This is a genomic window from Nocardiopsis potens DSM 45234, from assembly GCF_000341105.1.
GTDB lineage: Bacteria > Actinomycetota > Actinomycetes > Streptosporangiales > Streptosporangiaceae > Nocardiopsis_A > Nocardiopsis_A potens.
In genome coordinates, this window is the sequence record NZ_ANBB01000066.1 from 1 (window position 1) to 40,890 (window position 40,890).

Genomic DNA, 40,890 nt, shown 5'->3' on the forward strand with positions numbered 1-40,890 from the left:
GGGTCCCCGAGGTGCTGGGCAGCGCCCCGCCGGGCGGCCCGGACTGGCAGCGGCCGCTGCTCGACGTGGACGGCTCCGGCCACCCGCTGCTGGGCACCCTGGCGGTGCTCACCGCGACCGTGCTGGGCACCATGGGCCTGCCGCACGTGCTGATGCGCTTCCACACCAGCCCGGACGGCCGGTCGGCGCGGCGCACCGCGGCGATCACGGTGGCGCTGCTCGGCGTCTTCTACCTGTTCCCCGGGGTGTACGGAGCGCTCTCCCGGGTGCTGGTGCCGCAGCTGTACCTGTCCGGTGCCACCGACACCGCGGTGGTGGCGCTGCCCGCGCAGGTCGACGGCGGCTGGCAGGGGTCGCTGCTCACCGCGCTGCTCACCGCGGGCGCGTTCGCCGCGTTCCTGGCCACCTCGATGGGGCTGCTGCTGGTGATCGCCGGCGCGCTCGCCCACGACCTGCTGCCCGGCGGCGGGCTGCGCCGGCTGCGGGCGGCGGTGCTGGCGGCCGCGCCGGTGGCGGTGCTGCTCGCGCTGGCCGCCGCGAAGATCGACGCCGGAGTGCTGGTCACCTGGGGTTTCACCGTGGCGGCGTCCACCTTCTGCCCGCTGCTGGTGCTCGGGGTGTGGTGGTCCCGGCTGACCCCCGCCGGGGCGCTCGCCGGGGTGCTGACCGGGCTGCTGGCCTCCTCCGGGGCCATCGCGCTGGCGCTGTTCGGGCCGCCGGCCGGAGGCTGGGCCGGGGTGCTGGTCGCCCAGCCCGCGCCGTGGACGGTCCCGCTGGCGTTCGCCGTGATGACCGGGGTGTCGCTGGCCGGCCGCCCGCCGGCCTGGGCGCGCACCGCGCTGCTCCGGCTGCACCTGGACGACGACCACCGCGGCCCCTCGCTGCGCTGACCCCCGAGGATGCCGCTCGTCGCGCCGGGGCGACCGCTCGTCGACCGCTCACCGCACCCTGCGGCGGTTCGGGCGAAGGGAGGTGACGGCCCGGGAGCCCCGGTTTCTAATGTGGCGTGGAACACACGCATCCATCCCCCTGGAGGTCGAAGTGAGCGCCAGCGACGACGACGTGGGAGGCGCGCCCGAGCGCGACTGGGAGGAGGTGCAGTCCGGGCCGGAGTTCACCGAGCTGCGGCGGCGGCTGCGGGTCTTCGTCTTCCCGCTGACCGCCTTCTTCATCACCTGGTACCTGCTGTACGTGCTGATGGCGACCTACGCGCCGGACTTCATGGCCACCCCGGTGTTCGGCAACGTCAACGTCGGCCTGGTCTTCGGCCTGCTGCAGTTCGTCACCACCTTCGTGATCACCGGGCTGTACGCGCGCTACGCCGACCGGCGCCTGGACCCGATCGCCGACAAGCTCCGGCATGAACTGGAGGAGACGAAGTGACCACCCCCGCCTCCCTCCTCCTGGCCGACACCGGCGGCACCATCACCGAGATCAACCCGGTGCTCAACATGAGCGTGTTCGGACTGTTCGTCCTGGTCACGCTCTTCATCGTGTTCCGCGCCAGCCGGAACACCAAGACCGCGGCCGACTACTACGCGGCCGGGCGGTCCTTCAGCGGGCCGCAGAACGGGTTCGCGATCGCCGGCGACTACCTGTCCGCCGCGTCGTTCCTGGGCATCTGCGGCGCCATCGCGATCAACGGCTACGACGGCTTCCTCTACTCGATCGGGTTCCTGGTGGCCTGGCTGGTGGCGCTGCTGCTCGTCGCCGAGCTGCTGCGCAACACCGGCAAGTTCACCATGGGCGACGTGCTCGCCTTCCGGATGCGGCAGCGCCCGGTGCGCGCGGCGGCCGCCATCGCCACCCTCGCGGTCTCCTTCTTCTACCTGCTGGCCCAGATGGCCGGCGGCGGCTCGCTGGTCAACCTGCTGCTCGGCATCGAGGGCGAGGTCGGCCAGAACGTGGTGATCGCCGTGGTCGGCGTGGTGATGATCGTCTACGTGCTGATCGGCGGCATGAAGGGCACCACCTGGGTGCAGATCATCAAGGCCGGGCTGCTGATCAGCGGCGCGCTGGCGATGACCGTGTGGGTGCTGGCGCTGCACGGCTTCAACCTGTCCGAGCTGCTCGCCGACGCCGCCGCCCGGCCGGACGGCAAGGGCGAGGCGCTGCTCGCGCCCGGCGCCCAGTACGGCGAGAGCTGGCTGACCAAGCTGGACTTCCTCTCGCTGGGCGTCGCGCTGGTGCTGGGCACCGCGGGCCTGCCGCACGTGCTGATGCGCTTCTACACCGTGCCCACCGCCAAGGAGGCGCGCCGCTCGGTGGTCTGGGCGATCGCGCTGATCGGGCTCTTCTACCTGTTCACCCTGGTGCTCGGGTACGGCGCGGGCGCGCTGGTCGGCGCGGACGAGATCAACGGCGCGCCGGGCGGGGTGAACTCCGCGGCGCCGCTGCTCGCGCTGGCGCTGGGCGGCCCGCTGCTGCTCGGCTTCATCGCGGCGGTCGCCTTCGCGACCATCCTCGCCGTGGTCGCCGGCCTGACCATCACCGCCTCGGCCTCGTTCGCGCACGACGTCTACGTCAACGTGCTGCGCAGGGGGGCGAGCGACCAGGTCAACGAGGTCAAGGTGGCCCGGATCACCGCCCTGGTGATCGGCGCCATGGCGATCGCCGGCGGCATCCTGGCCAAGAACCAGAACGTGGCGTTCCTGGTCGCGCTGGCCTTCGCGGTGGCGGCCTCGGCCAACCTGCCGACCATCCTCTACACGCTGTTCTGGCGCCGGTTCAACACCAGCGGCGCGCTGTGGAGCATGTACGGCGGGCTGGGCGCCGCGCTGCTGCTGATCGTCTTCTCGCCGGCGGTGTCCGGCGGCGAGAAGTCGATGATCCCCGGCGTCGACTTCGCGCTGTTCCCGCTGAGCAACCCGGGGATCGTCTCCATTCCGCTGTCCTTCCTGCTCGGCTGGGTGGGGACGATGCTCTCCTCGGAGCGGAACCCGAAGAAGCAGGCGGAGATGGAGGTCCGCTCGCTCACCGGAGCGGGCGCGGAAAAGGCCGTCGCGCACTGACGCGGCACCGCCCCGTTTCCGCGGGGAGGGACGGGGGATCCGATTCCCGTCCCTCCCCCTTTCGCTTTTCCGGAACCCTGTCCACACCCTGTGGATTTCCGGTCCTCGAACCGCCGGTGGACGGACGGTGCATTTCCGCTCGGACTTGACAATCCACCCTCGGCTCGCGAATGCTGCCGGATCACGCGCGGCGCCCCGCCCCCGCCTTCCGGAGGATCCCGTGAACGAATTCCTGCTCGTGCTGACCGGCGGTGGAATCTGCCTGGTCAGCAGCGTGACCGTGACCTGGCTGCACTCCCGCCACGTGCACCGCGGCGAGGCGCGCACCGCCGCCCGCGAATCGACCCGGCAGCTCACCGCCCTGTTCATCGCCGAACGGGACGCGGCCCTGGAGGGCGGCGGCCCCACCGACGGGCTGGCCGAGGCCGAGATGCTCTCCATCGCGGTGGCCGACCGGCGGGTCCGGGACCGGATCCGCGCCGCCGTCCGGCTCCTGCGCGAGCTGCACCTGCCCGAGCTGCAGGAGCTCAGCGGCCAGCGCCCGGAGGCCGGCCGCCGGATGCTCTGCGACCACGCCCTGGAGGTGCTGGGCGCGCACTACCGCGGCGAGCGGCCGCCCGCGGTGCCGCAGGCCATGCAGCGCATGCTCACCGTGGAGGACGAGGCGCTGAACATCCACACCGGCGGCGGGCCGATGCCCGCTCCCGCGCCGGCGCCCGCCGTCACCGCCTCCCCGGCCCCGGCCGCCGAGCCCGCCGCGGACAAGGAGAAGGAGAAGAAGGCCGCCACCCGCAAGCCGGGCCGGCGCCCGCGCTCCACCGCGGCCTCCTCCGGCACCGCCTCCGCCACGGCCGCCGCGTCCCCCGCCGCCACCGAGACCGAGGAGCGCCCCGCCTCGCGCCGCCGCACCGCCAAGTCCAAGACCAAGGACCCCGAGGAGAGCGACTTCTGGAACGACTGACCCCGCGCCCGCCCAAAACCAGGGGCACAACGGGTCCAGCAACGGTAAAAGCGCAGATGGGAGACATTACCGGCCGCCGGTACGGAAAGAATCCCCGAAGGGAGACGACCTGACGGAGGGGGATTCCATGACCATCACCGGCATCATCAGCGCGATCGTGGTCGGCCTGATCATCGGCGCGCTCGGCAGGCTGATCGTCCCCGGCAAGCAGCACATCGCCATCTGGCTCACCCTGCTGCTGGGCATCGTCGCGGCGTTCGTCGGCGGGTGGATCGCCTCGCTGTTCTCGACTTTCTGGTTGTTCGTACTGATCGTGCAGATCGTGGTCGCCGCGGCGCTGGTCTACCTCGTCGACGGGCTCTATGCGCGCAGGGCCTGACCTCGGTCTTCCGGGGGCGCGGCGGCGCGCCCCCGGAGGTTTTCCCCCGGGTTTCCGGGCACCGTTCTCGAATTCGGGCGCCCCCCGCGCACATTAGGGCCCGACCATCTCGTAGGATCTCCCTCACCGCCTTCCCCGGCGGTTCTGCGGACGCCCCCGCCGCACTGCGCTGTGATCCGCCCGGCCCCGACCCGGCAGCCCTTCCCCCGGCGCCCGGCGGGCCCGGTACGCCCCGTCCCAACGCCCTCTCGTCGAGAAGAACCCCTCCATGCCCGATGACGAAGCCCGCACGCCCGGTAACGACGGCGAGGCGGACGCCCCGCAGAGCACGGACAGCGCGAACGGCGGCAGCGGCACCGAAGGCACCCCGGCCCCGGCCGGAGAGGAAGGCGCCGCGGAGCCGCAGGAGCCCGCCGAGAGCGAACCCGCCGAGCCCGAAGCGGCCGCGCCCGCCGAAGAGAAGTCCGCCGGCGAGGAGCCCTCCGAGGAGAAGTCCGCCGACGAGGAGCCCGCCGAGAGCGGGCCCGGCTCCGCCGCTCCGGCGGCCGCCGCCGCACCCGCCCCCCGGCGCCGGCGCTGGCCCCGGGTGGTGGCCTGGACCGCCGCCTGCATGGCCCTGGTGCTGCTGGCCGGAGCGGCCGGCGCCTACGGCTACTACCGCTCGCTCCGCGCCGACATGGTCCAGCACGACCTGGACAGCGCGCTGGCCGAGGAGGACCGGCCGGAGAAGATCGGCGACGACGTCAACATCCTGTTCATCGGCTCCGACGGCCGGGAGGACGGGAACGCGGCCTACGGCGGCCGCGACTTCGTCGGCGAGCGGTCCGACTCGCTGATGCTGGCGCACATCTCCCCGGACAGCCGGGTCACCGTGGTGAACTTCCCGCGCGACTCGCTGGTGCAGATCCCGCAGTGCGACGCCTACGGCGAGACCGAGGGCACCACCGGCTACTACGGCATGATCAACGCGGCCCTGTTCCACGGCGGCCCGCCCTGCGTGGTGAAGACGATCGAGTCGCTCACCGACGTCCGCATCGACCACTTCGCGCACCTGAGCTTCGTGGGTTTCCGCGACATGGTGGACGCCATCGGCGGCGTGCCGATGTGCATCCCCGAGCCGATGAAGGACGAGCGGTCCAAGCTCGACCTGGAGGCCGGTCAGCAGGTGCTCGACGGCGAGGAGTCGCTCGCCTTCGTCCGCGCCCGCTACGAGATCGGCGACGGCGGCGACATCGGCCGGATCGACCGGCAGCAGATGTTCCTCGGCGCCCTGGCCGCCGAGGCGACCAGCAGCGACGTGCTGACCGACCCGCGCAAGCTGGACGGCCTGCTGCGCGCGGTCTCCGCGCACACCGCCACCGACAGCGACCTGACGCTGGACGCGATGGTCTCGCTCGGCTCCACGCTGGCCGAGTCCGAGCTGGACGAGATCTCCTTCTACACCGTCCCGTGGGCCCAGGCGCCCACCGACCCCAACCGGGTGATCTGGCGCGAGGAGGACGCCGCCCGGCTGTTCGCCGCGATCAAGGAGGACCGCCCGGTCGAGGAGACCGGGCTGGAGACCGACGGGTCCGAGGGCGGCGAGGAGCCCGAGGACGACGAGGGCGAGGAGCGCGGCGAGGACGTCCCGGAGCCGGACCCGGCGAGCGGCCCGGCGCCCGCGCTCGCCGAGTCCGGCCCGCTCTCCCTCCCGGTCGTGCTGGACGACGGGCAGGACCCCGAGGACGAGGGCATCGAGGGCCGCGACGCCACCGCGAACCCGTGCGTGGACGGGCTCGGCGAGGGCACCGAGGACGAGTCCTCCGCGGACAGCCGCAGGTGAGAGCCGATCCGGCCGGACCGACCGTCCGGCCGGATCCGGCCACCGGGCCCCCTGCCGCTCCGTGCCCTGGACCGATGCGGTGAAATGGGTCCGGTGGATTATTTCGGGTTGATTCGGCATATCCCTGAACCGATCGCCCGCCCCACGAGTCTCAGAGTGCGGAGGCGCCCCCGCCGCTGCCGCCGCGCCGTTCCCCCTTTGAAGACGACCTGGAGGATCAGTGACCCCCCGCTCCCCCTTTCCCCTCGCCCTGAAGCACGGGGCGATCGGTGCCGCCGCCGTCCTCCTCGCCACCGGGTGCAGCACCGGTGAGGGCGACCTGACCGGCGCCGCGGAGGACGCGGTCATCTCCATCTCCCCCGAGGACGGCGCGAAGGAGGTCCCCTTCGGCGAACCGATCACCGTCAGCGCGGAGAACGGCGAGATCACCGACGTGACCGTCGAGCAGACCGACCCCTCCGGGGAGGGCGAGCCCGACACCTCGATGACCGGTGCGCTGAACAAGGACAAGAGCACCTGGACCAGCCACTGGACGCTCATCCCGGGGAGCGAGGTGGAGGTCACCGCGGTCGCGGAGAACGCCGACGGCGAGGAGACCGAGACCACCGGCTCCTTCGTCGCCGCCGAGGCGCCGGACGGCCAGCGGCTGGAGGTCAAGGACGACACCTTCGAGCGCGGCCTGAGCACCGACACCGAGGTCGGCGTCGGCATGCCGGTGATCATCGACTTCGACATGCCGGTGGAGAACAAGGCGCAGGTGGAGGCGGCCATGGAGGTCACCTCGGAGAAGCCGGCCAAGGGCGCGTGGAACTGGTTCGGCGACAAGCGCGCGGTGTTCCGCACCGAGGAGTACTGGGAGCCGAACCAGACCGTGACCGTCGACCTCAACCTGGCCGGGGTGGAGTCCTCCGACGGGGTGTACGGCATGGAGAACTCGTCGTTCGAGATGAAGGTCGGCCGGTCCCAGATCACCGAGATCGACAACGACACCCACCACATGACGGTGGAGCGGGACGGGAAGCAGATCAAGGAGTTCCCGGTCAGCCTGGGGCAGAACACCCAGCACCAGTTCATCACCCGCAGCGGCGTGCACCTCACCATGGAGAAGCACACCGACTACCGGATGAGCAACGACACCCTGGGCGTCAAGCCCGGCGACCCCGGCTACTACGAGGAGTTCGTGGAGTACGCGGTGCGGATCTCCGACACCGGGGAGTTCCTGCACGCGGCGTCCTGGAACGGGCAGCTGGGCGAGGCCAACACCAGCCACGGCTGCGTGAACATGGCGGTCTCCGACGCCGGCTGGTTCTACGAGGAGTCGCTGCCCGGCGACCCGGTCGACGTCAAGAACAGCGGCCGCGACATGGAGGTCGACAACGGCTGGGGCTTCTGGGTCCGGCCGTGGGACGAGTGGGTGGAGAAGAGCGCCCTGGGCAAGGCCGACGACACGAGCAAGCCCGGCACCGCCGGCTCCCCGCACAGCACGGAGAAGAAGGACGAAGAGGGCGATCAGGAGGAGAAGCAGGAGGCCGGAGCCTGAGCCGGAGCCCTGCCGCTGCTCGATCGAGCGGCCCGCGACGCGGAGGCGTCGCGGGCCGCTTTTCTCATGGCCGCTCTTCGCGGCCGGTGGTCATGCCGGTGGGCCGGTCGCGCTCTTCCAGGGGGTGGGCAGTCGGCCGCCGGCGCGGAGGTGTTCGTCGAGCGCGGTGAAGGCGTCGTCGGCGACCTGCTGGTTGAGCGCGCGCTCGGCCACCGTGCGGCCGCGTTCGCGCAGGGCCTCGGAGAGGCGGTCGTAGAGGGCGTCGGCGGCCTCGGTGACGGGGTCGGGCCGGTGGACCCGAGGGTAGAGGACGCGCGTGCCCTGTCCGGCGGTCATGCGGCTGCCGCCTCTCGGATCATCCGGGCGAGGAGTCGCTGCTCGGATTCGCGGGCCATGGTGGCGGCCCGGGGGTCGACGGCGTAGGCGCGCACGCGCGGGCTGGGGGTGAACTCGGTGAGCGCGGCGTCGAGCAGGTCGGTGGAGGAGGCCGCCACCACGACGCCGTCCTCCACCAGTGAGGTGGCGACGTAGCAGGCGTCCTGGCCGTCCTTGTAGCTCAGGCTCCAGCGGTTCTTGTGGCGCAGGGTGAGGTCGCACAGGGCGGAGTAGTCCGGGATCTGCCACCGGGTGTAGGGGCGGATGGGCGAGGGCTCGGCCTCGCCCCGCACCGCAGGCGCGGGGGCCGGGTCGGGCTCGGGCTCCGCCGGCTCCGGGGCGGGCCTCGGGGCGGACGCGGGTGCGGTGCGGCGGGTGGCGCGGTGGCGTCCGGGCGGGCCCCAGGCCGGGAACCGGCAGACGGGCAGCCAGGCCAGGAAGGACAGGAGCAGTGAGAGCCGCATCAGCGACCTCCTCGGGATGGATGCCGCCTGGGAGGGGCGGCTGTTACATCGGGTGAACGCTATAGTGCACCAGTGCACTCAAACTTGCAATGCTAACTTTTGAAGTAGACACACATTCAGATCATGCCCCCACGCTAGAGGGTGAGCAACGCACGAAATGTCTGGTTCCGGGGTCTCGGGCATAGGATCAACGGCCAAAAGCAACGCTCAGCGGGAGAGGGGGGACATGGCCGGTAGCCCGACAGTGCGCAGGAAGAGGCTCTCGCGGAAGCTTCGCGAGCTCCGCGAGGCCAACAAGCTGACTTCGGAGCAGGCCACAAAGAAGGCCGGGTTCTCGCGAGGGAAGCTCACTCGCATGGAGCGAGACGAGTGGACTCGCCCCAACCCGAAGGACATCTCAATACTGCTCGACGTCTACAAGGTCACCGACCCCGCTGAACGCGAGGCCTACCTGGCCCTCGCAAAGCAGGCCCGCCAACGCGGCTGGTGGGTCTCCTACTCCGACGCTCTCGGCAAGGGCGCCTTCGTTGGCCTGGAGACCGAGTCCTCAGCCATCCGCTCGGTAGAATCCCTGCTCATCCCCGGATTGCTCCAGGTCGAAGAGTATGCTCGTGCCGTCATCCGCGGCGGCGGCGTCACCGACGAGGATGAGATCGAGCGTCGCGTTGAAGCCCGCATGCTGCGCAAGCAGATTTTGACGCGCCCCGATGCTCCGACCTTCTGGGCGATCATCGATGAGTCAGCGCTCCGCAAGATCACTCCGGACCTCGCCGGCCAACTGCAGTACCTGCTGGACGTCCAGCGTTCGAACCTTCGCATCCAGGTGCTTCCGGATCGACTGGGCATCCATGCCGCCATGGCCGGGAGCTTCGTGATCCTTGATTTCCCGGATGATCCGAGCGTCGTGTACATAGAAACACCTGAAGATCAGCTGTTCCTGGAAGACGCCGACCAGCTGCGCCGATACGAGCTTCTGTATGGCTATGCGCAGTCTTCTGCGCTGTCGGTGGACGACTCTCGGGCGCTCATCCAAGCTCGGCTGGACGCGATCACATAGAAGGTCCGAGATGCCCGCTATTTATCAAAACTCATTCCATAAGAGCAGCTACAGCTCCGCCAAGCAGGAGAACTGCGTAGAGGTGGCAGAAGGGACGGTGACCGCTGTCCGCGACAGCCAGAACCGCCACCTGGGGCATGTTGAGTTCAGCGCCTCTGAATGGCGTGCCTTCCTCGATGCCCTGAAGGCCGGCGAGCTGTAGCCCGAACATGAAGACGGCCCCGGCTGCCCGCCGGGGCCGTCTTCGTGTTCACCAAAACATCCCACACGCATAGTACACATTCCGCGACGCTGCGCCTAGCGATGGGAAAAGCCCGCCCTTTCCCATCAGTGGTCCAGCGTTCCGGCCGGGCGCGGCGTTTCGCGGAGCGGGGGTTCAGACGGGCGGCGAGGGTGGCGAGGGGACCGGCCGGTCGGTCGGGTGCGGCGCCCCGCGGAGCGAAGGTTCAAGCAAGCAGCGACGGCGGGAGGGGGTCGGGGCGGCCGGTCAGGTGCGGCAGAGCGGGCAGGGGCGTCGGGATCGCCGCGCACGCGCCGCCCCGGCGCCGGGGCCGGCCGCTCCGGAAACCACCACCCCTCTCTGACCTGGGTGAATACCCACGGTGATGGTGGGGTGGGGCGCCCTGCGCACCGCGAGAGCACCCCGGTGATTCCCGGGCGCGCATCCCGGCCCGGATCGGCCCCCGGCAGCCCCGAATCGCCTCGATCGGGTCGGCGATCGGGGGTTCGAGCCACCCGTAAGACCGGAAAGCAGGGGGCCGGAACCCGGGAAGGGCGGGAGTTGGGGGTGGGATGTCGCTTTTGCCCTGCCGGGAGGACCTGCCTTGGCCACTCTGGGTAACCGGGGAGGGGGCGGTGAGGGCTTCGGGGCTTACTACTCGCTGGTAGATGTAATCGGGGTGCTGCGGAGGTGCGCAGGGCACCCCGCCCCCGCCCGATCCTCGATGCAAACCCGGCATAGGGGATATGACCCCCTGGTGGGTGCGGGCGGCCCGGCCGCGCCGCAGGGACACCGCTTCCTCCCGCCAGGAGCACGCGCCGGGCTGGTGAACGCGGCCGCCCCGCCCCCTCCCCACCGTCGCCGCCGGCTTGAACCCCCGCCCCGCGAGACGCCGCGCCCGGGTGAGGCGCCCGCCCCGCCCCCACCGCTGCCGTCGCTGCCAGCCTGAACCTTCGCTCCGCGGGGCGCCGCGCCTGACCGACCAGCCGGTCCCCCTCCCCGCCGTCGCCGCCCGTCTTGACCTGTGCCCCGTGGGGCGCCGCGCCCGGTCGGGACGCTGGATGGGAGAAGGGGGGAGGCGGCACCGGGAAGCGCTCGGAGGAGGAGGCGTAGGCGGGCCTCTCCCATCAACGATCCGGATGGCGACCGCCGGGCCCAGTGAGACCTCAGCGCACGACGTCGTAGACGACCTTCACCACGCCGTTCCCGTAGCTCTCCGACTCGCGCAGGGACAGGTTCTGCTTCTCCCGGTCCTCGCGGCTGAAGATGCTCTTCCCCGCCCCCAGCAGAACCGGGAAGACCAGCAGGTTGTAGCGGTCGATCAGGTCCGCCTCCGCCAGGCGGCGCGCCAGCTCCGCGCTGCCGTGGATGAAGATCGCCCCGCCCTCGCCCCGCTTGAGCTCCGCCACGTCCTCGGTGGACCGCAGGATCGTGATCTCCCCCCAGTCCCCGACCAGCTCGTCGTCGCCCAGCGAGCCGGACACGACGTACTTCGGCAGCTCCTTGTAGGCCGCGTGGTCCTCCGATTTCGGCCAGATGGGAGCGAACGCCTCATAGCTGCGGCGCCCGAACATCAGCGCCGAGGTCTCCTCGATCTCCTCGCCCTTCAGCGAGTACGCCTCCGGCACGAACGGCGTCTGCATCACCCATCCGCCGCTGCGGTGCCCCTCGGCCGTTCCCCCGGGCGAGTCCACGACGCCGTCCAGCGACATGAACCCCGTGTAGACCAGCTCTCGCGCCATGGCGATCTCCGTTCGATTCCCTCGGTCGGACGACCTGATCCGACACTGTAGGGACAGGCTCCGACATCAGGCCCCGCCACCCCCGCCGGAACGGGCCCGCCCCGCCGAACAACCGCCCCCTGACGAGCCACAACGATCGGTTGTGCACTCCTAGGGTGCTCCCGTGGACACCGAAGCACTGCGAACCTTCGTCCGGGCCGCCGAGCTCGGGCGCCTGCAGCACGCCGCCGACGAGCTGGGCGTGACGCAGCAGGCCGTCTCCAAGCGGATCGCCGCCCTGGAGCGCGAGCTGGAAGTCCGCCTGTTCACCCGCACCGCCCGAGGGGTCGAGACCACGCCCGACGGCCAGGCCCTCCTCCCCCACGCCCGGAGCATCGTCGCGGAGGTCGAGCGCGCCGTCGCCGCGGTCCGGCCCGGCTCCCGGGCCCTCCGGATCGACGTCCTCGGCCGGCGGAGCGCGCAGGCCGCCGTCCTGCACGACTACTGGCGCTCGCACCCCCGCACCGACCTCGACGTGGTGGCCCTCAAGGACACCGACCCGCGCGCCGCGGCCGCCGCGGTCGAAGCGGGCGACGTCGACGCCTCGTTCCGCAGCGTCACCGACCCGGCCGCGCTCCCGTCCGACCTGCGGATGATCCACGCGTTCGACTCCCCGCTGGAACTCCTCGCCGGCCCGAGGCACCCGCTCGCCTCCGCGCGCGCCTTGACCCCTGCCCAGCTGCGCAAACACCGGATCTGGGTGCCCGGCATCGTGCCCCGGAGCGAGTGGGCGGAGTTCTACGACGAACTCGCCGCCCGCTTCGACCTGCGCATCGACGCGGCGGGGCCGCACTTCGGGGACGAGGTGCTCTTGGACGTCCTCGCGGAATCCGCGGACGTGGCCACCTTCGTCGGGGCGCGCGACCGGTACATCTGGCCGGCCGGGCACGACCTGCGCCGCATCCCCATCGTGAACCCGGTCCTCGCGTACCCGCTCTCGCTCATCCTGCCGAGGAGCAACCCGCACCCGGGCCTCCGCGGGATCATCGCCCACCTCGAAGGCCTGCCGGGGATCCCCGGAGAGGTCTGGCGCCCGTCCTGGGCGCCGGCGCCGCGCCACGGCGGCGGCGACCGCGGCGGCGACGACGGCGGCCCCGCCGCCCCCCGCTGAACCCCGTCCGTCCCTACCGAACCGGAGAGAAGGATCTTCCATGCCCAAGCCCAACGAACGCTTCATGCGCATTCACGGTGACGAATTCCAGGCCATGGTCGAACGGGTCATGCAGGTCACCGAGCTCACCTCGCGGCTGAACGTGCTGCCCTTCGACGACGAGGCGGGAAAGGCGGAGCTGTTCGAGCAGATCCTCGGCGGGCCGCTGCCGGCGGGGGTGACCATCTACCCGCCGTTCTACACCGACCACGGGCTCAACCTGGACCTCGCGGAGCGGGTGTTCATCAACCAGAACTGCACGTTCCTGGACTACGCCGGGATCCGGATCGGCGAGAAGACGATGATCGGTCCGAAGGCCACCTTCATCACCGGCGGCCACCCGATCGACCCGGCGGAGCGGAAGGAGTGGGTGAACTCCGCGCCCATCGACATCGCGGAGAACGTCTGGATCGGCGCGGGCGCCACGATCCTGCCCGGCGTCGGCATCGGCCGCGACTCCGTGGTCGCCGCCGGCGCGGTGGTGGCCGAGGACGTCCCCCCGGCCACCCTGGTCACCGGCGCCAAGGCGACCGTGAACCGTCAGTGGTGATGGGACCGGGCCGGCCATAGGCCGCCGCCGGCCTCCTCCTGCTCCGGGAAGCGGAGGTCGGTGACGGCCGCCAGGTCGATGCCGTGGCGGGCGTAGACCTTGGTGGTGTTCTCCCCGGTCAGCCGCTCCTCCCCGTACCCGAGGAGGGCGGCGGTGCGCACCACCTGGTCCCGGTCGGCGGCCTCGATCTCCAGGTAGGGCGGGATCAGCGGCCAGGAGTCGATCTCCAGCCGGGCGCCCTGCAGGGTGAAGCTGCGGCGGTGGTTCTCCTGGTAGGCCTTGGGCCGGTAGCCGAGCTTGCCGAGCAGGGCATCGGCGGTGGCGAAGTCGGAGACCTCGACCTCGGTCTCCCGGGTGCCGCCGATCTCGTCGGAGTCGATCTCCTTCACGGTGAGCGTGACCGCCGACCCGGTGTCCCGCAGCCGGATCCAGCGCCCCTCGTCACCGGGTTCGATGTCGTAGACGTAGCGCCGCTGCAGGGCCTCGCCGGCCGGCTCCCCTCCTTCGGCCAGGATCCTGGCGGCCAGGGCCTCGGGGTCGATGTCGAGGACCTTGGCCTCGTACTCGATGAAGGTACGGCTCACGTCGGGGGTTCCTTCCGGTTCGCGGCCAGGGCCGCGGTGGCGAGGAAGACCAGCGAGCTCGCGGACGAGAAGACCACGAACGGCGCCGCCGACTCCCAGTCGATCAAGGGGGCGGCGACCGGGAGCACGATGACGAGCAGGACCAGTGAGGACGCCAGCATCGCGATCCCCAGGGTCCGGACCGGCCGCTCCGCCCCCGCCCACCGCAGCACCGGCACCGCCACCGGGGCGAACACCATGCCGACCGCGAGGAGCCACAGCGAAAGCGCCTCGGACTCGGCCTCGCCCGTGTGCTGGGGCTCGAAGAGCAGGCCCAGGAAGAGCACCATGATCGCGATGCAGGGGTAGAACCACACCCAGCCGAGGACCGCGGTGCCGGCGAAGCCCAGCGGCCGCCTCCACCGGGCGGGGACCCGCGACCGCTTGCCGCCCTTGCCGGGGGCTTCGGGCCCCTGCCCGGATCCGGAGAGCGCTGCGGCCTCTCCTCCCCTGCGCCCCTCCCCCTCACCCATGCGGGCTCCAGAAGGGCGCCGGGGCGGCCGATTCAGCGTCAGAGCGCAGCAAGGCGGGCCCTGAGCAGGCAGAACTCGTTGCCTTCGGGGTCGGCGAGGACATGCCACGGCTCCTCGCCGGTCTGCCCGATGTCGGCCGGGCGGGCACCGAGCTCGAGCAGGCGCTCGAGTTCGTCGTCCTGGTCGCGGTCGACGGCGTTGACGTCGATGTGCAGCCGGGTCTTCCCGGGCTCCGGCTCGTCCCTGCGGCTGAGGATGATCGTCGGCTGTGCACCGCCGAACCCTTCGCGCGGCCCGATCTCCACCATCTCGCCGTCCTCGCGGTCGAGCACGACGAAGTCCAGGACCTCGCACCAGAAGCGCGCCAGCGCCTCGGGGTCGCGGCAACCGAGCACGAGTTCACTGATACGGCTTGCCATTGGCCGAACCCACTCTCATTCCAGGGGGCCGCCGGGAGCGCACACGGAGTCCCGCGGTCCCCGGCGGGAAAGAAGCCGCACGACTGTACCGAACGGAACGGGCGCGGGTGAAGCGGTTTCAGGCCCGCCCCGAACGACGGCCCCGGCCGCCGAGGCGACGCAGCGCTCAGCCGGGACGGTGGCAGGCGAGGCCGACCGCCCACCTCGAACCAATACGTACAATTTCTTGTACAATAAAGGTGAGTTCAGGTGCGCTACGGGAGGCTGAGACGTGAAGACCATGACCTACTCCGAGTCCCGCGCCAACTACGCCGCCGCTCTCGACTCCGTGATCGATGACAGAGAAGAGCTCGTCATCACCAGAGCAGGGCGCGAGCCGGTGGTGATGATGGCTCTCTCCGAATACGAGACCCTGAAGGAGACCGCCTACCTTCTGCGCAGCCCTGAGAACGCTCGGCGCCTCGTGACCGCGATCGAGGAACTCGAGGCCGATCGCGGGATCGAGCGGGAGCTGAGCGAGTGAGGCTGGTCTGGGCGGAGAGCGCTTGGGAGGACTACGTCTGGCGGCAAGGCCAGGACAGAAAGATCCTCAAACGCATCAACACGCTGATCAAGGACATCTCCCGTAACGGCAACGAAGGCCTCGGAAAGCCGGAGCCGCTGCGACACGGTTTCCAGGGCTACTGGTCACGCCGTATCACCGATGAGCACCGACTCGTGTACAAGCTGGGCGAGGACGAGATCCGCATCGCCGCCTGCAGATACCACTACGGGAAATGACCTCCGCGGTCCAGTGTTCGAAGCGGCCGAACGACCGACGTCGCCCCGAGAACACCACCTGCATCGACGCGTCGCCGCGGCTCGCCGGCGACCGATCCGGCCGCCGGTGGGCCCGATAGGCGGCCTCGGCCCATGACCGCGGCGGTGGGGACGGAAACAGCGACCACCCTGCCCCAAGGCGATGATCTTGACGTTGCGGGGGTATCGGGGCGCCCTGATACCCCCGCAACGTCAAGATCATCGGAGGAGAGCCGGGGGCGTGAGCGCCGGGAGGGGGCGGGGCCGCTCGATCCCCGCCCCCTCGTTCCGGGGAAGGTGCGCCGCCCGCGATCCCAGCGGAATGATCGCGGGCGGCGACCGGCCCGGGCGGCCGAAGCGCCGTCCGGGCCCGTGCGCCCCGCCTTCCGGCGGAAAGGCGGTGCGCACGGCCTGTGGGGCGGGCTCCCCTACCGCTCCTCCCCTCGCCGGGGCCGCCGGACGGAGGCGGCCCGCTGAAAACGGAGGGGAGCCCGCCGCGCCCCCGCGAGGGGGACGCGCCCGGGGTCTCGCGACCCCGGGGGCTTACAGCAGCGTGCCGAGCGGGCCGCCGACGGAGATGCCGGCGTCCTCCAGCGCCCCGCCGTCGGACTGCGGCACGGTGGGCGGCTCGGGCAGCACGGCCAGCGGGTCCTGCAGGGTCTCGGCGGTCTGGGCGACCGCGTCCTCGTCCACCGAGACCGGCGGCTCGGCGGCCACCCGGTCCAGCTGGGCGGTGGTGCTGGGCAGGGTGGACCGCACCGCCTCGTCCACGGTCCCGACCGGCTCGGGCAGCGCCTCGGTGACCGGCGCGGGCGCCACCTCGGAGACCGGCTCGGCGACCGCCCCCGGCAGCGCCTCGGCGGCCTGCCGCTCGGTCTTGTCCCCGTCGTCCTCCAGCAGCTTCCGCGGGTCGTCCTGCTCCATGTAGATGACCATGTCCATGGCGCTCTTCACGGTGCCGCGCAGCGCCTCGCCGGCCTTCGGGCCGACGCCCGCCAGGTCGCCGGCGGGCCCGCCCTGCGGCACCTCGGCCGGGGAGAGCTGGGGGGTGCGCGGAGCGGTCGCGGTGCGGACGTCCTCCACCGCGCCGTCCACCGCGGTCAGGCCCTCGTGCAGCTGCGGCCCGACGTGGGACACGTCGCCGCCCGGCACCGCGACGTTGCGGGTGTCCGGGGCGGGCAGGGTGGTGGCCAGCTTGGGCAGCTCGGGCAGCCGACCGTCGAGCGCCGTGCCCACCACTTCGCCGGCGATGGCGCCGACCTGGTCGGTGGCCGGGTCCGTCAGGGAGGGTGCGGTGGCGGCGCCGGCGGTGCCGGCGCCCAGGGCGACGAAGCCGGCGGCTCCCGCCGCCACCAGAACGGCCTTCGCGGAGCTCCGAGCGAACTGGAACATTGTGAACGATCCTTCCGGATTGCGTTTGTCTCGCATCGTTTACGTGGGGATCGGGCGGAGCGCTCCGCCCGGTACGACCGCGCCCCTGGCCTGGGGACGGGGTGCTTCCGGGTGGGTGGGGTGCGCTTCCCGGGGGCCTGGGGCCGCGCCTGGCGGACGCGGTCTGCGGGTCTCCGGGACCGTCCGGCGGATCTGGCGGACCGCCGACCGGCGTGAACCCCTGCTTTTCGGGAGGGGCTCACGTCGGCCCCCAGCGCCGGCGTCTGGGAAGCGGAACGTGCTGCCAGAAGGGAGGACGGGCGCGGCGGGCGCGACTCGGAGGCGCGGCCCGCTCGGCGGGGCGCCTAGTCCGGGGAGAAGGACGGCTCCGCGGCCGGGTCCTGCGGAGCGGGGTCGCCGGGGCGGACCGCCTCGGCGGGGTGGCCGCCGGCCGGGACCAGGTCCACGGCGGACGGCGGGTAGCCGGGGACGCCCAGCGGCGCCGCGGCTCCCTGCTGGGCGGTGGCCGCGGCGGCCGTCCGCTGCACGCCCGGCTCGGCCGGGGCGGTGCCGGACGGCTCGGCGGCGCGCAGCCCGCGCTCGGCGGCGGCCGCGCCCGGGGCGCGGTCCTGCATCGCGGCGGGGGTCCCCGCGCAGGCGGGAGCGGCGGCCGGTGCGGGCCGGCCGGCGCGCTGGGCGCCGCCCTCCCCGCGGGCCTGCTCCGCGGCGTCACCGTCCCGGCGCCCGCCTTCCTCTCCGGGCGCCGGGGCGGCGGTCTCGGGCCGGTCGATCCCCTGGAGGCCGCCGGCGACGGCGGAGACCAGGCCGTGGCCGAGCCCGGCCGGGGCGTGCGGCAGCGCGGACGGCGGTACCGCGGGCGCCTCGGGCCGGTCGGGCGCACCGGTGCGGACGTTCCGGCCGGCGTCGCCGACCGCGCCCACCGCGGCGTCGACCGCCTCGGCTGCCGAGCGGGCGGTGGCCTGCACCGCCCCGGTCTGCGGGCCGTGCCCACCGGCGCCCGCCGGTTCCGCGGGCGCCGCCTCGGGGCCCTCCGCGACCAGGGTGTCCAGCAGCAGGGCGGGCCGGGGCCGCTCCGCGGCGGGTTCGGCCGCCGGGGTCTGCGGGGCCTGCGGCGCCTCGGGGGCGGCCTCCTCCGAGGGCGCCGCCTGCCGGTCCCGGTCGGCGTGGCCGACGGCGGAGCCGGCGGCCGGGGCCCCGGGGGTGTCCGGCAGGTCGGCCGCGGAGGCCGCGGCGGAACCGGTCAGCCAGGCGGCCGCGGCGATCCCGGCGACGCAGAAAGCCCGGCCGAGCAGCGACCCCGCGCGGGCACGCAGGACGGCCGCGGCGCTCGGTGCGCCTGGGAGCCGGTCCTTGCGCTGCACGGGGCCGTCCTCGGTCGGGTCGGGAAAGCGGGTCGGGAAAGCGGAGGGAGTCCGGGCGGACGGGGATGGCCGGAGGCCATGGGGCCGGCGTCGGCCGGACGTCCGCACCCGGCTGAACGCGACCGTAGCATGATCCTCGATACGGACGACCCCGAACCCGCTGAATTTCCGTCCGGAAGACCGGGCTCCGGGACGTCCCGGCCGGAAGAAGGCCCAGGGCCGAAACCGGAACGCCTTTCCGGGCTGTAGTTTGCGCGGTGCGGAGCGTCGAGGAGCGATAGCGTTTACGGCCGGAGGTATCGACGAAGTGCCCGAGCCCCCAGAGACCCCTCGAACCGGCCTTGACGAACTCCTCTCCGAACTGAACTCGCGGCTGCAGAACGAGCTCTCCTCCCGCGGCCGGGTGCACGCCCTGCTCGAAGCGGTGCTCTCCATCGGCGGGGACCTCGACCTGGCCACCGTGCTCCGCCGGCTCGCCCAGGCCGCCGCGGACCTGGCCGACGCGCGCTACGCCGGGCTCGGGGTGCTCGGCGAGGACGGCGGCTTCAGCGAGTTCATCCCGGTCGGCCTCAGCCCCGAGCAGGTGGACCGGGTGGGCCGCTTCCCGCACGGCCGCGGCATCCTCTCCGTCCCCTCCACCGAGCACGGGCCGCTGCGCATGCAGGACCTCACCGACCACCCGGAGAGCATCGGCTTCCCGCCGGACCACCCGCCGATGCGCTCCTTCCTCGGGGTGCCGATCCAGGTCCGCGGCGAGGTGTTCGGCAACCTCTACCTGACCGAGAAGCGCGGCGGCGGCCGGTTCGACGCGCACGACGAGTCGATCGTCACCGCGCTGGCCACCGCCGCCGGCGTGGCCATCTCCAACGCCCGGCTGTACGAGAAGACCCTGGCCCGGGAGCGCTGGCTGACCGCCTCCACCGAGATCACCACCCGGCTGCTCTCCGGGGACGACGGCCGCGCCGTGCTGGCGCTGCTGGCGCGCAGCGCCCGGGAGCTGTCCGGCGCCGACGTCGCCGTGGTGCTGCTGCCCGAGCCGCGCGGCGTGGAGCTGGTCGCCGACACCGCCGACGGCCCGGTGGCCGAGGAGGTGCTGGGCACCCGGCTGGTCATCGAGGAGACCGCGTGCGGCTCCTGCTACCGGGACGGCGACGCGGTGTCCATCCCCGACCTGCGGCAGGCCAACTGCCCGATGCTGACCCACCGCGGCTTCGGCCCCGGCCTGCTGGTCCCGCTGGGCACCCCGGACCGCACCCGCGGGGTGCTGCTGCTCGGCAAGCGCACCGGGCGGGCCCCGTTCGCCGAGCCCACCCGGCAGATGATGGGCGCCTTCGCCGGGCAGGCCGCGCTCGCCCTGGAGCTGGCCGACGCCCGCCGCGACACCGAGCGGCTCGCGGTGCTGGAGGACCGCGACCGGATCGCCAAGGACCTGCACGACATCGTCATCCAGCGGCTGTTCGCCTCGGCGATGAGCCTGATGAGCACGGTGCGGCTGATCGACCACGACGACGCCCGGGAGCGGGTCCGGCACACCATCGACGACCTGGACGAGACCATCCGGGAGATCCGGTCCACGGTGTTCGCGCTGAAGACCCCGCCGAGCCGGCGGGACACCTCGCTGCGCGGCCGGATCCTGGCCGCCGCCGAGGGGGCGGCCCGCTCCCTGGGCTGCCAGCCGGGCGTGCGGCTGGAGGGGCCGATCGACGCCTCGGTCCCGGACCCGGTCGCCGAGCAGCTGCTCGCGGTGCTCGGCGAGGCGCTGTCCAATGTCGCCCGGCACGCCCGCGCCTCGGAGGTGCACGTCTCGGTGGACGTGGACGACCGGGTCACCCTCCAGGTGACCGACAACGGCCGCGGCATCGAGCCCGGCGGCCGCCGCAGCGGCCTGCGCAACCTGGACGAGCGCGCCGCCGGCCTGGGCGGCTCGTTCTCCGCCGAGCGGGCCCCGGGCGGCGGCACCGTGCTGCTCTGGTCGGTCCCGCTCCCCGCCGGCACCGCCCGAACCGAGCCCGCCGGCCTGCGCTGAGTCCGGCCGGGGGCCGCGGCGTGTTCGAAGCCCGCGATCCCGGGAACGGGGATACGGTCCCCGCCCCCCTTCCCCGGAGGTCCGCGTGTTCGAGCTGCTCTTCCCCCTGACCGGTCTGGCCTGCGGCATCGGCATCGCCGTCGCCGCGAGGCGGTCCGGCCGCGCCCGGGCCGCCATCGACGCCCGGGAGCGGCGCCGCGAGCTCGCCCCGCTGGAGGCCGAACGCGAGCGGCTGGGCGTGCACCGGGCCGCCCTGCGCCTGGGGTGGACCGCGGTCCTGCTCCTCCTCGCCCTGCTCGGCGCCGCCCTGGGGAACGCGGCCCTGACCGGCGACTGGACCGGGAGGACCCTGTACTACGCGGTCCTCCTGCTCGCCCTGCTGGCGTGGAGCGGGTACGGCCTGCTGGTGAGCAGGGAGCAGGCCGAGCGGTCCCGGAGGCGGATCGACGCGCTCGGCTGACCGGCCCGCGGGGCGCGCCGGCGGCCGCCCCGGTCACCGGGGCCCGGTCACCGGGATCCGGTCACCAGGGTTCGCGGTCCGGGCGGTTTCGGGTGCGCAGTTCGGCGACGAGCACCGCGGCCTGGGTGCGGCGCTTCAGGTCGAGCTTGGACAGCAGGCTGGAGACGTAGTTCTTCACCGTCTTCTCCGCGAGGTAAAGGCGCTCGCCGATCTGCCGGTTGGTCAGGCCCTCCCCGATCAGGTCGAGGATCTGCCGCTCCTGCGGGCTGAGCTCGGCCAGCGGGTCGGGCTCGGCCGGGGTGCTGCGCAGCCGCTCCATCACCCTGCCGGTGCTGCCCGGGTCCAGCAGCGAGCCGCCGGAGGCGACGGTGCGCACCGCGCCCACCAGGTCGGCGCCGTGGATCTGCTTGAGCACGTAGCCGGCCGCGCCGGCCAGCACCGCCTCGAACAGCGCCTCGTCGTCGGCGTAGGAGGTCAGCATCAGGCAGGAGATCTCCGGGCGCGCCGAGCGGATCTCCCGGCAGACGCTCACCCCGGATCCGCCGGGCAGCCGGACGTCCAGCACCGCGACGTCCGGCGAGGCCGCGGGGATCCTGGCCAGGGCCTGCTCCGCGGTGCCCGCCTCGCCGACCACCTTCATGTCCGGCTCCCCCTCCAGCAGCGCGGACACGCCTCGGCGGACGACCTCGTGGTCGTCCACCAGGAACACCTTGATCGGCTGCGTGGCAGCACCGGACGCCATGGGCTCCCCTCTCCGGTCCGCTGGAGGCCCCGGCGGCGGGACCCGCCGGCGGCATCGACGCAAACGACGTTAATACCCCGCAGGTACGCGCCGGACGCCGAACGGCACCAATGCCCCGGGGCCAAGGTCCCGATCGGGGCATCCGCGCCCCGTTCGCCCGGCCCCTCCACCGATCATCGGGGAGAGAAGGGCCCCTCGTTCAGCGGTCCCGGGCCGGGCGCCGCGCGCGGCCCGCCTCGGCGCGCTCCTTCAGGGCGGCGGCCTCCTGCTCGACCATGCCGCGGACCTTCTCCGCGCCGATCCGCCCGGCCAGGTCGCCGAGCGGGCCGGAGAGCCGGAACGCGAGGGTGGCCAGCGAGCCGCCGGCGCCGTCCGGCTCCACCCGGTGGCCGGCCTGCTCCCGGTAGAGGGGGCCGCTCCGCCCCCAGGTGAAGGCCTCCCCCGGCCGGACCTCGGCGACCCGGTAGCCCACCGGGGCCCGGTCCGGCTGCTTGAGCCGGACCCGCTGCCCCTCGTGCAGCGGCCCGCCCTCCACCTGGATCCACTCCGCGGTGGGCAGCCACTCCGGCCACAGCCCGACCTCGGACAGGATCCGCCACACCTCCGCCGGAGGCGCGTCGATCGCGATCGTGCGGACGTGGATCACCCGGTGCCCCTCTCCGCCGTGCCCGGACCCCACCGAGTGTCGCCGGTCCGCCGGGGCGGCACAAGCCCCGGCGGACCGGCGGTCCGGGCCGCGCTCACTCCTCGATCATGGCCATCCGCTCCGCCTCGTACCGCTCCCCGTCGGCGGGCCCCGCCGATGAGCCCTACCGATGAGAAGGGGCCGCCTCGCCCATCTGCACCGGAGATGTCCGATACGGGGGAAGAGGAGCGGAAGCGATGAGCGACGGTACCGAGATCCGGCCCGGCCGAACGAGCACCCGCAGTACACGACGGTCGCGACGGCACCCGGGTGCACTTCCTGCACGTCCGCTCCCCGCTGCCGGGGGCGATCCCGCCGGTGCTCAGCCACGGCCGGCCCGGCTCGGGCTACGAGTACCCGAACGTGCTGGGGCCGCTCAGCGGCCCGGCCCGGTACGGCCTGGACACCGGGGTCTCCTTCGACCCGGTGCTGCCCTCGCTGCCCGGGTTCGGCTTCTCCGGCCCGGCCCCGGACACCGGCTGGGGCGTGCAGCGGATCGCCCGGGCCTGGCTGGAGCCGATGACCCGGCCGGGCTACGACCGGTTCGGCGCGCTCGGCAACGACCGGGGGCCGGCGTCTCGGTGGAGCTCGGCCGGATCGCACCGGACCGGGTGATCGGCGCGCACGTCACGCAGGCCTGGTGCGAGCCGCCCGAGGACGCCCCCGGCCTGGTCGAGCGGCTCTCCCCGCGGGACCGGGCGGCGATGGAGGCGCGGAGCGGCTACCTGGAGAACGAGGCCTCCTACGGCATGGTCCAGGGGCAGCAGCCGCAGACGCCGGCGCACGCGCTGTGCGACTCCCCGGTCGGCCTGCTCGGCTGGAACGCCCAGGCCATGCACGAGCACGGCCTGGACACCGAGGCGACCCTGACACACGCCTCGGTGCACCGGCTGACCGGCACCGCCGGCTCGGCGCTGCGCATCTACGCCGAGGAGATGCGCCACCCCGCCGCCGACCGGTCGGACTTCCCGCTGGCGGCGGCCCAGTTCCCCGGCGGCCTCCCGACGGTCCGGGCCTTCGCCGAGCACGACCACGACCTGCGCTCCTGGACCGAGTTCGACCGCGGCGGCCACTACGCCGCCTACGAGGTCCCCGACCTGCTGGCCGGTGACGTGCGCCGGTTCTTCGCCGCGCTGCGCGACGGGGGCCGAGCGCCCGCCCCGCGGGGTCCGCCCCGCCGATGGCGGAGGCGCGCGGCGTGGGGCAGGATGAACGGGTGAGGTACACCGTCACCGCCGACGTGCAGAGCCCGCCGGAGCTCTTCCAGATGGACCCGCTCCAGCGGGAAGGGGCCATGTCGCTGCTGTCCGGCGCGCTGGCCCGGGCCGAGGGCATGGAGGGCCCCGGCGGGCTCCAGGTGCTGGTCGAGGACTTCGTCGTGGCGCTCCGCCCGGGCGGGGCGCTGCTGACCGTGGGCGTCGAGGCGCCCGCCCTGGAACCCGCCGAGGAGGCCGTCCGGCTGCTCTGCGAGGACGTGCTCCGGAACACCGCGGCGTTCGAGGAGTGGCGCCTGCACAGCTGCGAGGTGCAGCTCCAGGAGGACCTGGCCCGGGAGAGCCTGGCCGCGGCCGAGGGCCCGGACGCGCCGCCGGAGGACATCGGCGCCCGCCGCGCCCGGCACGCCCAGGCCTCCGGCGAGGATCCCGCCGCGCTGCTCCCCGGCCCGTCCCCGGAGCTCACCGCCAAGATGGCGGAGCGGATCCGGGCGCTCGCCCCGGCGCTGGCCTCGTTCGGCCCGGGGTGGTTCGGCCACTCCGGCGAGGAGGGCTCCCCGGTCGGCCTGGAGGCGGCCGAGCTGGCCGCGGGGGCGCTGGTCCACGGCACCGACACCTTCCTCGACGAGCTCTTCCACGATCTGGAGATCCTCGGCTCCGAGGAGGCCACCGGGGTGGACTGCGAGGCCGTCCTGCTCCAGCTGGACCGGCTTCCGGAGGGGTTCGCGCACTGCTACGACGCCTCCTTCGCCCGCCGCTTCCTGGTCACCGCGGTGGCGATGACCGGCCGGTTCATGGTCGGCGGCGCGCCCGAGCCGAGCTGCACCGCCGAGGAGCTGGCGCTGGGCCTGCTGCTGGAGGAGGCCGAGACCGTCCTGGACCTGTACGGCCTGCTCACCGACGAGGTCGTCCGGGCCCTGGAGATCTTCGCCGACCGGGTCTTCCCCGACACCGACTACGAGTGGCTCTACGCCGCCGACCCGGACGACGCCGGCGGGGTCGACCCCTGGTTCTACCCGCTCGACTCGACCCTCCGGGTGCACCCCTACACCCTGAACGGCCCCTGACCCGCCCGCGGCGGCCGGGCCCGCCGGAGCTCTCCGCCGAGCCCGGTCACCACTGTGCGGTACGGCGGCTTAGAGCCCGCTGAGAACCGCTCAGAGGGATCTCAGCGGCCGTGCTCCACGGTGGAGCCGCCGGTGAGGGACACCGGCGGCTTCAGTAAGGAGCGGTATGGATCTGAAGAAGAAGCTGGCTCTGGCCGCGCTGATCGTCCTCCCCCTCGGGGCGGGCGCGGCCGGGACCGCCTACGCGGCCACCGCCGCCCCGGAGGCCCCGCAGGAGCCCGTGGTGCAGGACGTGCAGAACCCCTCCGACGAGGCAGAGGGCTCCGGCGGGGAGTCCGGCGGCAGCGGTTCCTCCGGCGACGACTGCTGACCCCGCCCGTCCTGGCGCCGGCCCCGGACGGGCGGTGCCCGGACGGCGGCCGCGGGCTCCTTCCCCTCGTTCCCTCCGGTCCCCCGCGGCCGCGCCCCCGCCCCGGGGCCGGCGTCAGGCCCGGGGGAGGCGCACCCGGAAGAGTGCGCCTCCCTCCGGGGCCCCGGTGACCTCCGCGCTCCCCCCGTGCTCCCGGGCGATCCCGGCGACGATCGCCAGCCCCAGCCCGGCCCCGCCGGACTCCCGGCCGCGGGCCGAGTCCAGCCGGACGAACCGCTCGAACACCCGGGCCCGCTCCTCCTCGGGCACCCCCGGCCCGTCGTCGGCGACCTCCGCGACCGCCTCCTCCCCCTCCGCGCGCACGGTCAGCACGACCCGCCGCCGCGCGTGCCGCACCGCGTTGTCGGCCAGGTTGCGCGCCAGCCGCACCAGCGCGTCCCGGTCGCCGGCCACCTTCACCGGCTCCAGGACCGCGCTCACCTCCACGTCCGGGCCGGCCGCCGCGCGCAGCCGCAGCCGCTCGCCGTCCAGGACGTCGTCGAGGTCCACCTCCTCGCGCCGCAGCCCCAGGCCGCTCTCGTCGGTGCGGGCGAGCAGCAGCAGGTCGTCCACGAGCACCCGGATCCGCCCCAGCTCCTCGTCGGCGGTGCGCAGGGCCCCGGGGTCGAGGCGGCCGCCGTCCCGCCGGGCCAGCTCCAGGATCCCGGTGACGGTGGTGAGCGGGCTGCGCAGCTCGTGCCCGGCGTCGGCGACGAAGCGCCGCTGGTTGCGCTGGGCGGCCTCCAGCCGGGCGAGCATGGCGTTCATGGTGGTGGCGAGGCGGGAGATCTCGTCGCCGCCGCCGGGCTCGGGCACCCGCCGGGTCAGGTCGCCGCCCTCCCCGATGGAGGCGACCCGCTCGCGGATCCGCTCGACCGGGGCCAGGGTCCGGCCGGCCAGGGCGTGCGCGGCGGCGGCCACCAGGAGCAGGATCAGCGGGACGGCGACGGCGATGAGAAGCGCCGCGGTGCGCAGCGCGGCGTCGGCCGGGCGGGAGGAGACGCCGACCACCAGGACGTGGTCGGCCCCGTCGAAGCGGACCCCGCGGGCCAGCACGAACAGGCCGCCGGGGGTGCGGCCCTCCACCGTCTCGCCGGGCGCGGGCGGCGGCCCGGCCAGCGGCCCGGCGGAGAGGTCCGCGGCGGGGTCGGCGCAGTCGGAGGCGGGGCTGCCGCAGCCCCGGACGGGCCGACCGCCGGGGCCGATGAGCTGCGCCAGGTCGACCTTGCGGGGAGGCTTCCACTTCGGCTCGGGCGCGCCGAGGCCGTCCTCGATCTGGGCGGCGGCCGACGCCAGCGCGGTGTGGGAGGAGCGGTTCAGCGCCTCGTTCAGCGCCAGTACGCCGCCGACCGAGCCGGCGGCGAGCGCGATCCCGGTCACCAGGACGGAGAGCAGCACCAGGCGGCGGCGGACCCCGCCGCGCACGGCGGCCCCGGCCACCTCAGCCGCCCCGCGGGTCGAGCAGGTAGCCGGCGCCGCGCACGGTCCGCACCGCGCCGCGGCCGAACGGCTCGTCGATCTTCTTGCGCAGGTAGCGGATGTACACCTCCACCACGTTGCCGTCGCCGCCGTACTCGGGGTCCCACACGTTGTCCAGGATCTCCGCCTTCGAGGCGACCGTGCCGGCGCGGCGCATGAGGAACTCCAGCAGCGCGTACTCCCGCGGCGTCAGCGGGATCTCCCGGGGGCCGCGCGACACCCGCCGCCGGGCGGGGTCCAGGGACAGGTCGCCCGCGGTCAGCACGGCGGGGCGCGCGGTGTCGCCCCGGCGCACCAGGGCGCGCAGCCGCGCGCCCAGCACCACGAAGGAGAACGGCTTGGTGAGGTAGTCGTCCGCGCCCAGGTCGAAGGCGTCGGCCTCGTCGTACTCGCCGTCCTTGGCGGTGAGCATGAGGACGGGCGTCCACACCTCGCGCTCGCGCATCCCCTGCAGCACCTTGTAGCCGCTCATGCCGGGGAGCATGATGTCCAGGACCACGGCGTCGTAGCAGGTGCGCTCGGTGGCGGCCCACAGCCCGTCCACGCCGTCGGCCTCGGTGTCGGCGGAGATGCCCTCGGCGGCCAGCCCGCGCCGCACGGTCTCCGCGATCCGGGGGTCGTCCTCGATCAGCAGGATGCGCACACCGGCATGGTACGCGGGCGGGCCCGGCCCGCCCGTGGCCCGATCCGGCCGCCCCGCGGGGCTCCGGGCCGCCGGCGGCGGCGCGACCGGGCCCGGCGGGAAGGCGCGGGCCGGGCGCTCCGGCGGCCTTCCGGCCGGCCGCCGGAGCGGCAGCGGGCCCTGCCGCGCCCGCGGTGCGCCGCTACTTGGATTCGACCCGGCCGACGGCTTCGGGGCCGGTGGTCAGCGCGCCGCTCTCCACCTGCCAGGCGGGGTCGCCGGGGTAGAGCTCGCTCCGCAGGTAGGCCCAGGTGAGCCGCTGGACCGCGGCGACCCGCCCGGGGTCCTCGTCGGTGGTCTCGGCGAGGTCGTACCCGGCGACCCCGCCGAGGCCGTGCTCGGCGCCGAACAGGGTGAGCAGGGTCTTGGGCCCGGGGGCGAGGCGGTAGGGGTCGGTGTGCCATTCCGGGCCCCGGACCGTCAGGTGGGCCGAGTCGTCCTTCTCGCCGGCGACCACGAGCGCGGGCGCCGCCATCCGGGAGAAGTCGACGGCGGAGAGGAAGGGGTAGTCCCGGGCCGCGGCCCCGGTGAGGGCGTCGCCGCCCCGGCCCGGCGCGGCGAGCAGCACGCCCGCGGTGATCCGGGGGTCGGCCAGGTCCTCCTCCGCGCCGCCGTGCCGGTCGGCGGCGCGCGCGCCCAGCAGCAGGCTCGCGGTGTGCCCGCCCATCGAGTGCCCGGCCACCGCGACCCTGCTCCGGTCCAGGCGCCCGGCGAGCCCCGGGACCGCGGCCTCGATCTCGTCCAGCCGGTCCAGGACGAGCGTCATGTCGCGGGCCCGCGACCGCCAGTACATCGGCGCCTCGGGGTCCTCGGTGCCCAGGTCCAGGGTGGCCGAGCTCAGGTGGGTGGGCTGGAGGACCGCGAAGCCGTGCGCCGCCCAGAAGTCGGCGAGCGGGGCGTAGCCGCGCAGCGAGGAGATGTGGTTCGACGGGCCCTGGCCGTGCGAGAGCAGGATGATCGGCAGCGCGCTCCCGCTCTCCGGCACGGAGGCCTTCAGCTGCAGGTCCACCGCCCGCCCGGGGGCGGCCAGCACCACCGGGGCGACGGTCAGGACGGGGGCGGCCGCGGGTGCCCGGGTCGTTTCGCTCATGATGTGTGCTTCCCTTTCCGGGGAGGTCCGGCCGGGGTCTCCACCGGCGGGCCGGAGGAGGCCGAGGCCGGACGGGGGGGCGTTCGGCTCCGCCTCCAAGAAAAGCGGAGCGTCGTTCCGGAACGATACGGAGCACTGTTCCGTTTTGTCAACGACCGATCGGAAGGAGCACGCGGTGGCCGCCGCAGACCAGCCCGGGAAGGCGCCCGCCCGCAGCAAGCGGGCCGACGCGCTCCGCAACCAGCAGGCACTGCTCACCGCCGCCGCCGAGGTGTTCGTCGCCTCCGGCGTCGACGCCCCGGTCCGGGAGATCGCGGCCCGAGCCGGCGTCGGGATGGGCACGATCTACCGCCACTTCCCCACCCGGGCCGACCTGGTGGTCGCCGTCTACCGGCACCAGGTCGAGGCCTGCGCCGAGGCCGGGCCGCGGCTGCTGGCCGAGGCGCCCTCCCCGTTCGAAGCGCTCCGCGGCTGGGTCGACCTCTTCGTCGACTTCCTGGTCACCAAGCACGGGCTCGCCGAAGCGCTGCGCTCGGACGGCGGCTTCGAGGCGCTGCACGCCTACTTCCTGGAGCGCCTGGTCCCGGTCTGCGCGGAGCTGCTCGGCGCGGCGGCCGGCGCCGGCGAGATCAGGCCCGGCACCGGCGCCTACGAGCTGATGCGCGGCATCGGCAACCTCTGCGCCGGCCGCGGCGACGATCCGGACTACGACCCCCGCCGACTGGTCGGACTGCTCCTCCGGGGGCTGCGGCGGTCCCCGGAGGCCTGACGGCGGCCGCCGCGCCGCGGCTCAGGCCACCAGCCCCCGGCGGTAGGCGTAGACCACGGCCTGGACCCGGTCGCGGAGGCCGAGCTTGGCCAGGATCCGCGAGACGAAGGTCTTGACCGTCTCCTGGCTGATCACCAGGGCCGCGGCGATCTCGCCGTTGGACAGGCCCTCCGCGATGAGGCGGAGCACCTCCAGCTCGCGCGGGGTCAGCGGGACGTCCTGCGCGCCGCCCTCGGCCGGCCGGATCCGGGCCGCGTACCGGCCCACCAGGCGGCGGGTCACCTCGGGGTCGAGCAGCGCCGCACCGGTGGCCACGGTCCGGATGCCGTGCAGCAGCCGGTCCGGCGGCGCGTCCTTGAGCAGGAACCCGCTCGCCCCGGCGCGCAGCGCCTCGTAGACGTACTCGTCCAGGTTGAACGTGGTCACCACGAGCACCTTGGCCGGGTGCGGCACCCCGGCGCCGGCCAGCCTGCGGGTCGCCTCGATACCGTCGAGCACCGGCATCCGCACGTCCATCACCACCACGTCCGGGCGCAGCCGGCCGGCGAGCTCGACCGCGGCCCGCCCGTCCCCGCACTCCCCCGCCGCCTCCATGTCCGGCTGGGCGTCGATGATCGTGGTCAGCCCGGTGCGGATCAGCGCCTGGTCGTCGCAGACCAGAACCCGGATCGGCGCGGTCACGACCGGCTCCCGGCGGGGATGCGCGCCCGGACGGCGAAGCCGCCGCCCTCCTCCGGGCCCGCGCTGAACTCGCCGCCCAGGACGCCGACCCGCTCGCGGAGGCCGTCCAGGCCCCGCCCGCTCCCTTCGGGGGCCCCGGACCTCGCGCCGGTGCCGTCCGTGCCTACCTCCACGGTGATCTCCCTTCCGCCGTGCCGCACCCGGACCGAGGTACGGCTGCCGTGGGCGTACTTGAGGGCGTTGGTCAGGGCCTCCTGCACGACCCGGTAGGCCACCAGGTCGGCGCTGCCGGTCGACTCCGGCGGCGCGCCCTCCTCGGTGAACTCCACCGGCTGCCCGGCCCGGCGGGCCTGCTCGACCAGGGTGAGCAGCCGGCCGGCGGACGGCTCCCCGCCCCCGCCGCCGGAGCCCGCGCCGGAGCCGGGGGCCGGGTCGAGCAGGTCGAGCAGGTGCCGCAGGTCGGTGACGGCCCGCCGGCCGGTGTCGGTGATGGTGCCCAGCGTCCGGTCCAGGCGGTCCGGCGCGGCGGTCAGGTACCGCGCCGCCTCGGCCTGCACCACCATCGCCGTCACGTGGTGCGTCACCACGTCGTGCAGCTCGCGGGCGATGCGGGTGCGCTCGGCGGTGCGGGTCTCCTCGGCGACCCGGATGCGGCGCTCGGCCTCCGCGGCCCGGGTGGAGCGCAGCCACGAGCCGATCCCCCAGGCGAAGGCGCACGCCAGGTAGAACGTGAGGTACCCGCCCGCCGTCTCGCCCGACCCCAGCCGGAGCAGCGCCGCCACCAGCGGCGGGTACGCGGCGGAGAGCAGGAGCATCGCGGCGCGCCGGTGCCGCTCCAGGTGGGCGCCGGCGCTCAGCAGTGCGATGGCCAGCCCGGTGCCCGCGACCATGTGGTAGCCGAGCAGCTGGTCGGCGGCGAAGCCGGCCGCCACAACGGCGAGGGAGGCCGCCGGCCGCCTCCGGCGCAGCGCCAGCGGGAGGCACTGCAGGGCGGCCACCAGCACCGCCAGGGCGTCGAAGGGGCGGTCCGGGACGCCGCCGAGCTGCGTCCCGTGGCCGTGGAAGGCGGGAACGAACGAGGCTCCGAGGAGCACCAGGGCGAGGGGGAGGTCCCGGAGGGTGACGTCGAGTCCGTGCCACGGCTCCAGGAGGCGCCGAAGACCGATCACCGGGGCAGTGTATGCGGCGGTCCGGCCCGCGCCGCCGCGCAGCGGGACCGGGCGGCCGGGGAGGCGCCGGTCGGAAGAGGGGGCGGCCGGAGATCCGTCGGCCGGGGAGGTGATGGAACCGCCGGGGCGAACCCCGAGCGCCGCGATTCCACCACCCGCGGTGACGTCAGACCCGCACTCGGGCGGGGATCACCGTCATCGGAGGGGAGATGGGAAGGGTCAGCGGAAGCTGAAGGTGGCGTCCACGTTCGCCGGGTCGGGGCAGAGGAAGCCGCCCTCGTGCAGCGGGATGCTCACGGACGCGTTGTAGGTGCGGGTGTCGCCGTCGCGCTGCGCCGACATGTCGGTCGCCTGGTAGCGGCAGGTGACGCCGACCATCGTCACGGAGATGTCCAGCATCCCCGTGGTGATCGTGCCCGCGCCGTCGTCGAAGGTCACGGTCGGGTCGTTGTTGAGGACCGCCGTGGTGCCGCCGGAGCAGGACAGGGCGGCGTTGAGGGACTCGCGGTCCACGGTGAGGGGGTTGGGGGCCTGGTCGCTGGTGACGGCGCCGGTCCAGCTGCAGTCCTGGCCTTCGGCCGTGATCGAGCCGTCCATCGCGCCCTCGGCCGCGGCCGCCGGGCTCGCGGCGAGCCCGGTCAGCGCCAGTGCGCCGAGCAGGACACCGATGGGTCTGGAGGATGTTCGAGGCATGCGTCTACCTCCGTAGCGGGGGTTACCGACCGGTGTTTCCGGCCGGTAATTTACGTGACGGTAATTTCACGATGACGGCGCGTCAATCCCCCGAAAGCAGGCGAATCCGACGGCTCCGCGCCCCGGCCGCCCGCCGCCGGCGGCACCGATCGCGGCGCCGGCGGCTCCGGCCTCCGGTTTCTCGCCCGGCCCCGCCGCGAGACCGCCCGGCCTCACAACCGGAGCAGGAACGGCACCCAGGGCTCGCCGTCGATGTCGTACTGCACCGGCTGGGGCTCCCAGCCCAGGCGGCGGTAGAAGCGCTGGGCGGCCTCGTTGCCGCGGCCGGTGTAGAGGTGCAGCCACTCCACCCCGTGCACCCGGGCGATGCCGGTGAACCCGGTCACCAGCGCCGCCCCCACGCCGCCGCGCCGCACCGCGGCGTCGACGGCGATGTGGCTCAGGGCCCCGCTCCGGCCCTGCTCCGCCCGGGCGGCCGCGGCGCCGGTGCGGCGCATCCCCCTGAGGTAGCGCCGGGCGCGGGTGCGCATGAACCGGACGGTCAGCCCGGGGCGGACGAGCAGCGAGGTGACGCCGGCCCGGGCCAGGTCCCAGCGGCTGAAGTGCATGACGTGGCGGCGGTGCACCGCCTCGTCGGTGGAGCCCACCAGGAAGCCCGCCGGCCGGCCGTCCACCTCCGCGACCAGCGCCACCGCGGCGGGGCTGGTGAGGAAGGTGCGGTAGTAGCGGGCGAGGAAGCGGTCCCCCAGCTCCACGAAGAACCCGCTGGGGAGGTTGGCCCGGTGCAGCCGGACGGCGGTGGGGACGTCGTCGAGTTCCATGACGCGCAGCGACACCGCAGGTGTCTCCGTAGGCGATGCGGAAGGCATGCCGCCAAGCTACTACAAGTGTAATAATAAGTCCGCCGCCGTTTTCGGCGGCCGGCGGCGATCGCACCCGCCACCTGCGACAAGACTCTATTACCAATGTAGTAGAAAGGGAGGGTGCGCCGCTTCGCCGCGCATCGACGAGGAGGACGGTCCCATGCCGGAAGAACCCACGAGCATCCTGGTGACGGCCGCCGGCGCGGAAGGCACCGCCGGCAAGATCACCCGGCTGCGCGACCGCGGCTACCGGGTCGTCGCCGCCGACTCCGACCCGGACGCCCCCGGCCTCTACCTGGCCGACTCCGCGCACGTGGTCCCGCCCGGCGGCGACCCCGCCTTCGTCCCCGAGCTCCGGCGCATCTGCGCCCGGGAGGGGGTCAGGGCGGTGGTGCCGCTGGTCGACGAAGAGCTCCTCGCCGTGTGGGGGCTGGCCGCGTCCGGGATCGAGGTGCTGCTGCCCAGGCCCCAGCTGGTCGCGGTCTGCCTGGACAAGCTGCTGCTGATGGAGACGCTGGACGCGGTCGGGGTGCCCGTGCCCCGCACCCGCCTGGGCGTGTACGGCGCCGACGGCCTCGGCTACCCGCTGATCGTCAAGCCGCGCACCGGGCGCGGCGGCCGCGGCGTCTCCGTCGCCCGCGACAAGGCGGAGCTCGACGAGATCCTCGCCCACTGGGCCGGCGACCTCGGCCGGGTGCTCCTCCAGGAGCTCGTCGAGGGCCCGGAGTACTCCGCCTCCGTCGTGGTCTGGCGGGACGGCCGGGTCCAGGCCGTCGTGCCCAAGGAGGTCGTGCTGAAGGACGGCTCCTCGCGGTACGCCGTCAGCCGCCGCGACACCGCCGTCATCGAGGTGTGCACGCAGGCGGCCGAGGCGCTCGACGCGGACGGCCCGATCAACGTCCAGCTCTGCGTCGACCGGTCCGGGGTCCCCCGCGTCTTCGAGATCAACCCGCGCTTCTCCGGCAGCTCCACGCTCACCGCCGCGTCCGGCCTGGACGAGATCGCCGGGCTGCTCGGGCAGGCGCTCGGCGAGGCGGAACCGCGCTTCGGCGACGGGTGGCGGGAAGGCGTGGCCATGGTCCGGCACGCCACCGAGACCTTCGTCCCCGAGCACGCCCTCATGACCCGCCGCCACCTGCTCGAACGGAGCCGGTGACCGATGCGGGGGAACGGACCGGGGGAACGGCCGCCGCGCGGCGGGGGCGGTCGGGCGCTGCGCCGCGCCCTGGCCGCGCTCGCCGCGGTCCCGCTGGCGGCCGGGTGCGGCGCCGGGGCCGCCGAGGAGCCGTCCGGCGCGCAGGCCCCGGAGCCGCCGGAGACCACGGCGTACCGGGTCGCCGAGGGCGAGCCCGCCGCCGAGGCGAAGCGCGCCGCCGTCGGCTTCCTGGAGGCGGTGCTCAACTACGAGCGGGGCGGGGGCGATCCCGAGTCCGCCCGGGAGCGCCTGCGCGCGGCGGGCCGGGACGGCGCCGCCGTCCCGGACGGCTTCGACCTGCTCGTCGAGGACGCGGCCGGCTCGGCCCAGGTGGTCTACCCCTCGCTGGGCGGGCTGACCGGGGACCGGGCGTCGGTGATGACCGTGGTGGAGACGTCCCTGCTGCGCGGGGAGGAGCTCACCTCCGCCGTCCGCACCGTCGACGTGCGGCTGAGCCGGAGCGGCGACGGCGCGTGGGACGTCACCGGGATCGCCTCGACCGGCGGCGCGCCCCCCGGGGACGGGGCGGACGGCTCCCCTCCGCCGGCCGCCTCCCCCGGGGGCGCCGCCGGAGAGGTCCTCGCCTCCGAGCGGATCACCCTCCCGGACAGCTCCCGCTGGGACGTCATGGCCGGGCGGACCGACGAGCGGCTGCTCCGGATGATGCTCGACCTCTCCGCGGAGCACCCCATCTCGGTCGCGGTCCTGACCAGCGGCCACCCGGTGAACGTCTTCGGCAGCGATTCGGTGAGCAACCACACCCGGGGGCGCGCCGTCGACATCTGGGCCGTCGGCGGCACCTCAGTCTCCGACCTGCGCCTCCGCGAGGAGGAGGGGCCCGGCGGACCGGTGCGCGCGCTGATGGAGCTCGCGCTGGAGAACGGCGCCACCGAGGTGGGCGGCCCCTGGGCGCTGAGCACCCCGGCCGGGGCGTCCTTCACCGACACGGTCCACCAGGACCACCTGCACATCGCCTTCAAACGGTGAGCGGGGCAAACGGTGAGCGGGGCAAACGGTGAGCGGAGCAGGGGATGAGCGGGAAGCAGAGCGGGCGGAGCGGGCGTTCCACCGGGAACAGGGCGGCCGGGGATGGGCGACAATGGCGGTGGCGCGGTGCAGCGCAGAGGGCGACCTGGGGATTCTTGAGGATTCGATGTCACGGAGACGGCTCGGACAGCTGGAGGCCGAGGTACTGGCGGTGCTGGCGGGGACCGACGGGTTCCTGTCCACCGGCGAGCTGCGCGAGAGGCTGGACGGCGACCCCGCCTACACCACGGTCAACACCGTCCTGTTCCGCCTGCTCGACAAGGGAATGGTCGAGCGGTCCCAGCGCGGCCGCGCCTTCGTCTACCGCCTCGTCGTCGACGAGTCCGGCCTCGCCGCGGAGCGCATGTTCGGCCACCTGCGCCTGGCCAGCGACCCCTCGGACGTGCTGAACCAGTTCGTGCACGGCCTCAGCGCGGAGGAGGCCGCCGCCCTGCGCTCGGTCCTCAACGACCACGGAGAGCGGGCGGAAGAGCCATGACCTGGTTCTCCTTCCTCCCGGCCGCCGTGCTGACGGTGCTGGCGCTGGCCCTGGGCCGCCGCCCGCTCCCGCTCCATCCCGCCTGGTCGGCCCGGCTGCTGGCGGTCGTGTCCGCCGCGGCCGCGCTGACCGTGCTGAGCACCGGCGCCCTGGTGGCCTCCGCCTTCATCGCGGGCCTCCTCCCCGCCGAGGCGGTCGCGGGCACGGAGAAGGGCCGGCTGCTGCTGGACCACGGCCCCGTGCCGGCGCACATCGGGGCGGCCGCCCTGGTGCTGCTCGCCGTGGCGCTGGCGTCCACCGGGCGCCTCGCCGGGCGCTGGTGGCGCGGTGCCCGCGAGGTCCGGCGGCACGGCACCGGCGTCACCGACCACGAGCACCCCGTGGCCATGGCCGTCCCGGGGCGCCGCGGCGGCGTCCTCGTCTCCCGGGGGCTGCTGCGCACCCTCACCCGGGAGCAGCTGCGGGTCGTCTTCCGGCACGAGCAGGCCCACCTGCGGCACCGGCACCACCTCTACGCCGCCGTCGGCGCACTGGCCGCGGCCGTCTTCCCGCCCCTGGCCCCGGCCCGGCGGTCGCTCCGGTTCGCGCTGGAGCGCTGGGCCGACGAGGAGGCGGCGGCGAAGACCGGGGACCGCGTGCTGGTCGCCCGGACCATCGCCCGGGTCGCCCTGGCCGCGCCGGGGCCCAACCCGACCTGGCACCCGGCGCTGGCCGACTTCCAGGTCGTGCGGCGGGTGGAGGCCCTGCTCGGGGACGCCCCCTCGGCGAACCCGGTCGCGGGCCCCGCGCTGCTCGGCGGCACCGGGGTGGCCTCCGGCGGTGTGGCCTCCACCTGCATCCAGCTGCACCACATCTCATTCCTGCTGCTCCTGTGACCTGTTCCACGGCGGAACCGGGGGCGGGATCCCCGCGGATGAGGCAGGCTGGGAACGACACCTGTAGTAGGGCGGGCGGAGCCCCGCGGCGCAGAGGAAGGCGGGGAGCGATGCCGGCGACCGGGACGGGCCCGCGGGCGCCCCGGCGCGCCGCCGGGCGGTCCGCGGCCGTGCTCGCGGCCGTGCTGCTCGCGATCTTCGCACTCACCGCCCACCACGGCATGGTGCACTGGGCCGCGTCGGCGGCGCCCGCCGGAACCGCCGCGGCGGCCGAGGCCCCCGGCTCCGGACACGGCGAGACCCACCCCGGCTCCGACCGGTCCGACTCCGGCCACTCCCCCTCCGACCAGGCCGATTGCGGGCAGGCGGCGGGGAAGTGCCAGAGCGCCAAGGTCGCGGTCGACGTCGCGCTGCCGCCCCGGCCCCGGCTGGTCCTGCCGTACGCGGCGCCCGCCCCGCCCACCGCCTCCCGCACCGCGCGCACCGCCGCGCCTTCACCGCCCGACCTGGCGGAACTGTCGATCCTGCGGATCTAATACCCGGCGCTCGAACACCGCCGAATCCGATCCGCAACCCCCTTTCCAAGCGAAGGACAGTTCAGCCATGCCCGAAATCAACCGCCGCTCGTTCATCGGCGGAGGGATCGCCCTCTCCGGTCTCGGCCTGCTCGCCGCCTGCGGGAAGAGCGGCGCCTCCTCCGGCGCCCTGGTCAAGCCCACGGACGCCATCGTCGACGCGGTCGAGAAGGAGCGCGCCGGCACCGGCAAGGTCCGGAAGTTCACCCTGCGCGCCGCCGAGACCGAGTTCGACCTCGGCGGCCGCACGGTGCGGACCTGGGGATACGGGGACGAGCTCCCCGGAAAGGAGCTGCGCCTCACCGCCGGCGACACCATCGAGGCCACCCTGGAGAACCGGCTCCCGGAGGAGAGTTCCGTGCACTGGCACGGCCTGGCCATGCGCAACGACATGGACGGGGTCCCGCACGTCACCCAGGACCCGGTGAAGGCCGGCAAGGACTTCACCTACCGGTTCATCGTGGACACGCCGGGCACGCACTGGTTCCACCCGCACACCGGCACCCAGATCGACCGGGGCCTGTACGCGCCGATCATCGTGGACGACCCGCGCGAGCCGCTCTCCTACGACGAGGAGTGGACGGTGATGCTCGACGACTGGCTGGACGGGGTCGACGGCACCCCCGACGACGTGCTCGAGGAGGTGCGCGGCGGGATGGACCACGGCGCGCACGGCATGGGGGACGGCGGCGGCCCGATGCGGATGGGGTCCATGCTCATGGGGGCCACCAGCGACCTGCTGGGCGGCGACGCCGGCGACGTCTTCTACCCGATGCACCTGATCAACGGGCGCCCGGGGAACGACCCGCGGACGTTCAAGGCCGAGCCCGGCGCGCGGGTGCGGATCCGCCTGGTCAACGCCGGGGGCGACACCGCCTACCGCGTCGCGCTGGGCGGGCACCGGATGACGGTCACGCACACCGACGGCCACCCGGTCGAGCACCGGGAGGTCGACGCGGTGCTGCTCGGCATGGGCGAACGCTACGACGTGCTGGTGACCCTGGACGACGGCGTCTTCCCGCTGGTCGCGCTGGCCGAGGGCAAGGACGAGACGGCGCTGGCGGTGGTGCGCACCGGCTCGGGGAGGGCCCCGGGCGAGAAGGTCCGCCCGGACGAGCTCGACGGCGAGGTCGTGCACTCCACCGAGCTGACCGCGGACCCCTCGGTGCGCCTGGAGAAGCGGAAGCCGGAGGTGCGGCACGAGGTGGAGCTGACCGGGAGCATGGCCGCCTACGACTGGGCGATCAACGGCCGCCGGTTCGACCACGGCAAGCCGACCGAGGGCGCGTTCAAGGTGGAGCAGGGCCAGCGGGTCCGGGTGGTCTTCACCAACTCCACCGAGATGTGGCACCCGATGCACCTGCACGGCCACACGTTCCAGGTCGGGTCCAAGGGGCCGCGCAAGGACACGCTGATCGTGCTGCCCGGCGAGACCGTGGAGGTGGACTTCGACGCCGACAACCCGGGCCGGTGGCTCGTGCACTGCCACAACATCTACCACGGTGAGGTCGGGATGATGGGCCTGGTCGCCTACACCTCCTGACCCGCCCGGGCGGGGCGGCCGGCGCCGACCGCCCCGCCCGGCGCCACCCCTCCCACCTGCGCGACCTCCCTTCCCCCCTTTGCCAGACTTATCGATTCTCGATAGATTCACACCGTGATCCGGCGGACGCCGCCCGCCCGGGCCGCCGCACGCGGCGCCGGGGCCGCGCGGATGCAGACCGAGCCGGAGGAGGCGATCCGATGCCGATCACCGTCGACATCGACGTGATGCTGGCCAAGCGGAAGATGTCGGTCGGCGAACTCGCCGACCGCGTCGGGATCACCCCCGCCAACCTGGCGGTGCTCAAGAACGGCCGCGCCAAGGCGGTGCGCTTCACCACCCTGGCCGCCCTCTGCCGGGCACTGGACTGCCAACCGGGCGACCTGCTCCGCTGGGAGCCCGACGCCCCCGCCGGCGCACCGCCGCCCTGAGCCCTCCGGCCGCCGCACCGGACCCCGGAGACGCGGAGCGGAGGCGCGGCCCACCCGCTCCGCCGGGCGGGGCCGCACCCCCGCCGCCTCACCGCTGCCCGCACCCCGGAGGGCGGAGGCGGGTCACAGGTGGGGTTCGACCAGCTCGACCACGTTGCCCTTGCCGGCGGGGCCTATCCGGGTGGCGACGATGTTCCCCTGCTTGAACACGTACAGGGTGGGGATCGCGGTCACGTCGTACTTGGGAGGGGTCCGGGGGCTCCGGTCGATGTCGAGCCGCGCCACCACCAGGCGATCCTGGTACTCCTTGGCGACGTCGTCCAGAACCGGATCCAGCGCCCGGCACACACCGCTCCACTCGGCGCGGAAGACCGCCAGGACCGGCCCCGGGGCTTCGACGACCTCCTCGGCAAAGGTGTCATCGGTGACGTCGACGACCGTTCCGCTCATACGGACCTCTCCTCCTCATCGGCATCGGCTCTGCGGAGACCACCGTTCCCACCGGGCGTTCCCACGCCGATGAACCGGCCGACCATTCTGCGCCGAGCACGAATCAGCGATGATTCGAGATGATTTGCCCACATTCTCGAGTCGGCAATCCCGGGGATTCGGCCGAACCAAAGCCGCCTTTTCCGGAGAATCCCACGCATACCGCGGCCGCCGCCCCGGACTCCGGCCCCGAAGCCGGATCCGCGCATGCCGCAGCCGCCGACAAAACGGCCTGACCTGTGGAGAACCCCCTGCACGGCCCGGAACCACCGCCCGAACCGCCGGACGGCGACCGGATCCCATCACGTTCGGAACAAACGGGCCCGGACTCCGCTCCCACTCCACTCCGAGGGGAATTCGCCGCCCGTTCCCGGGAATTCCATGGAAGACGCCTCCAGAACCGCTCCGAGCGGCCGGAAACGCCCCGAAGGCCCGCTGTTCCGCAACCGGGATCACACCGACTGGTGGTTCGGCGACACATTCGCCGATTTCGGCGCCGCGCTGTCCCTCATCGCCCATCCACTGCTGGTGGTCGCGGTCACCGGCTCGGTGGCGGGAGCCGGTATCGGCGGCCTCCTGTTCGGCATCGCGCGCTGGCGGGCGCGGTGAGCTCCGCCGGCGCCGTCGGCGGACCGGCCGAGGCCCTGCCGTCGAACCGGATCGCCGCACACCTCTCCCGAGGCCTGCGAACCCTCGGCGCCCCCGTCGCGGAACCAGCCCGCTGACCAGGACCGGCCGACGGGCCCCGTACGCGATTCCGCGGCCCCGGGAGGAGCCGGAACGGCCGAAGAGCGCCCGCGCGGCCATGGGAAACAACCGAGCCCTGACCTGTCACTCCAGGTCAGGGCTCGATCATCGCTGTCTCAAGGCGGCGCACTCGGGAGGACTCGAACCCCCAACCTTCTGATCCGTAGTCCGATACACCCCATTTCTCCCAGTTATGCGCAATATTGACTGATATCACCCAGTGCCGCTTTCCTCAGCTCACCGCGGCTCCGCAGTCCCTGCACTGCCGGGGAATGCCAGACGGTGTCTGGGACTCTGTCCTTCCCCGGCCAGGTGAGAGCAGGACCGCAACCATCTGAGTTCAGATCAGATGCTCGCTTCTCCGGCCCTCGATGACTCCCAGGCAAGGTCGACCACCCTTGCCGCTGCCGAAGACGGGCTCGCGTACCTCGACTGCCACTGAAGCCACTTCAACAGGTTGGCCAAGGTGCCCCTCGAGCGAGTCGATGAGATCTGAGCAGCACTGGCAGCAAGCGCTCGTAGTGTGTGGAGCATGCCAGTGCCACTCAGCGTTCAGATCCTGACCGTCGATGAACTGTTGCCTGCGGCGGCAGAGCACTTCGGATCGGAGTGCACCTTCAGGACAGAACCTCTCCCAATGGCTCCTGGTGTTTATGTCTGGTCGACCGATCGCAGAGTGCTCTATATCGGGTCGGCCAAGTCGCTCGCTGCCAGGGTGGGCGATGAGAAGGGCTGGATCGCCGGCTACGCGCCCGACGATTATTGGGAGGTGAGCGTTGTTCACATGTTGACTGTCTACAGCGCGACAGTGCAATGGATTGCGACGGCAGATCATGAAGGGGCAGTACTACTTGAGCGGCGCCTGATCGAGTGGCATCGTGCTTGCGTGGGCATGGCGCCGTTAGTCGTTGGCTGGGAGGCGAAGGAAGGTAGCCCTCGGAAAGCCGCAGAGCAGTGGGCTCAGAGGCTCTGGATTCGGAAGTTCGGGCAGTGAAAAGCCTGATCTGCGTGGCCAAGGCCAACGACTGGCTCGGTGATCCTTAGGCGCGTTATGTGGGTTGACGCGGCGGACCTCCGGAGCGACGAGGAGAGTGACAAGCTTTCC

The 40,890-nt window shown here is 73.6% G+C and carries 47 protein-coding genes; 29 read left to right on the plus strand and 18 right to left on the minus strand.

Annotated elements, in window-relative coordinates:
- The 7 genes from D459_RS32800 to D459_RS0125705 all read left to right on the plus strand — a co-directional run.
- A partial coding sequence (locus tag D459_RS32800) for a sodium:solute symporter family transporter (protein ID WP_017595868.1) occupies positions 1–890 on the plus strand: 890 nt, incomplete at its 5' end.
- 109 nt (positions 891–999) lie between these two features.
- Positions 1,000–1,383, plus strand: coding sequence for a DUF485 domain-containing protein (locus tag D459_RS0125680; RefSeq protein WP_081620706.1), 384 nt, complete (start codon positions 1,000–1,002; stop codon positions 1,381–1,383).
- 41 nt (positions 1,384–1,424) lie between these two features.
- A complete protein-coding gene (locus D459_RS0125685) occupies positions 1,425–3,011 on the plus strand; it encodes a sodium/solute symporter (protein ID WP_026120760.1) in 1,587 nt (528 codons plus the stop codon).
- Positions 3,012–3,231: 220 nt separating this feature from the next.
- A complete protein-coding gene (locus D459_RS36420; protein WP_040711090.1) occupies positions 3,232–3,972 on the plus strand; it encodes a hypothetical protein in 741 nt (246 codons plus the stop codon).
- 127 nt (positions 3,973–4,099) lie between these two features.
- On the plus strand, positions 4,100–4,351 hold the full coding sequence (locus D459_RS0125695) for a GlsB/YeaQ/YmgE family stress response membrane protein (RefSeq protein WP_017595871.1): 252 nt from the start codon (positions 4,100–4,102) through the stop codon (positions 4,349–4,351).
- 268 nt (positions 4,352–4,619) lie between these two features.
- Positions 4,620–6,173, plus strand: coding sequence for an LCP family protein (locus D459_RS0125700; protein ID WP_017595872.1), 1,554 nt, complete (start codon positions 4,620–4,622; stop codon positions 6,171–6,173).
- A gap of 220 nt (positions 6,174–6,393) precedes the next feature.
- Positions 6,394–7,713 carry a L,D-transpeptidase gene (locus D459_RS0125705; RefSeq protein ID WP_017595873.1) on the plus strand — a complete coding sequence of 440 codons (1,320 nt, stop codon included), beginning with the start codon at positions 6,394–6,396 and terminating at the stop codon, positions 7,711–7,713.
- 90 nt (positions 7,714–7,803) lie between these two features.
- On the opposite strand, the gene D459_RS0125710 is transcribed toward D459_RS0125705, so the two are convergent.
- Positions 7,804–8,049: a hypothetical protein gene (locus D459_RS0125710; protein ID WP_017595874.1), complete on the minus strand. Its 246-nt coding sequence runs from the start codon at positions 8,047–8,049 to the stop codon at positions 7,804–7,806.
- Positions 8,046–8,552, minus strand: a complete 507-nt coding sequence (locus tag D459_RS33885; RefSeq protein ID WP_051065542.1) for a hypothetical protein — start codon at positions 8,550–8,552, stop codon at positions 8,046–8,048. Before D459_RS33885 ends, D459_RS0125710 begins: the two co-directional genes overlap by 4 nt.
- 226 nt (positions 8,553–8,778) lie before the next feature.
- Here D459_RS33885 and D459_RS0125720 point away from each other — a divergent pair, with 226 nt between their 5' ends.
- Entirely contained in the window at positions 8,779–9,609 is an 831-nt protein-coding gene (locus tag D459_RS0125720; protein WP_017595875.1) for a helix-turn-helix domain-containing protein, read from the plus strand.
- Positions 9,610–9,619: 10 nt separating this feature from the next.
- Positions 9,620–9,811, plus strand: coding sequence for a DUF397 domain-containing protein (locus D459_RS0125725; RefSeq protein WP_017595876.1), 192 nt, complete (start codon positions 9,620–9,622; stop codon positions 9,809–9,811).
- A gap of 1,184 nt (positions 9,812–10,995) precedes the next feature.
- On the opposite strand, the gene D459_RS0125730 is transcribed toward D459_RS0125725, so the two are convergent.
- Positions 10,996–11,571: a dihydrofolate reductase family protein gene (locus tag D459_RS0125730; protein WP_017595877.1), complete on the minus strand. Its 576-nt coding sequence runs from the start codon at positions 11,569–11,571 to the stop codon at positions 10,996–10,998.
- 163 nt (positions 11,572–11,734) lie between these two features.
- On the opposite strand from D459_RS0125730, the gene D459_RS32815 reads away from it, so the two are divergent.
- Together D459_RS32815 and D459_RS0125740 are read left to right on the plus strand one after the other, a co-directional pair.
- A complete protein-coding gene (locus tag D459_RS32815) occupies positions 11,735–12,721 on the plus strand; it encodes a LysR family transcriptional regulator (protein WP_017595878.1) in 987 nt (328 codons plus the stop codon).
- Between the two features lie 40 nt (positions 12,722–12,761).
- Entirely contained in the window at positions 12,762–13,310 is a 549-nt protein-coding gene (locus D459_RS0125740) for a DapH/DapD/GlmU-related protein (RefSeq protein ID WP_017595879.1), read from the plus strand.
- Here D459_RS0125740 and D459_RS0125745 read toward each other — a convergent pair.
- The 3 genes from D459_RS0125745 to D459_RS0125755 are packed head-to-tail and all read right to left on the minus strand — an operon-like array spanning position 13,301 to position 14,825.
- Positions 13,301–13,894, minus strand: coding sequence for a class IV adenylate cyclase (locus D459_RS0125745; RefSeq protein ID WP_017595880.1), 594 nt, complete (start codon positions 13,892–13,894; stop codon positions 13,301–13,303). The genes D459_RS0125740 and D459_RS0125745 overlap by 10 nt on opposite strands.
- Positions 13,891–14,406: a hypothetical protein gene (locus D459_RS0125750; RefSeq protein ID WP_017595881.1), complete on the minus strand. Its 516-nt coding sequence runs from the start codon at positions 14,404–14,406 to the stop codon at positions 13,891–13,893. The genes D459_RS0125745 and D459_RS0125750 overlap by 4 nt, the downstream gene beginning before the upstream one ends.
- Before the next feature lie 38 nt (positions 14,407–14,444).
- A complete protein-coding gene (locus tag D459_RS0125755; RefSeq protein ID WP_026120763.1) occupies positions 14,445–14,825 on the minus strand; it encodes a VOC family protein in 381 nt (126 codons plus the stop codon).
- A 271-nt stretch (positions 14,826–15,096) separates the two neighbouring features.
- Here D459_RS0125755 and D459_RS0125760 point away from each other — a divergent pair, with 271 nt between their 5' ends.
- Both D459_RS0125760 and D459_RS0125765 read left to right on the plus strand, forming a co-directional pair.
- The gene (locus D459_RS0125760; protein WP_017595883.1) at positions 15,097–15,348 is read left to right on the plus strand and encodes a type II toxin-antitoxin system Phd/YefM family antitoxin; all 252 of its coding nucleotides are present in this window, start codon (positions 15,097–15,099) and stop codon (positions 15,346–15,348) included.
- Entirely contained in the window at positions 15,345–15,605 is a 261-nt protein-coding gene (locus D459_RS0125765; RefSeq protein ID WP_017595884.1) for a Txe/YoeB family addiction module toxin, read from the plus strand. Before D459_RS0125760 ends, D459_RS0125765 begins: the two co-directional genes overlap by 4 nt.
- 561 nt (positions 15,606–16,166) lie before the next feature.
- On the opposite strand, the gene D459_RS0125770 is transcribed toward D459_RS0125765, so the two are convergent.
- Positions 16,167–17,015 (minus strand): hypothetical protein, encoded by an 849-nt coding sequence (locus tag D459_RS0125770; protein ID WP_017595885.1) that lies wholly within the window; start codon positions 17,013–17,015, stop codon positions 16,167–16,169.
- A 344-nt stretch (positions 17,016–17,359) separates the two neighbouring features.
- Positions 17,360–18,376, minus strand: a complete 1,017-nt coding sequence (locus D459_RS0125775) for a hypothetical protein (RefSeq protein WP_026120764.1) — start codon at positions 18,374–18,376, stop codon at positions 17,360–17,362.
- 298 nt (positions 18,377–18,674) lie between these two features.
- On the opposite strand from D459_RS0125775, the gene D459_RS0125780 reads away from it, so the two are divergent.
- Entirely contained in the window at positions 18,675–20,402 is a 1,728-nt protein-coding gene (locus D459_RS0125780; protein ID WP_026120765.1) for a GAF domain-containing sensor histidine kinase, read from the plus strand.
- Positions 20,403–20,487: 85 nt separating this feature from the next.
- Positions 20,488–20,862: a hypothetical protein gene (locus D459_RS33890; protein WP_017595887.1), complete on the plus strand. Its 375-nt coding sequence runs from the start codon at positions 20,488–20,490 to the stop codon at positions 20,860–20,862.
- A gap of 61 nt (positions 20,863–20,923) precedes the next feature.
- On the opposite strand, the gene D459_RS0125790 is transcribed toward D459_RS33890, so the two are convergent.
- Both D459_RS0125790 and D459_RS32825 read right to left on the minus strand, forming a co-directional pair.
- Positions 20,924–21,604, minus strand: a complete 681-nt coding sequence (locus D459_RS0125790) for a response regulator (protein WP_017595888.1) — start codon at positions 21,602–21,604, stop codon at positions 20,924–20,926.
- A gap of 199 nt (positions 21,605–21,803) precedes the next feature.
- The gene (locus D459_RS32825; protein WP_161634178.1) at positions 21,804–22,250 is read right to left on the minus strand and encodes an SRPBCC family protein; all 447 of its coding nucleotides are present in this window, start codon (positions 22,248–22,250) and stop codon (positions 21,804–21,806) included.
- 309 nt (positions 22,251–22,559) lie between these two features.
- On the opposite strand from D459_RS32825, the gene D459_RS33895 reads away from it, so the two are divergent.
- The 4 genes from D459_RS33895 to D459_RS36280 all read left to right on the plus strand — a co-directional run bounded on the left by D459_RS33895 (position 22,560) and on the right by D459_RS36280 (position 24,940).
- A complete protein-coding gene (locus D459_RS33895) occupies positions 22,560–22,904 on the plus strand; it encodes a hypothetical protein (protein WP_051065543.1) in 345 nt (114 codons plus the stop codon).
- A complete protein-coding gene (locus tag D459_RS33900; RefSeq protein ID WP_017595890.1) occupies positions 22,871–23,509 on the plus strand; it encodes a hypothetical protein in 639 nt (212 codons plus the stop codon). Before D459_RS33895 ends, D459_RS33900 begins: the two co-directional genes overlap by 34 nt.
- Positions 23,506–24,570: a hypothetical protein gene (locus tag D459_RS33905; protein WP_017595891.1), complete on the plus strand. Its 1,065-nt coding sequence runs from the start codon at positions 23,506–23,508 to the stop codon at positions 24,568–24,570. The genes D459_RS33900 and D459_RS33905 overlap by 4 nt, the downstream gene beginning before the upstream one ends.
- Before the next feature lie 166 nt (positions 24,571–24,736).
- Positions 24,737–24,940 carry a hypothetical protein gene (locus tag D459_RS36280; protein WP_017595892.1) on the plus strand — a complete coding sequence of 68 codons (204 nt, stop codon included), beginning with the start codon at positions 24,737–24,739 and terminating at the stop codon, positions 24,938–24,940.
- Between the two features lie 114 nt (positions 24,941–25,054).
- Here D459_RS36280 and D459_RS0125815 read toward each other — a convergent pair whose 3' ends face one another.
- From D459_RS0125815 to D459_RS0125825, 3 genes are all read right to left on the minus strand, one after another.
- The gene (locus D459_RS0125815) at positions 25,055–26,419 is read right to left on the minus strand and encodes a sensor histidine kinase (RefSeq protein ID WP_017595893.1); all 1,365 of its coding nucleotides are present in this window, start codon (positions 26,417–26,419) and stop codon (positions 25,055–25,057) included.
- Between the two features lies 1 nt (position 26,420).
- Positions 26,421–27,101, minus strand: a complete 681-nt coding sequence (locus tag D459_RS0125820; RefSeq protein WP_017595894.1) for a response regulator transcription factor — start codon at positions 27,099–27,101, stop codon at positions 26,421–26,423.
- Positions 27,102–27,282: 181 nt separating this feature from the next.
- On the minus strand, positions 27,283–28,230 hold the full coding sequence (locus D459_RS0125825; protein WP_017595895.1) for an alpha/beta hydrolase family protein: 948 nt from the start codon (positions 28,228–28,230) through the stop codon (positions 27,283–27,285).
- A 175-nt stretch (positions 28,231–28,405) separates the two neighbouring features.
- Here D459_RS0125825 and D459_RS0125830 point away from each other — a divergent pair, with 175 nt between their 5' ends.
- Positions 28,406–28,999 carry a TetR/AcrR family transcriptional regulator gene (locus D459_RS0125830; RefSeq protein WP_017595896.1) on the plus strand — a complete coding sequence of 198 codons (594 nt, stop codon included), beginning with the start codon at positions 28,406–28,408 and terminating at the stop codon, positions 28,997–28,999.
- A 21-nt stretch (positions 29,000–29,020) separates the two neighbouring features.
- Here the strand turns inward: D459_RS0125830 and D459_RS0125835 are convergent, their stop codons facing one another.
- From D459_RS0125835 to D459_RS0125850, 4 genes are all read right to left on the minus strand, one after another.
- Positions 29,021–29,680 carry a response regulator gene (locus D459_RS0125835; protein WP_017595897.1) on the minus strand — a complete coding sequence of 220 codons (660 nt, stop codon included), beginning with the start codon at positions 29,678–29,680 and terminating at the stop codon, positions 29,021–29,023.
- Positions 29,677–30,849 (minus strand): sensor histidine kinase, encoded by a 1,173-nt coding sequence (locus tag D459_RS0125840; RefSeq protein WP_017595898.1) that lies wholly within the window; start codon positions 30,847–30,849, stop codon positions 29,677–29,679. Before D459_RS0125840 ends, D459_RS0125835 begins: the two co-directional genes overlap by 4 nt.
- A 219-nt stretch (positions 30,850–31,068) precedes the next feature.
- A complete protein-coding gene (locus D459_RS0125845) occupies positions 31,069–31,542 on the minus strand; it encodes a hypothetical protein (protein WP_017595899.1) in 474 nt (157 codons plus the stop codon).
- A gap of 212 nt (positions 31,543–31,754) precedes the next feature.
- The gene (locus D459_RS0125850; protein WP_241485130.1) at positions 31,755–32,411 is read right to left on the minus strand and encodes a GNAT family N-acetyltransferase; all 657 of its coding nucleotides are present in this window, start codon (positions 32,409–32,411) and stop codon (positions 31,755–31,757) included.
- Positions 32,412–32,565: 154 nt separating this feature from the next.
- Between D459_RS0125850 and D459_RS32840 the strand changes: the two genes are divergently transcribed.
- The 7 genes from D459_RS32840 (at position 32,566) to D459_RS0125885 (ending at position 38,549) form a co-directional block, all read left to right on the plus strand.
- The gene (locus D459_RS32840; RefSeq protein WP_017595901.1) at positions 32,566–33,561 is read left to right on the plus strand and encodes an ATP-grasp domain-containing protein; all 996 of its coding nucleotides are present in this window, start codon (positions 32,566–32,568) and stop codon (positions 33,559–33,561) included.
- Positions 33,562–33,564: 3 nt separating this feature from the next.
- Positions 33,565–34,587, plus strand: coding sequence for a hypothetical protein (locus tag D459_RS0125860; protein ID WP_017595902.1), 1,023 nt, complete (start codon positions 33,565–33,567; stop codon positions 34,585–34,587).
- Positions 34,588–34,753: 166 nt separating this feature from the next.
- The gene (locus tag D459_RS0125865; RefSeq protein ID WP_017595903.1) at positions 34,754–35,125 is read left to right on the plus strand and encodes a BlaI/MecI/CopY family transcriptional regulator; all 372 of its coding nucleotides are present in this window, start codon (positions 34,754–34,756) and stop codon (positions 35,123–35,125) included.
- Positions 35,122–36,000 (plus strand): M56 family metallopeptidase, encoded by an 879-nt coding sequence (locus D459_RS0125870; RefSeq protein ID WP_017595904.1) that lies wholly within the window; start codon positions 35,122–35,124, stop codon positions 35,998–36,000. Before D459_RS0125865 ends, D459_RS0125870 begins: the two co-directional genes overlap by 4 nt.
- A 110-nt stretch (positions 36,001–36,110) precedes the next feature.
- Entirely contained in the window at positions 36,111–36,536 is a 426-nt protein-coding gene (locus tag D459_RS0125875; protein WP_017595905.1) for a DUF6153 family protein, read from the plus strand.
- 67 nt (positions 36,537–36,603) lie between these two features.
- A complete protein-coding gene (locus D459_RS0125880) occupies positions 36,604–38,118 on the plus strand; it encodes a multicopper oxidase family protein (RefSeq protein WP_017595906.1) in 1,515 nt (504 codons plus the stop codon).
- Between the two features lie 200 nt (positions 38,119–38,318).
- Positions 38,319–38,549 carry a helix-turn-helix domain-containing protein gene (locus D459_RS0125885; RefSeq protein WP_017595907.1) on the plus strand — a complete coding sequence of 77 codons (231 nt, stop codon included), beginning with the start codon at positions 38,319–38,321 and terminating at the stop codon, positions 38,547–38,549.
- Between the two features lie 123 nt (positions 38,550–38,672).
- Here D459_RS0125885 and D459_RS0125890 read toward each other — a convergent pair whose 3' ends face one another.
- On the minus strand, positions 38,673–38,999 hold the full coding sequence (locus D459_RS0125890; RefSeq protein ID WP_017595908.1) for a thioredoxin family protein: 327 nt from the start codon (positions 38,997–38,999) through the stop codon (positions 38,673–38,675).
- A gap of 420 nt (positions 39,000–39,419) precedes the next feature.
- Here D459_RS0125890 and D459_RS0125895 point away from each other — a divergent pair, with 420 nt between their 5' ends.
- Together D459_RS0125895 and D459_RS0125900 are read left to right on the plus strand one after the other, a co-directional pair.
- Entirely contained in the window at positions 39,420–39,647 is a 228-nt protein-coding gene (locus tag D459_RS0125895) for a hypothetical protein (protein WP_017595909.1), read from the plus strand.
- 670 nt (positions 39,648–40,317) lie between these two features.
- Entirely contained in the window at positions 40,318–40,779 is a 462-nt protein-coding gene (locus tag D459_RS0125900) for a hypothetical protein (protein WP_152523113.1), read from the plus strand.
- The last annotated feature ends 111 nt before the right edge of the window (positions 40,780–40,890 follow it).

Excerpts from the sequence above, each read along its gene's own strand:
- D459_RS0125680 (WP_081620706.1), top strand. The coding sequence starts at position 1,000 with ATGTGGCGTGGAACACACGCATCCATCCCCCTGGAGGTCGAAGTGAGC.
- D459_RS0125695 (WP_017595871.1), top strand. The coding sequence starts at position 4,100 with ATGACCATCACCGGCATCATCAGCGCGATCGTGGTCGGCCTGATCATC.
- D459_RS0125700 (WP_017595872.1), top strand. The coding sequence starts at position 4,620 with ATGCCCGATGACGAAGCCCGCACGCCCGGTAACGACGGCGAGGCGGAC.
- D459_RS0125710 (WP_017595874.1), bottom strand. The coding sequence starts at position 8,049 with ATGACCGCCGGACAGGGCACGCGCGTCCTCTACCCTCGGGTCCACCGG.
- D459_RS33885 (WP_051065542.1), bottom strand. The coding sequence starts at position 8,552 with ATGCGGCTCTCACTGCTCCTGTCCTTCCTGGCCTGGCTGCCCGTCTGC.
- D459_RS0125720 (WP_017595875.1), top strand. The coding sequence starts at position 8,779 with ATGGCCGGTAGCCCGACAGTGCGCAGGAAGAGGCTCTCGCGGAAGCTT.
- D459_RS0125725 (WP_017595876.1), top strand. The coding sequence starts at position 9,620 with ATGCCCGCTATTTATCAAAACTCATTCCATAAGAGCAGCTACAGCTCC.
- D459_RS0125730 (WP_017595877.1), bottom strand. The coding sequence starts at position 11,571 with ATGGCGCGAGAGCTGGTCTACACGGGGTTCATGTCGCTGGACGGCGTC.
- D459_RS0125740 (WP_017595879.1), top strand. The coding sequence starts at position 12,762 with ATGCCCAAGCCCAACGAACGCTTCATGCGCATTCACGGTGACGAATTC.
- D459_RS0125750 (WP_017595881.1), bottom strand. The coding sequence starts at position 14,406 with ATGGGTGAGGGGGAGGGGCGCAGGGGAGGAGAGGCCGCAGCGCTCTCC.
- D459_RS0125755 (WP_026120763.1), bottom strand. The coding sequence starts at position 14,825 with ATGGCAAGCCGTATCAGTGAACTCGTGCTCGGTTGCCGCGACCCCGAG.
- D459_RS0125770 (WP_017595885.1), bottom strand. The coding sequence starts at position 17,015 with ATGTTCCAGTTCGCTCGGAGCTCCGCGAAGGCCGTTCTGGTGGCGGCG.
- D459_RS0125790 (WP_017595888.1), bottom strand. The coding sequence starts at position 21,604 with ATGGCGTCCGGTGCTGCCACGCAGCCGATCAAGGTGTTCCTGGTGGAC.
- D459_RS36280 (WP_017595892.1), top strand. The coding sequence starts at position 24,737 with ATGGATCTGAAGAAGAAGCTGGCTCTGGCCGCGCTGATCGTCCTCCCC.
- D459_RS0125825 (WP_017595895.1), bottom strand. The coding sequence starts at position 28,230 with ATGAGCGAAACGACCCGGGCACCCGCGGCCGCCCCCGTCCTGACCGTC.
- D459_RS0125845 (WP_017595899.1), bottom strand. The coding sequence starts at position 31,542 with ATGCCTCGAACATCCTCCAGACCCATCGGTGTCCTGCTCGGCGCACTG.
- D459_RS0125850 (WP_241485130.1), bottom strand. The coding sequence starts at position 32,411 with ATGCCTTCCGCATCGCCTACGGAGACACCTGCGGTGTCGCTGCGCGTC.
- D459_RS32840 (WP_017595901.1), top strand. The coding sequence starts at position 32,566 with ATGCCGGAAGAACCCACGAGCATCCTGGTGACGGCCGCCGGCGCGGAA.
- D459_RS0125860 (WP_017595902.1), top strand. The coding sequence starts at position 33,565 with ATGCGGGGGAACGGACCGGGGGAACGGCCGCCGCGCGGCGGGGGCGGT.
- D459_RS0125865 (WP_017595903.1), top strand. The coding sequence starts at position 34,754 with ATGTCACGGAGACGGCTCGGACAGCTGGAGGCCGAGGTACTGGCGGTG.
- D459_RS0125870 (WP_017595904.1), top strand. The coding sequence starts at position 35,122 with ATGACCTGGTTCTCCTTCCTCCCGGCCGCCGTGCTGACGGTGCTGGCG.
- D459_RS0125875 (WP_017595905.1), top strand. The coding sequence starts at position 36,111 with ATGCCGGCGACCGGGACGGGCCCGCGGGCGCCCCGGCGCGCCGCCGGG.
- D459_RS0125880 (WP_017595906.1), top strand. The coding sequence starts at position 36,604 with ATGCCCGAAATCAACCGCCGCTCGTTCATCGGCGGAGGGATCGCCCTC.
- D459_RS0125885 (WP_017595907.1), top strand. The coding sequence starts at position 38,319 with ATGCCGATCACCGTCGACATCGACGTGATGCTGGCCAAGCGGAAGATG.
- D459_RS0125890 (WP_017595908.1), bottom strand. The coding sequence starts at position 38,999 with ATGAGCGGAACGGTCGTCGACGTCACCGATGACACCTTTGCCGAGGAG.
- D459_RS0125895 (WP_017595909.1), top strand. The coding sequence starts at position 39,420 with ATGGAAGACGCCTCCAGAACCGCTCCGAGCGGCCGGAAACGCCCCGAA.
- D459_RS0125900 (WP_152523113.1), top strand. The coding sequence starts at position 40,318 with ATGCCAGTGCCACTCAGCGTTCAGATCCTGACCGTCGATGAACTGTTG.